Here is a 57262-nt window from a genome sequence, read left to right as displayed (position 1 = left end):
CGTGCGGGGCGCCCTGGGTGGCGACGTCCCAGACGGCGGCCTTCCGGCCGGTCGCGGCGAGCGCCCCGGTGTACGCGGCGACGTGCCGTGCGGCGCTCGTACCGCCCTCCTCGGCGAGGACGAGGACGTCCCCGCGGGCGCGTTCGGCGACCCGGTAGGTGAAGGGGGTGGTGGCGGTGGTCCGGCCGTCGCGGCCGCGGGCGGTGAACCAGACCTCGACGGAGTCGCCGGGCCGGGCGCCGCGCACCTCGCCGCGGTACTGGTCGTAGTACCGGTTGTCCTCGCCGCCGTAGGTCTCGCCGCCCTCCCAGGCCTCGACCCCGGCGCGGTGCGTGCGGCCGCCGTTGATCCGGTAGTGGAGGGTCTTGGCGCGCAGCGACTTCCGGGCGGTGACGGCCACCGGCTGCTCCTCGCCGGTTGCGGCGTAGGAGGTGGTGAAGGCGTCGGGGGTGAGGGCCGGGGCCGGGGCGCCGACCGGGGAGACCGGGTCGTCGGGGCGGGCGGCGGACTCGGCGACGGCGAGCGCGAAGGGGATGTTCTTGGCGAACTCGGCCTGGATCAGCTTCTCGTCGTCGGGGAAGGTGAAGACGGAGGCGCAGTCGGCGGCCTCCCAGGCGTCGTTCGGGTCGACGCGGGAGGCGGTGGCGCAGGTGGACATCTCGGGGGTGAACATCTGCATGCCGTTGACGTTGGCGGCGTGTCCGTCGGCCTCGCCGTTGGTGGTGTACAGCTCGGAGGAGACCTGCGGCCGGTAGCCGGGGACCGCGGAGTTCTGCGGGGTGCCCGCGAGCGCCTTCAGGGCGGTGTCGTCCGGGGTGTCGGTGGCGACCTGCCAGCCGACGCCGTAGAGCAGCAGCTGGGCGGCGGAGTGGTAGTTGACGCCGTACGAGAAGCCGATGCGCTTCTGGAAGGCGTCCAGGGCCCGGGTCTCCGGCTCGGACATGGGGCCCTTGCCGCGGAAGGTCTCGTCGGCCGGGTCGGGGGACGAACCCTCGTCGTCGTAGCCCCACTTGTAGGCGAAGTTCCGGTTGAGGTCGACGCCGTCGCCGGCGCTGATCACGCCGTCGCCGTCGTTGTCGCGGAGGTTCTTGCGCCACTGGCGGTTGGCCGGGTCGGCGTGGGTGAAGTCGTAGCCGTCGGGGTTGGCGGAGAGCACGAACCACAGCTCGGTGGAGTCGACGATCCGGGTGATCCGCTCGTCGGTCCCGTAGTTGTCGAGGTAGTGGTGCAGCAACCGCCTTGTCATCTCCGGGGTGATCCACTCGCGGGCGTGCTGGTTGGAGACGTACAGCGTGGCCGGCCTGGCGCCGTCCTTCGTCTTCCGGGCCCCCTTGCTGACCTTGACGGCGAGGATGTCCTGGCCCTTGAGGGTCTTGCCGATCGAGACGACCTTGGTGAGGCCGGGGTGGTCGGCGGCGGTGGCGAGGATCTCCTCCTTGAGGCCGCCGGGGCCGCCGTAGGGCCGGAAGACGCCGTCGCCGGCGGCGGCCGCGCGCCGGGCGGCGGCCGGGCCGGGGTCGTGCTCGGCGAGCGTGACGCCCCGGCCGCGCAGGGCGCCGGCCTGCGTCTCGGTCAGGTACAGCTCGACGGTGGCGGTGCCGTGCTCGGGCACCCGCTCGGTCAGTTCGTGTGCGTCGGTACCGGCCTCCAGGAGCAGCGGGACCTGCTCCTGGGTGACCGTGGCGCGCCATACGGAGAGGGCGTCGCCGCCCTCCGGGTCCGCCGGGCGCGCTCCGGCGGCGGGTGCCGCCGCGATGCCCGCGACCAGCAGTGAGGCGGCGGCGAGGATCGCCCGCGCTCTTTGTCTCATGAGCCCCCCTTGGTGTGTTCCGTCACGAAGGTGAACGGAGGCCAGGCTCTGGGGCGCTCATGGTCCTGTCAAGGGCGCCTCGCGGCAACGACCGGGAGGCGTACGTACGCTGGTGGAGTCTCAGAAACGTTTCTCCGCAGCGGAGTTCACGCTTCCACGGGGTACGCGGACGGCCCCCCGTCCCGGCAGGGGACGAGGGGCCGTTCAGAGCAGCCGGACTGCCGTCCGGGGGGCCTCCGGGCTCAGCCGACCAGGCTCTCGTCGAGCTCCTCCGTCAGGTTCGACTCGGTGCCGGGGATGCCCAGGTCCTGGGCCCGCTTGTCGGCCATGGCGAGCAGCCGGCGGATCCGGCCGGCCACCGCGTCCTTGGTGAGCGGCGGGTCGGCGAGCGCGCCCAGCTCCTCCAGGGAGGCCTGCTTGTGCTCCATGCGCAGCCGGCCGGCCGCCGCGAGGTGCTCGGGCACCTCGTCCGCGAGGATCTCCAGGGCGCGCTGCACCCGGGCTCCGGCGGCGACGGCGGCCCGGGCCGAGCGGCGCAGGTTGGCGTCGTCGAAGTTGGCGAGGCGGTTGGCGGTGGCGCGGACCTCGCGGCGCATCCGCCGCTCCTCCCAGGCCAGCACCGACTCGTGCGCGCCCAGCCGGGTGAGCAGGGCGCCGATCGCGTCGCCGTCGCGGACCACGACCCGGTCCACGCCGCGGACCTCGCGGGCCTTGGCGGCGATGGAGAGCCGGCGGGCGGCGCCGACGAGGGCGAGCGCGGCCTCCGGACCCGGGCAGGTGACCTCCAGGGAGGAGGAGCGGCCCGGCTCGGTCAGCGAGCCGTGCGCGAGGAAGGCACCCCGCCAGGCCGCCTCGGCGTCACAGGTGGCCCCGGAGACCACCTGCGGCGGCAGGCCCCGGATGGGGCGGCCCCGGCCGTCGACCAGACCCGTCTGGCGGGCCAGCTGGTCACCGCCGGCCACCACGCGCACCACGAAGCGGGAGCCGCGCCGCAGCCCGCCGGGGGCCATCACGATCAGCTCCGAGCTGTGCCCGAAGATCTCCAGGATGTCCCGCTTCAGCCGCCGGGCCGCCATCGCCGTGTCGAGCTCCGCCTCGATCACGATCCGGCCGCTGACCAGGTGCAGACCGCCCGCGAACCGGAGGATCGACGAGACCTCCGACTTCCTGCAGCAGGTCCGGGTGACGGGAAGCCGGGAGATCTCGTCCTTCACCGCTGCCGTCATCGCCATGGGCCGATCCTTCCATGCATCCGAAAAATACGGTCGTACGCGGCGGCCAGGCGCTCCGGGTCGTGCTTCGGAGAGCCGTCGGCGCGGGCCACCGGCGCCAGCTCCAGCGCGGCGCCGAGCCGCTTGGCGGCGTCGACGAGGGGTTCCCTGGCTGACACGTCGGGCACGGCGGCCTCGTCGGCCAGCACCACGTCCAGGGCGAGTTTAGGGGCGTGTCGTCCCAAAACCTCCAAATGACGCTGCGGGGAGAAGCCCTCTGTTTCTCCGGGCTGGGGCGCGAGGTTCAGCGAGAGCACCTTGCGGGCCTTCGTCTCGACCAGCGCGTCGAGCAGTTCGGGCACGAGGAGGTGCGGGATCACCGAGGAGAACCAGGACCCCGGGCCGAGGACGACCCAGTCCGCGTCGAGGACCGCGGCGACGGCCTCCGGCACGGCCGGCGGGTCGTGCGGCACCAGGTGCACGGACTGCACCTCGCCCGGGGTGAGCGCCACGGTGGCCTGCCCGCGCACGGTGTCCACGTCCTCCGGGCGCGCCGGGTCGTGGCCCCTGACCAGGGCCTGGAGCTCCAGCGGCACGGCGGACATGGGCAGCACCCGGCCCTGGGCGCCGAGCAGCCGGCCGACCAGGTCGAGGGCCTGCACCGGGTCGCCGCCCAGCTGCTCCCAGAGGGCGACGATCAGCAGGTTGCCGACGGCGTGGCCGCCCATCTCGCCCTTGGACCGGAAGCGGTGCTGGATGACCCGGGCCCAGGTCTGGCCCCAGTCGTCGTCGCCGCAGAGCGCGGCGAGCGCCTTGCGCAGGTCGCCCGGGGGCAGCACGCCGAGCTCCTCCCGGAGCCGGCCGCTGGAGCCCCCGTCGTCGGCGACGGTGACGACCGCGGTGAGGTCGCCGGTGATCCGCCGCAGCGCGGCGAGGGAGGCGGAGAGGCCCATGCCGCCGCCGAGGGCGACGACCTTCGGCTGGGCACCACGCCTGCGGAGCGCCCGCTTCACCGAGAGGGTGGAGGCGGGGCGCCGGCGGTAAGGCTTCACTCGCGCCCCATGTCGCGGTGGACGACCACCGTCTCCACGCCCTCGGCGGCGATGCGGGCGGCGAGCTTCTCGGCGGTGGCGACCGAGCGGTGCTTGCCGCCGGTGCAGCCGACGGCGATCGTCACGTACCGCTTCCCCTCGCGGCGGTAGCCGGCGGCGATCAGCTGGAGCAGCTCGGTGTAGCGGTCCAGGAACTCCTTGGCGCCGGGCTGGTTGTAGACGTAGTTCGCCACCTCCTCGTTGAGGCCGGTGTACGGGCGCAGCTCGGGGACCCAGTGCGGGTTGGGCAGGAAGCGCATGTCGACGACGAGGTCGGCGTCGACCGGCAGGCCGTACTTGAAGCCGAAGGACATGACGGTGGCCCGCAGCTCGGGCTCCTCCTCGCCGGCGAACTGGGCGTCCATCTTGGCGCGCAGCTCGTGGACGTTGAGGCTGGAGGTGTCGATGACCAGGTCGGCGTCGCCGCGCAGCTCGCGCAGCAGGTCGCGCTCGGCGGCGATGCCGTCGACGATGCGGCCGTCACCCTGGAGCGGGTGGGGGCGGCGGACCGACTCGAAGCGGCGGACCAGTGCCTCGTCGGAGGACTCCAGGAAGACGATCCTGCGGGTGACCTGCTTGGCCTCCAGGTCGGCGAGGGACTCCCGCAGGGCGTCGAAGAACTGCCGGCCGCGGACGTCGACGACGACCGCGATCCGGGCGACGTTGCCCTGGGAGCGGGCGCCGAGCTCCACCATGGTGGGGATCAGCGCGGGCGGCAGGTTGTCGACGACGAACCAGCCGAGGTCCTCCAGACACTTCGCCGCGGTGGACCGGCCGGCTCCGGACATGCCGGAGATGATCACCAGCTCGGGGATGGCCGCCTCGGCGCCGTTGTCGCCCGCGGTCTCCTTCGTGCCCGTACTCACGTGTCCTGCTCCGTCTTCTCGGTGGTGCCCGTCGTGCTCGTGGTGCCCGTCGTGCTCGGTCATGCCGTGGTGCCCCCGTCGTCTTCCATGATCTCTCCTGTGGCCGTGTTCACGGCGGGTGCGGCGGGGGCCGCCCGGGCCAGGGCCACGGCGACCGCCTCCGCGGTCTTCCGGCCGAAGCCGGGAACCTCACAGATCTGCTCGATTGTCGCCTGCTTCAGCCGCTTCACCGAGCCGAAATGCTTGATCAGGGCCTGTTTGCGCGTGTCGCCGAGGCCGGGGACGGCGTCGAGGGGGCTGCTCCGGAGGCGTTTGGTCCGCTTGGAGCGCTGGTAGCGGATGGCGAAATCGTGAGCGGTGTCACGGACCCGCTGGAGGAGGTAGAGGCCCTCGCTGGAGCGGGGCAGCACCACCGGGTCGTCCTCGCCGGGCAGCCAGACCTCCTCCAGGCGCTTGGCGAGCCCGCAGACGGCGACGTCGTCGATGCCCAGCTCGTCGAGGGCCCGGCGGGCGGCGGCGACCTGCGGCTGCCCGCCGTCGACCACGACGAGCTGCGGCGGGTAGGCGAAGCGCTTGGGCCGGCCGTCGTCCCCGGCCTCGTCGACGGCGACCTCGCCCTCCTCGCCCCACTCCCCCGTCCTCTCCTTCTCGGCGAGGTAGCGCCGGAAGCGGCGGCCGATCACCTCGTGCATGGAGCGGACGTCGTCCTGGCCCTCGAAGGACTTGATCTGGAAGCGGCGGTACTCGCTCTTGCGGGGCAGCCCGTCCTCGAAGACGACCATGGAGGCGACGACGTCCTCGCCCTGGAGGTGCGAGATGTCGAAGCACTCGATGCGCAGCGGCGCCGACTCCAGGTCCAGTGCCTCGGCGATCTCCTCCAGGGCCCGGGAACGGGTGGTGAGGTCGCTGGCCCGCTTGGTCTTGTGCAGGACGAGCGCCTGCTGGGCGTTGCGGGCGACGGTCGCCATCAGGTCCTTCTTATCGCCGCGCTGCGGGATCCGCAGGGAGACGTTGGACCCGCGGCGGCCGCTCAGCCACTGGGTGACGGCCTCGGCGTCCTCGGGCAGCGCCGGGACCAGCACCTCCTTGGGCACGGCGTCGCCGCTCTCCTCGCCGTACAGCTGCTGGAGGGCGTGCTCGACGAGCCCGGCGGTGTCGACGGCCTCGACCTTGTCGGTGACCCAGCCGCGCTGGCCGCGGACGCGTCCGCCGCGGACGTGGAAGATCTGGACGGCGGCCTCCAGCTCGTCCTCGGCGAGGGCGACGAGGTCGGCGTCGGTGGCGTCGGCGAGGACGACGGCGCTCTTCTCCATGGCCCGGCGCAGCGCCTCTATGTCGTCGCGGAGCCGGGCGGCCTTCTCGTACTCCATCTCCTCGGCCGCCGCCGTCATCCGCTTCTCCAGGCGGCGGATGTACGTGCCGGTGCGGCCGGCCATGAAGTCGCAGAACTCCTCGGCCAGTTCGCGGTGCTCCTGGGGGCCGACCCGGCCGACGCAGGGCGCCGAGCACTTGTCGATGTAGCCGAGGAGGCAGGGCCGGCCGGCGGAGGCGGCGTTCCGGAACACCCCCGCCGAGCAGGTGCGCACCGGGAAGACCCGCAGCATCAGGTCGACGGTCTCGCGGATCGCCCACGCGTGCGCGTACGGCCCGAAGTAGCGCACGCCCTTCTTCTTCTGTCCGCGCATGACCTGGACGCGCGGGAACTCCTCGTTCAGCGTGACGGCGAGGTAGGGGTAGCTCTTGTCGTCCCGGTACTTCACGTTGAACCGGGGGTCGTACTCCTTGATCCAGGTGTACTCCAGCTGGAGCGCCTCGACCTCGGTGGAGACGACCGTCCACTCCACGGAGGCGGCCGTGGTCACCATGGTCGCGGTCCGCGGGTGCAGGCTCGCGAGCGGCTGGAAGTAGTTGGCCAGCCGCTGCTTCAGCGACTTCGCCTTCCCGACGTAGATCACCCGCCGGTGCTCGTCCCGGAACTTGTAGACACCCGGGACGTCGGGAATCTGCCCCGGCGCGGGTCGATAGCTGGTGGGGTCGGCCATGCGCCCACCCTACTGGCGCACAGTGACAGAACGGGCTCGCGCGCGGGCCCGGGCCGCCTCGTGGGCGGCCCGGGCCGGGCGGTCGGGAGCGGGGGTCAGGACTCCTGGGTGCGGCGGCCCGCCGCTCGGCGGCGGAGCGCGGTGGCGCCGATCAGGGCGAGGGCGGCCACGGCGCCGAAGGCGGCGACCGTGGAGGCGGCGGTGGCCGCGGCGGGCTGGTGGCGGGGGCCGCCCGCCGCCGTGCCCTCGGCGGGCGCGGTGGGCCCTGCGGCCGCGGCCGCGGGGGCGGAGCCGGGGGCCTCGGGTGCGTAGCCGCCGGCCGCGCCCTTGCGGGCGTACGCGGAGCCGGGGAGCTTGTCGGCGTACGCGCGCGTGACGCGGTCGCGGTAGGCGGCGAGGGTGGTGCCGTTCCGGCCGACGGCCCGGACCGCGTCCTCGTCCAGCGGCAGCACCTTCGTCCCCTTCTGGACGTACCAGGCGTCGATCTGCGGCTCGCGGAAGACGAGCCCGCCGGGGAGCCTCCGGGCCCCTTCGCGGGCGTACCGGAGCTCGTCGTCGCCGGTGGCGATGTTCACCACCTGCCAGCCGGCGGGGCTCCGTACCGTCCACAGCGAGGCCTTCTGCCCGTCGGCGGCGACGGCGAGGCTGGCCCGGAACTCCTCCCGGGCCACGGGCGCGCCCGGCTTCCCGGCGACGAAGTCCGCGGAGAGGATCCGCACCGGGACGGACGCCCCGGATATCCGGGGCGCCGCGTCGGTGCGGGCGAGCGCCCCGTCGCGGGCGAAGAAGCGGCCGAGGGTGGCCAGGGTCTCGGGCGCGGCGGCGGCCCGCTCGGCGGTCGGCGCCACCGGCAGCGGCGCGCCGGGGCCCGAGGCGGCGGCCGGGGCGGCGGCGCCGAGGGCGAGGAGCGCGGCGGCGGCTCCGGTGACGAGTGCGGTCGTGGTGGTCATGGTCACGCCCCGATCCGGTAGAGCGAGTGGGTCCAGGAGAAGGACCCGTTGTTGACGTACCACGCGTGGGAGGCCCAGTTGTAGCGATCGCTGGAAGGCCACGGATCGCCCCAGTACACCCAGCTGTTCGCGTCGTCGTAGCCGTACAGCACGTGCATGTGGCCGCCGCCGCCCGCCCACTGGATGCGGGTCTCGACCGGTCGGTTCGCGTTGATCTCGGTCTGGACGGTGGAGTAGCGCAGCCAGCCGTCGACGTACGAGCCGGGGTTGACGCCCGCCCAGGAGAGGCCGGTCTGGACGTTGCCGAGGGTGGCCTGCCAGTTGGGGCAGTCGTAGCCCTGCTGCCGCCGGAAGGCCGCGTTGCAGAACTGGTTCTGGCTGTAGCCGCGGCCGAACCAGGTCGCGATGGTGTTGCCGCCGGCGGCCCAGCACCAGTTGGTCTTCTGCTGGGCCTGCATGGTGATGTTCAGGCGCTTGGCGCCGAGGACGGCGGTGGTGTCGGCGGACACGGGTGCGGGGGCCGGCGCGGCGGACGCCGAGGCCGCGGTGGGGACGAGGAGCAGCGCGGCGGCGGCGAACGCCACGAGGCTCCGCTTCCCGTTCTGGAGTCGCTGGAGTCGTCTGCGCATGGGGTTTCCTCCCAGTGCGGGGGGTGGGGATGGGTGGGGGGTGCGTGGGGGGGTGGGGGTGGCGTCCGGACACCGCTTGGAGCATCGGCCGTTGTCGGGAGCGGGTCAACACGCTTCAATGCGGGGTGACATCGGGCTGTGAACGGTGTGGCGCGCGTGTGAACGCGTGCCCGCCGCCCACCTGCCCGCCCGCCGCCGGGGCCCCGGCGGTCCGTGGCGCGCGCGTGAACGTTCACCGAGACGCCCGTGGAGCCCGGAACGGCCCCGAAAAACCGCGAAGAGCCCCGAAGAACCGCGAAGAGCCCGAAGAAGCCCGAGGAGGCCGGTGTGAGCCACACCGAGGCCGATCTGGTGCAGCTGCTGCACACCGGCCCCTTCCACCTGGCGCTGCGCACCGCGCTTGCCGTGCGCGGCCTGCCGCTCCAGCGGGTCCAGCACCATCTCGCGCACCGGGGCGTCAAGGTCGGCGTGACCTCGCTGAGCTACTGGCAGCAGGGCGCCCGCCGGCCGCAGCGGCCGGAGTCCCTGAAGGCGGTCAGGGCCCTGGAGGAGGTGCTCCAGCTGCCGGGGAACTCGCTGCTGCGGCTGCTGGAGGGCGATGCGGCGGCCCGGGAGGGCGTGGAGCGGCCGGCGGCCCGCTCGTACCGCTCGCTCGTGGAGGCCTCGGGCTCGGTGGAGGAGCTGTTCGCGGAGCTGGAGTCACCTGCGGACGGCGGGCTGCACACGGTCGGCCACCACGAGCGGGTTCGGATCGGTCCCGGCCGGGAGCTGGTGGGCCGCGAGTCGCAGCACGTGGTGCGGGCGCACCGGGACGGCGTCGACCGGTACCTCGCCATCCACCACGGCGACCCGGGCTGCGATCCGGCGCGGGTGCGGGTGCGGTCGGTGGAGAACTGCCGTACGGGGCGGGTGCGGTGGCACGCGGAGACGGGCGTGGTCGTCGCCGAGCTGCTCTTCGACGCGCGGCTGCGGGCCGGCGACACGCACCTGTTCACGTACGGCTTCCAGGACGGGACGGCCGGTCCGAGCGGCGAGTACGTGCGCGGCTTCAGCTTCGCGGGCGGGCAGTACGTGCTCCAGGTCGCCTTCGACGAGGCGGCCCTGCCGGTACGCTGCCGGCGCTTCGCCCAGGCCTCGGCGGGCGCCCCGCGCGGTGGCCGCACGGAGCTGACACTCGGCGGCCGGCACCGCACGGTGCACCTGGTGGAACAGGGCGTACGCCCCGGAATCCTGGGAATCGACTGGGACTGGTCCTGAGCCCTTCGGACCGGCTCAGGCGGAGGGCGCGGCCTTCGGCCCGGCGATGAGCCTGCCGCCCTCGACGCGGACCTCGACGGCGGGCAGCGGGACGGTGGCGGGCCCCTTGAGCGCCTTGCCGGTGGTGACGTCGAAGCGGCTGCCGTGGCAGGGGCAGTTGCCCTCGTTGTCCTCGATCTTGTCGAGGACGCAGCCGGCGTGGGTGCACTGGGCGCTGAAGGCCTTGTACTGGCCCTTGGCGGGGCAGCTCACCAGGACCTTCTGCTCCCGGAAGAGCGTGGCGCCCCCGACCGGGACCTCGTCCGGCGACCCGAGCTCGACCGGCGCGGTCGGCGTCGGCACCCCGGCGTGCCCCAGCTTCGACTCGGTGGAGCAGGCGGCGACACCCAGCCCGGCGGCACCGGCGAGAGCGGCGCCCTTCAAAACGGTACGGCGGCTGGACTGGCCGGACATGATCGCGCTCCACAGGTACGGGGGACGGTGGTCAGCCCCGACGATACCCGCGCCGTTCGCCCCCCTTCCGCCCGGGCCCACACCCCCGAAACCCGAGCCCGCCCCCCACCACCGACGCCCCCAAGACACCGGACCGCCCCGGGCAACCTGCCGAGCCCCACGGGAGACCGGACCAGAGACGGCACCACCCCTGCAGGCCGCCGGAGACCGGAGCGGAGACGGCGCCACCCCTGCGGCCGCTGGAGACCGGACCGGAGACGCCACCACCCCTGCGGGCCACGGGAGGCCGGACCGGAGACGGCGCCACCCCTGCGGGCCACGGGAGGCCGGACCGGAGACCCGGCACCACCCCTGCAGGCCACAGAAGACCGGACCGGAGACGGCACCACCCCTGCAGGCCACGGGAGGCCGGACCGGAGACGGCGCCACCCCTGCAGGCCACAGAAGACCGGGCCGGAGACGGCGCCACCCCTGCGGGCCACAGAAGACCGGGCCGGAGACGGCGCGGGCCTCCCCGGGCCCGGGGGGCCGGGTCGGGCACGCTCCGGGCGCCCTGCTCCGACCCACGGCGGGCCGGAACGCGCGCCCTGCCCTGACCCACGGGCGACCGGACCGAGGACGGTACCGGCCTCATGCCCGATGGCCCGCGGCCCCGCAGTCCCGAGCGGCAGGCGCTCGGCGGCCCAGGGCGGCCTGTCCAGCGGATCAGGGGCGGGCAGGCCGCCGCGTCCCGTGCGGTGGATCGCAAAGCGCCGGAGCGCCTCGATAGCCGAGCTATCAGGGTGTTTCGGCAACGCGGCGAGGTACCGCACCAGACGCCGCGATCCCGCCCCTGATCCGCCGGACAGGCCCTGACAGGCGCGGACGCCTGGCCGCTCAGGGCCCACGGCCCGGACGGCCCGCGCGCCCGGACGGCCGGCGCGCCGGGCCGATAGGCCGCGCCCGACCGTCCCGGGGCTCCCGGGCGGTCCGGGACCCCAGGGCCCCGGACCGCCCGGTGGCGGCGTCACGCCTTGCGGGTGCGGGTTGCCGTCTTCTTGGCGGGCGCGGCCTTCTTCGCCGTGGCCGTCTTCTTCGCGGCCGGGGCCTTCTTCGCCGCCGTCTTCTTCTTCACGGCCGTTCCGCGTGCCGCCGGCACCCCCGCGTCGCTGACGCGGTCCGCGCCGAGGATCTCGCGGAGGAACTTGCCGGTGTGGCTGGCCGGCTCCGAGGCGACCTCCTCGGGGGTGCCCTCGGCGACGACCATGCCGCCGCCGCTGCCGCCCTCGGGGCCCATGTCGATGATCCAGTCGGCGGTCTTGATGACGTCGAGGTTGTGCTCGATGACGATCACCGAGTTCCCCTTGTCGACCAGGCCCGACAGGACCTTGATGAGCTTCGAGATGTCCTCGAAGTGCAGACCGGTGGTCGGCTCGTCCAGGACGTACACCGTCCGTCCCGTCGACCGCTTCTGCAGCTCGGACGCGAGCTTGACGCGCTGCGCCTCACCGCCGGAGAGCGTCGGCGCCGACTGCCCGAGCCGGACGTACCCGAGCCCGACCTCGTTGAGCGTCCGCAGGTGGCGGGCGATCGTGGGGACGGCCTCGAAGAAGTCCAGGGCCTCCTCGATCGGCATGTCGAGGACCTCGGCGATGGACTTGCCCTTGTAGTGGACCTCCAGGGTCTCCCGGTTGTACCGGGCCCCGTGGCAGACCTCGCACGGCACGTACACGTCCGGGAGGAAGTTCATCTCGATCTTGATCGTGCCGTCGCCGGAGCAGTTCTCGCAGCGCCCGCCCTTGACGTTGAAGGAGAAGCGGCCGGGCAGGTAGCCCCGCACCTTCGCCTCCATCGTCTCCGCGAAGAGCCGGCGGACGTGGTCGAAGACGCCGGTGTACGTCGCCGGGTTCGAGCGCGGGGTGCGCCCGATCGGCGACTGGTCGACGTGCACGACCTTGTCGACGAGGTCGTCGCCCTCCACGCGCGTGTGCCGCCCCGGCACCGTCTTCGCGCCGTTCAGCTCGCGCGCCAGGTGGGTGTAGAGGATGTCGTTGACCAGCGTCGACTTGCCGGAGCCGGAGACGCCGGTGACGGCGGTGAGGACGCCCAGCGGGAAGGAGACGTCGATGTCCCGCAGGTTGTTCTCGCGGGCGCCGTGGACGGTGAGCAGCCGTCCGGGGTCGAGGGGGCGGCGGATGTCCGGGGTGGTGATCGCCCGGCGGCCGGAGAGGTACTGCCCGGTCATCGACTCCTCGTTGGCGAGGAGCTCCTTCAAGGTGCCGGAGTGGACGACCTTGCCGCCGTGCTCGCCGGCACCGGGGCCGATGTCGACGACCCAGTCGGCGACCTTGATCGTGTCCTCGTCGTGCTCGACGACGATGAGCGTGTTGCCCATGTCGCGGAGGCGGACCAGGGTCTCGATCAGCCGGTGGTTGTCGCGCTGGTGGAGGCCGATGGACGGCTCGTCGAGCACGTACAGCACGCCGACCAGGCCGGAGCCGATCTGCGTGGCGAGCCGGATGCGCTGCGCCTCGCCGCCGGAGAGCGTGCCGGCCGCGCGGTTGAGCGAGAGGTAGTCGAGGCCGACGTCGACGAGGAAGCGCAGCCGCTCGTTGACCTCCTTGAGGACCCGCTCGGCGATCTTCTTGTCACGGGCGTTGAGCGTGAGGCGGCCCAGGAACTCGGCGCAGTCGCTGATCGACATGGCGGAGACCTCGGCGATGGACTTCTCCATCACGGTGACCGCGAGCACGATCGGCTTGAGCCGGGTGCCGTGGCAGGTGGGGCAGGGCACCTCGCGCATGTACCCCTCGAAGCGCTCCCGGCTGGAGTCGCTCTCGGCCTCGCCGTGCCGCCGCTTCACGAAGGAGACGGCGCCTTCGAAGGCGGGGCTGGTCCAGGCGCGCTCGCGCCCGTACCTGTTCCGGTAGCGCACCTCGATCTGGGTCTTGTGGCCGTGCATGAGGGCCTTCTTGGCCCGCTGCGGGAGGCCCGCGTACGGGATGTCGGTGCGGAAGCCGAGGGCCTGGGAGAGCCCGTCGATCATCCGGCCGAAGTACTCCTTGGTGTGGCCGTGGGACCACGGGTGGATGGCGCCCTCGTCGAGGGACTTCTCCTCGTCGGGGACGACCAGCTCGGGGTCGACCTCCATGCGGGTGCCGATGCCGGTGCAGTCGGGGCAGGCGCCGAAGGGCGAGTTGAAGGAGAAGGAGCGGGGCTCCAGCTCCTCGAAGGAGAGGTCGTCGTACGGGCAGTAGAGGTGCTCCGAGTACATCTTCTCGCGCTCGGGGTCGTCCTCGGCGAGGTCGACGAAGTCGAGCACGACCATGCCGCCGGAGAGCCCGAGGGCGGTCTCGACGGAGTCGGTGAGCCGGCGCTTGGCGGAGTCCTTCACGGTGAGGCGGTCGACGACCACCTCGATGGTGTGCTTCTCCTGCTTCTTCAGCGTCGGCGGCTCGCTGAGCTGGATCGTCTGCCCGTCGACCCGGGCGCGGCTGTAGCCCTTGGTCTGGAGGTCGGCGAAGAGGTCGACGAACTCGCCCTTGCGCTCGCGCACCAGCGGGGAGAGCACCTGGAAGCGGCTGCCCTCGGGCAGCTCCAGGACCTTGTCGACGATCGCCTGCGGCGACTGGCGGGAGATCGGCCGACGGCACTCGGGACAGTGCGGCTTGCCGATGCGGGCGAAGAGCAGGCGGAGGTAGTCGTAGACCTCGGTGATGGTGCCGACCGTCGAGCGCGGGTTGCGCGAGGTCGACTTCTGGTCGATGGAGACGGCGGGCGAGAGACCCTCGATGAAGTCCACGTCCGGCTTGTCCATCTGGCCGAGGAACTGCCGTGCGTACGAGGAGAGCGACTCGACGTACCGGCGCTGCCCCTCGGCGAAGATCGTGTCGAACGCGAGGGAGGACTTGCCCGACCCCGAGAGCCCGGTGAAGACGATGAGGGAGTCACGGGGGAGGTCGAGCGAGACGTTCTTGAGGTTGTGCTCGCGCGCGCCACGGACGATGAGACGGTCGGCCACGCCGGTCCGCACCTTTCTTGAGAGAGCGGATTGACAGAACACCCAACAACCAAGGATGCCGGATGCTTCCGTGGTCGGCGGCTGCCACCACCGAGCCTATAGCACGTACATTCGATTTCCGGCGATCCCTCGTCTGCTTCACCCGAACGAGTGGTCGGCGCTAGGGTCGGCGCCATGATCGATCACGAGCGCGACCTCGCCTCCCTGTACGAAGCGACCGAGCGGCTGCTGACCGACGCCGCCTCCTGGGACAACGCCGCCGTCGCCCTGCCGTCACGGCTTCCCGGCTGGACGCGCGGCCACGTCCTCGCCCACCTGGCACGCAACGCCGAAGCTCTGGTGAACGTCCTCGAAGGCCGCCCCATGTACGCGAGCGCCGAGGCGCGCGACGCGGACATCGAGCGCGACGCCGCCCGCCCCCTCGACGCCCAGCTCGCCGACGTCCGCGCGACGGCCGAGCGCCTCCGGGCCGTGGCCTCCGCCCCGGCCGACTGGAGCCGTGTCGTCGAGCTGCGCAACGGCATCACCGACAGCGCCTCCCGGCTCCCCTTCCGCCGCTGGGTCGAGGTGGACCTGCACCACGTGGACCTCGACTGCGGCTACGAGCTGGAGGACCTTCCCGAGGAGTTCGTCGGGCGGGAGATCGAGTTCCTCGCCGAGCGGTTCGCCACGATGGGGAACGTGCCGCCGACCGTCCTGCGGGCGGACGACGGCCGCGCCTGGACGACCGGCGCGGCCTCCGGCGAGGGCGGCGTCACCGTCACCGGCCCCGCGCCCGACCTGCTCGGCTGGCTGGCCGGCCGCCGCGACGGCTCGGCCCTGAAGACCGAGGGCGGCCCGCTCCCCACGCTCCCGCCGCTGTAGCCGCGGGCTCACCGGGACCGCTGTCGGTGGCCGGGGCTAGGCTGAGGCCATGACGTACAGCGGAGCGGTGAGGGTGGGCGGTCCTGCCGACGTCCACGAGCTGAAGGACCTGATGATCTCCAAGGTCGCGGTCGGCCCGATGGACAACAACGCGTATCTGCTGCGCTGTCGGGCCACCGGCGCCCAGCTGCTCGTCGACGCGGCCAACGACGCGGAGACCCTGCTCACGCTGATCGGTGACGACGGCATCACCGCCGTCGTCACCACCCACCGGCACGGCGACCACTGGCAGGCCCTGGCCGAGGTCGTCGCCGCCACCGGCGCGACCACCTACGCGGGCGCGTACGACGTGGAGGGCATCCCGGTCGCCACCGACGTCCCGGTGGAGGACGGCGACACGATCCGCGTGGGCGAGGTCGAGCTCACCGCCCGCCGGCTCGTCGGCCACACCCCGGGCTCGATCGCGCTCGTCTACGACGACCCGCACGGCCACCCGCACCTCTTCACCGGCGACTGCCTCTTCCCGGGCGGCGTCGGCAACACCTGGAAGGACCCGGAGGCCTTCGCGAGCCTCCTGCACGACGTGGAGACCAAGCTCTTCGCCGCCCTGCCGGACGAGACCTGGGTCTACCCCGGCCACGGCAAGGACACCACGCTCGGTGACGAGCGCCCCCATCTCCCGGAGTGGCGCGAGCGCGGCTGGTGAGCCGGCCGGTGCCGAAGCGCCCCCGGTGACGCCGGGGCCGCTCCCGTGCGCCCCCGTAACCCGGACGGCGGCCGGGTAGTTGGCGGCACATGCACGCCAGTCACCCTCCGTCGCCACCGGCGGCCGCCGGCCCGCCCTCGATGGCCCGGCTCGCCGCCGCCTCGCTCGTCGGCACCGCCATCGAGTTCTTCGACTTCTTCGTCTACGGGACGGCCGCCGCCCTCGTCCTCGGACCGCTCTTCTTCCCGACGTTCTCCCCGCTCGCCGGGACGCTCGCCGCCTTCGGCACCTTCGCCATCGGCTTCCTCTCCCGCCCCATGGGCTCGGTCCTCTTCGGGCACATCGGGGACCGGCACGGACGCCGCCCGGTGCTCTTCGCCTCGCTGCTGCTCACCGGCTGCGCCACCGTCGCCGTCGGCTGTGTCCCCACGTACGACGCGATCGGCGTCGCCGCTCCCCTGCTGCTGCTCCTGCTCCGCTTCCTCCAGGGGCTCGGCCTCGGCGGCGAGTGGGGCGGCGCCGTCCTGCTGACCGCCGAGCACGCCCCGCCGCACCGCCGCGCGCTGTGGGCGAGCTTCCCGCAGATCGGCCCGGCGGTCGGCTTCCTCCTGGCGAACGGGGTGATGCTGGCGCTCACCGCGGGCCTGAGCGACGCCGATTTCCGCTCCTGGGGGTGGCGGGTGCCGTTCTGGGCGGCGGGCCTGCTCGCCGCCGTCGGCCTGCTGCTGCGCTCCTCCCTCGCGGAGACCCCGCAGTTCGAGGAGCTGTCCGCGTCCGGGCGGCGGGCGAGCGCGCCGCTCGCCGAGGTCGCCCGCGACCACTGGCGGCTGGTGCTGCTGACCGCCGGCGCCCTCGCCGTCGGGTACGCGATCTTCTACACGGTCTCCACCTGGGCCCTGGCCTACGGCACCGAACGGCTCGGGGTGAGCAGCACCGTGATGCTGGTCTGCGTGATGGCCGCGGTGGCGTTGAAGGGCGCCGCGACGCCCTTCCTGGCCCTGCTCGGCGACCGCTGGGGGCGCAGGCCGCTCTGCCTGGCGGGGTGCGCGGCGGCGGCCGTGTGGATGTTCCCGATGGTGGCGCTGCTGCACACCGCGCAGCCGCTGCTGATGTTCCTGGGGTTCCTGGGGGCGCTGCTGGCCTTCATCACCATGTTCGCGGTGGTCGCCGCGTACCTCCCGGAGCTGTACGAGCCCCGGGTCCGGTGCACCGGCGCGGCCGTGGGCTACAACCTGGCGGGGGTGCTCGGCGGCGCGCTGACGCCGATCGTGGCCACGACCCTGTCGGAGGGCGGCTCGGGCCCGCCGTGGGGGGTGGCCGCCTATCTGACGGTGGTGGCGCTGGTGAGTCTCGGCTGCTTCGCGCTGCTCCCGGAGACGCTGCCGGAGCGGCGGCCCGAGCAGGCCGTGGAGGGCGCGACCGTCTGACGGGAGCGTACGGAGAACGGCGACGGCCGGCCCGGGGCGCGATGCCCGGGCCGGCCGTCGCCGTGTCGTGGGGAGGGGTCAGGCCTCGACGCTGTCCTTGCCGGACTTCTCCGCGGCCTCGGCGGCGGCCTTCTCGGACTGCTTCTTCGAGGCGATCAGGCTGGTGATCGTGGTGACGACCAGGACGCCGCCGATGACCGCGAGGGAGACCGGGATGGAGATCTCGGGGACGTGGACGCCGGACTCGTGCAGGGCATGCAGGACCAGCTTGACGCCGATGAAGCCGAGGATCACCGACAGGCCGTAGCTGAGGTGGACCAGCTTCTTCAGCAGGCCGCCGATCAGGAAGTACAGCTGACGCAGACCCATGAGGGCGAAGGCGTTGGCGGTGAAGACGATGTACGGGTCCTGGGTGAGGCCGAAGATCGCGGGGATCGAGTCCATCGCGAAGAGCACGTCGGTCATGCCGATGGCGAGCATGACGACCAGGAGCGGCGTCATGACCTTCTTGCCGGCCTGCACGACGAAGAGCTTGGTGTCGTGGTAGCGGTCCGCGACGCCGAACTTCTTCTCGATGGACTTCAGGAGGCGGTTCTCGTCCCAGTCGTCCTCGTCCTCGTCCGCCATGGCCTCCTTGACGAGCTTCCAGGCGGTGTAGATGAGGAAGGCGCCGAAGAGGTAGAAGACCCACGAGAAGCTGGCGATGATCGCGGCGCCCGCCGCGATGAAGATCGCCCGCAGGACGAGGGCGATGAGCACGCCGACGAGCAGCACCCGCTGCTGGAGGTGGCTCGGCACGGAGAACTTCGCCATGATCAGGATGAAGACGAAGAGGTTGTCGACGCTGAGCGACTTCTCCGTGATGAAGCCGGCGAAGAACTCTCCGCCCGCCTGGCCGCCGCCCCAGATCGAGACGCCGATGCCGAAGAGCACGGCGAGCGCGATCCAGACGACGGTCCAGATTCCGGCTTCCTTGATCGACACGTCGTGGGGCTTGCGCCCGATGAAGAAGTCGACCGCGATCAGGGCGCCCAGACCGAGAATGGTCAGCACCCAGATGGTCATCGATACGTCCACTGCGCCTCCGGCGTCGTACGGCTGATCAGCGTCGTCGCTGCCGGAGGTCTCTTCCACCCGGGGCCGTGACACACGGCCGCCGGGCCGACGCCCCGGGACCGGATGTCCTTGATCCGTCCGTATTGACGGGTGCGCCGCGCATGGGGAGTACTCCCCTCCGCTGGGAAAAAGAGTACTCGAAGAACCAAGAGAAGGTAAAGGAAAGGGTAAAGGTGGCCCAAAAGTGCAGGTCAGAGGCCTTTGCCTGGAGGCGGGCCCGGATCAGCCGGAGTTGCGCCGACGCGCCTCCCCCACTTGCCCGAGGACCTGCCAGAGCACCGCGCTGCCCGGCGGGACCGTCGGCGGCTCATAGGTCCAGGCGTGGCCGACCCACGGGTCGGCGAGGTGGTCGTCGGGCACCGGCGTGAGCCGGAGCAGCGAGCGCCACAGCGGGTCGAGCACCGGCCCGTACGCGGCGGCGTCCGCCCGGTCCGCGACCATCAGCAGGTGGACGCCGACCGAGGGGCCCTCGTCCGCGAGGTAGCGGAGCCGCGTGACGGCCCGGTCGTCGAAGCCGTGCGGGAAGTCGTGGACGACGAGCAGCTGGCGGGCCGGGTCGAAGCCGGGCGGCAGATCCTCGGAGGCGTCGCCGCGCACCGCCATCTGCAACAGGTCCACCCGCTCGGTGAGCTGGGCGAGGACGTCGGTGACCCCGGCCGCGCCCCGGGCCGGCGGGGCGGTGAGGACCCCGGTCTCGACGAGCGGCGCGAAGGCGGCGGCCCCGCCGCCGGCCGGGTCGAGGACGTGGACGGTGAGGGCGCCCGCGGGGTGGGCGGCGAGCAGCCGGGCGGTGTGTGCGACGGCGCTGTCCAGGGCGAGTCGGCGCAGCTCCGCCTCGTCGAGGAGTCCGGCGGCCGAGGTGCGGCCGGGCCCCGAGTCCACCCAGAGGCCGCGCTCCAGCGGGAGCCGGACCAGGAAGGGGATCCTGAGGGCACTCTGCTCGGGGACGTGGAGGTCGCCGAGGCGGACCGCCATCGGGGGCTCCTCCGGGGTCCGGTAGGCGTGCCAGACGGGGTTGTCCCAGCGGGCGTAGGCGACGGGCAGGGCGGGTTCGACGACCTCGGACTCGGCGGTGAGCTGCGCGAGGTCCCGGTCGAGGACCTCCTGGGCCCTGCCCATCAGCTCCTCGTGGGTGGCCCGGGCGGCCGCCCGCGCGGCGTCGCCGGCCCCGCCGACCCGGGCGCTCGGATCCGCGAGGACCTGGTCGACGGCCCGGTCGAGGCGGTGGTCGGCGAAGTCGCGGGCGCTGCGGTAGGCGGCGACGCTCCTGGCCAGGTCCTCGAACATGCCCCACACCTGGTTGTAGAGCCGCTCGTCCATGGACCACCCGCTGGCGTCCCCGGCCACGGGCACCGGCCGGGACTCCCCCGGGGACGCGGACGGCGACGCGGCCGACGACGCGGACGGCGAGACGGCCGGCGGCTCGGACGGCGGCGGTACGGCTCCGGGGCCGGCGGCCGGGGCGGCCGGGCGGCGCCCCGGGTGGGCGTAGCTGATCGTGGTGGTGGAGGAGGAGGGATCGGCCGGGGCGGTCTCGGGGACCAGCGGCGGCGGCACCGGGGCGGCGGGGGCGGCCGCGTGCAGGACGGCGGCGGCGAGGTCGGCGGCGGCCGGTGCGCCCTGGTCGGCGAGGAGGTCGGCGAGCCCGCCCTCGTACCCCTGCCCGACGGCGCGGACCTTCCAGGCGCCCTGGCGGCGGTAGAGCTCCAGGGCGACGACGGCGGACTCCCGGTCGAGGCCGGTGATGGTGTACGTGGCGACGGCGGCGCCCGCCGGGTCGGCGACGGTCACGAAGGGGGCGGCGGCGGTGCCGAAGCGCGCCGGGCCGTCCCCGCCCTGCGGGAGCGCGAGGAGCAGGGAGAGCCGGTGCACGGCGTCCGGGAGGGCGGCGAGGTCCACGGCGATGCGGTGCTCGGCCGCGGCCTCTCCGGGCACCTCGACCCCGGGGCGCACGGGGGCGCCGGGGTGGGCGATCCACTCGGCGCCGGCGACGCGGCCCCCCTCGTCCGCGAGGGTGGCCCCGGCGACGACCGGGTGTCCGGCGGAGACCCGGAGTTCGAGTCGGGTGTCGGGCAGGGGGTGGTTCTGCCCCCGGACCAGCTCGGCCGTCATCTGGACTCTGTTTCCCCTCGGCGCTTCGGGTCGGTCATGCGGTCGTGGACTGCTGCCACGACGTCACCATGCGGTCGCACGGTCATGTGGTCATGCGGGACAGCTCCCGGCGGGCCGGTGCCCGTCGGGAGCTGCGGTACGGCGGCGGGGCGGCGGAGTCCGCCCCGCGGGTCCGCCTACAGGTGCGGCAGGATCGCCGGCATCAGGTCCTGGAAGGTGCGGCCGTTGGCCGGGTTCCCCAGGGCGGTCATCTGCCAGCCGGCGCCGACCCGGTGCACCTTCGCCATGATCTGCGCGGTGTACTGGCCGCCGCCGTCCAGGGTGTAGCGCGCCAGCTCCTGGCCGTTCGTCTCGTCGACGATCCGGCAGAAGGCGTTCTGCACCTCCTGGAAGGTCTGTCCGGTGAAGGAGTTCACCGTGAAGACGATCTGGTCGATGTGGACGGGCACCCGCTGGAGGTCGACGAGGATGGCCTCGTCGTCGCCGCCCTGGCCCACGCCGCCCACGAGGTTGTCACCGGTGTGGCGGACGGAGCCGTCGTCGCTGACCAGGTGGCGGAAGAAGACCACGTCCACGGGCTGCTTCTCGGCGAAGAGCACCGCGGAGGCGTCCAGGTCGATCTCGCGGGTGCGCGAGCCGAAGAGCCCCCGGCGCGGCGCGGCCTGCCAGCCGAGCCCCATACGCACCTGGGTGAGGCTGCCCCCGCCCTGCTTCTCCAGGCTGATGGCCTGCCCCTTGGTCATGTTGACCGTCACGCGCTGCCCCTCTCGTCGTTGTGGCAGCACCCTACGCAGGCCCACTGACAACGTGGCGGGCGCGGCCCGGTTTTGTGTCGGTCTTGCAACACACCGGGCCGCCACGGGTCACGCCAGTCCCGCCTCCTTCATCTGCCGCAGTTCCTTCTTGAGCTCGGCGACCTCGTCCCGGAGCCTGGCGGCCACCTCGAACTGCAGCTCCGCGGCGGCGGCGCGCATCCGCTCGGTCATCTCCTCGATGACTCCGGCCAGTTCGGCGGCGGGGCGGTCGCCGAGCTCCAGCGTCGAGCCGGCCTTGGCGCCCGCCCTGCCGGCCTTGCCCGCCTTCGGGGCGTGCGCGGCGAGCGAGGGCACCGGGGACTTGGCGCCCTTGCCGTCCTTGCCCTGGCGGTAGCCGGTGCCGAGCAGCTGCTCGGTGTCGACCTCCTCGCGGGCGATGGTGGCGACGATGTCGTTGATCTTCTTGCGGAGCGGCTGGGGGTCGATCCCGTGCTCCTTGTTGTAGGCGACCTGCTTCTCTCGGCGCCGGTTGGTCTCGTCGATGGCCTGGGCCATGGCGGGGGTGATGGTGTCGGCGTACATGTGGACCTGGCCGGAGACGTTGCGTGCGGCGCGGCCGATGGTCTGGATGAGGGAGGTCCCGGAGCGCAGGAAGCCCTGCTTGTCGGCGTCGAGGATGGCGACGAGGGAGACCTCGGGGAGGTCGAGGCCCTCGCGGAGCAGGTTGATGCCGACGAGGACGTCGTACTCGCCGGAGCGCAGTTCGCGCAGCAGCTCGATGCGGCGCAGGGTGTCGACGTCGCTGTGGAGGTAGCGGACCTGGATACCGAGCTCCAGGAAGTAGTCGGTGAGGTCCTCGGCCATCTTCTTGGTGAGGGTGGTGACGAGGACGCGCTCGTCCCGCTCGGTGCGCAGCCGGATCTCGTGGACCAGGTCGTCGATCTGGCCCTCGGTGGGCTTGACGACGACCTCGGGGTCGACGAGGCCGGTGGGGCGGATGATCTGCTCGACGAAGCCGTCGGAGCGGGACAGCTCGTAGGTGCCGGGGGTGGCGGAGAGGTAGACGGTCTGGCCGATCCGCTCCTGGAACTCCTCCCACTTCAGCGGGCGGTTGTCGAGGGCGGAGGGGAGCCGGAAGCCGTGGTCGACGAGGGTCCGCTTGCGGGAGGCGTCGCCCTCGTACATGGCGCCGATCTGCGGCACGGTGACGTGCGACTCGTCGATGACGAGGAGGAAGTCCTCGGGGAAGTAGTCGAGGAGGGTGTTGGGCGGGGAGCCGGGCTCGCGGCCGTCGAAGTGCATCGAGTAGTTCTCGATGCCGGAGCAGGAGCCGATCTGGCGCATCATCTCGATGTCGTAGGTGGTGCGCATGCGGAGGCGCTGGGCCTCCAGCATCTTGCCCTGCTTCTCCAGCTCCTTGAGGCGGCCGTCGAGCTCGCCCTCGATGTCGTTGACGGCCCGCTCCATGCGCTCGGGGCCGGCGACGTAGTGGCTGGCGGGGAAGACGTACAGCTGCTGGTCGTCGCTGATGATCTCGCCGGTCAGCGGGTGGAGGGTGGAGAGCGCCTCGATCTCGTCGCCGAACATCTCGATGCGGACGGCGAGCTCCTCGTACACGGGGAAGATCTCGATGGTGTCGCCGCGGACCCGGAAGGTACCGCGGGTGAAGGCGAGGTCGTTGCGCGTGTACTGGATGTCGACGAAGCGGCGGAGGAGCTGGTCGCGGTCGATCTCGTCGCCGACCTTGAGGGGGACCATGCGGTCCACGTACTCCTGCGGGGTGCCGAGGCCGTAGATGCAGGAGACGGAGGCGACCACGACGACGTCCCGGCGGGTGAGCAGGGAGTTGGTGGCGGAGTGGCGCAGCCGCTCGACCTCCTCGTTGATCGAGGAGTCCTTCTCGATGTAGGTGTCCGACTGGGGGACGTACGCCTCGGGCTGGTAGTAGTCGTAGTACGAGACGAAGTACTCGACCGCGTTGTTGGGCAGGAGCTCGCGGAACTCGTTCGCCAGCTGGGCGGCCAGGGTCTTGTTCGGCGCCATCACCAGGGTGGGGCGCTGGAGCTTCTCGATCATCCAGGCCGTGGTGGCCGACTTGCCGGTGCCGGTGGCGCCGAGGAGGACGACGTCCTTCTCGCCGGCGCGGATGCGCTTGTCCAGCTCGGCGATGGCCGCCGGCTGGTCACCGCTCGGCTGGTAGGGGGAGACGACCTCGAAGGGCGCCACCGAACGTTCGATCTTGGAAACGGGCCGCATGCCACCACCGTACGACCCGCCACCGACAGTCGGGCGACGATCGGCGCCTCACCAGTCCTGGGAGCGGTGGCCGCCGCGCGGGACGGACCGCCGGAAGCCGCGTCCGCCGGGACGGGCGGTCCAGTTCGCGGGCTCGCCGTAGCCGGGCACGTGCCGGGGGGCGGGGACGCCGGGGCGGTACGGGGCGCGGGCCGGGGACCGCTGCCAGTCGGGGTCGCCCATGACGAGCAGCGGGTCGAACATGACGACGACGGCGGCGAGGATGAGGAAGACCGCCGGGCCGATCAGCATGGGCAGCAGCATCGACCCCGTGGTGGGGCCGGTGGCCGCGGCGGACGGGGTGTGCAGGTGGACGCTGACCGCCGCCATGGCGGTGTAGTGCATGCCGCTGACGGCGACGCCCATGACGAGGCTGGCCCCGAGGCTGGCGAGGAAGCCGTGGACGGAGACCGCCGCCCAGAGGGCGGTGGTGGCGGCGACGACGGCGATGACGACGGAGAGGGCGACGGTCAGGGTGTCGTACTCGATCCGGCCGGGCAGCCGCATCCCGGCCATGCCGAGGTAGTGCATGGTGGCGACGCCGAGGCCGGTGATGGTGCCGCCGGTGACGAGGGTGAGGGCGGTGGCGCCCCGGTAGCCGACGATGAAGATGCCGATGCCGACCATGACGATGGCGACGGCGAGGCTGGCGAAGGTGATCGGCCGGTCGTAGTCGATCGGCGCCTGCTCGACCGTGAAGCCCATCATGGCGATGAAGTGCATCGTCCAGATGCCGGTGCCGATGGAGGTGGAGCCGAGGGCCAGCCAGCCGGCCTTGAAGGAGTCCCGGTGACGCAGCGAGCGGGTCGTGCATCTCAGCCCCAGGGCGCCGCCGAGGCAGGCCATGAGGAAGGCCGCCAGCGGCGTGACGATCCCGTAGCTGAATCCGTCGACCGTGCCCTGCATGAGCGTGTGCCCCTCCCACCCCTGGCGCATGGACGTCCGAAAACAGTCGGTACCGCTGGGTAGTACTACCGGGGCGAGACTATGGCCCGCCGGGGGTTCCGCGGGCACGTGACCGGCGATTTTCTGGTCGTGAGACCGGAGCGAGACCGGTCCGTGACCTCGGGAGGGGATCCCGCCGCCGGATCGCCGCCGAACGGCCGTTCTGGCCGACAGGCGTCGGCGGGGCGTGGCCGGAAAGGGACGCAGGGACGGAACTGTCGGTGCCGGGTCGTACGGTGAGGGCATGGACATCGAGGACGGACCGCGCGGCCCGCGCGCCGAGTGGGCGGTGGTGGAGAGCGGCATCGGCCCGCTCTTCCTGGCGGCCACCGGGCGGGGGCTCGTGCGGGTCGAGTTCCACGCGGGCGGGGACCGCGGCGCGCGGATGCCGGAGCGGCTGGCCGAGCAGCTGGGCGGCCCGGCCGTCGAGTGCGCCACGGGGCTGCTCGGGGAGCCGGCGCGGCAGCTGGAGCGGTACTTCGCGGGGGCGCTGCGCGCGTTCGACCTGCCGCTGGACTGGTCGCTGACGACCGGTTTCAACCGTCAGGTGCTGCGCGAGCTGGCCACCGGCGTCCCGTACGGGACGGTGGTCGGGTACGGCGAGCTGGCGCGGCGCGTCGGCCAGCCGGCGGCGGCGCAGGCGGTGGGCGCGGCGATGGGCGCCAATCCGCTGCCGGTGGTGGTGCCGTGCCACCGCGTGGTGGAGAGCGACGGCGGACTCGGCGGCTTCGGCGGCGGCCTGGAGACGAAGCGAAGACTGCTCGCCCTGGAGGGCGTGCTGCCGGAACCGCTGTTCTGAGCGGCTCCGGGCCCCGGCCCGCGCCCGCCGCCGGGGGCGCGCGGCCCCTCCGGGGGTTCCGTTCCCCGCCGTTCCCCTCGGGTGCGGGGGCTGACACACTCCGGTCGTGACCGAAACGCCCGACGCCCCTGACATCCTCGTGCCCGGAGAGACCGCCGCGCCGCTCTCCCCCGTCGCTCTGCCGGCGCTGCGCCGGCGGGTCCAGGCCGTACTCGTCGCCACCCAGATCCTCGGCGGCCTCGGGATCGCCACCGGAGTCGCGCTCGCCGCCGTCCTCGCCACCGAGGTGAGCGGTACGGACGCGCTGGCCGGGCTCGCCTCGACGGCGACGGTCGCCGGGCCCGCGCTGCTCGCGATGCCGCTGGCGGCGCTGATGGCGCGGCGGGGCCGGCGGGCCGGTCTGGTGCTCGCCTATCTGCTGGGGGCGCTCGGCGCCGGTGTCGCGGTGCTCGGCGCGGTCCTCGGCAGCTTCCCGCTGCTCCTCGTGGGTCTGGTGGGCTTCGGCGCGGGCTCCTCGGCCAATCTGACGGCCCGGTTCGCGGCCGCCGACCTGGCGGCGCCGGACCGGCGGGCGCGGGCCATCTCGACGGTGGTCTGGGCGACGACGATCGGTGCCGTCCTCGGCCCGAACATCGCGGCGCCGGCCGGGCGGAGCGTCGCGGGCCTCGGCATACCCGTGGCCGCGGGCCCGTTCCTGTGGGCCGCGGTGGTCTTCGTGGTCTCGGCGCTGGTGGTGGCAGTGCTGCTGCGGCCCGATCCGCTGCTGACGGCGCGGGCGCTGGCCGCCTCGGACGGCGGCGGTGCGGAGGACCGGCCCGAGGCCCGGTCCCTGCGGGCCGGGCTGCGGGCGGTCCGCGAGTCGCCGCAGGCCCGGATCGCCCTGGTCACGGTGGTCGCCTCGCAGACGGTGATGGTGTCGATCATGTCGATGACGCCGGTGGCGCTCACCCACCACGGGGCCGGCATCGAGCTGATCGGGCTCGTCATCAGCGTGCACATCGCGGGCATGTACGCGTTCTCGCCCGTCATGGGCTGGCTGTCGGACCGGCTCGGCCGGCTCGCGGTGATCGGTCTCGCGGTCGGGCTGCTGGGGGTCGCCGCGCTGCTCGCCGGCACCGCGGGAGCGAGCCACACCCGGGTCGCGGCGGGTCTGTTCGTGCTGGGGCTCGGCTGGTCGGCCGGTCTGGTGTCGGGCTCGGCGCTGCTGACGGACTCGGTGCCGCAGGCGGCACGGGCGGCCGTCCAGGGCCTGTCGGACACGGCGATGAACACGGCGGCGGGCGTCGGCGGCCTGCTGGCCGGGGTGATCGTCTCCGAGGCGGGCTACGGCCCGCTGAACGCGATCGCCGCCTGCCTGCTGCTGCCGATGGCGGCCCTGGCCCTGCGGGGCGTGCTCCGCAGGGCGTGACCGGCGCCCGGGTCAGGGCAGGGTGATGTGGTACGCCTTGCGCAGCGTCTCGTGGACGGTCCAGGTGGTCCGGTCGCCCTCGCGGAGCACGCAGGCGTCGCCGGGCCCGATCTCCATCGTGGCGCCGCCCTCGACGGCGACGGTGGCCCGGCCGCTGACGACGACGAAGAGCTCGTTCGCCTCGGTGTCGGTGACGACGCCGGGGGTGATCTGCCAGATGCCGCGCAGCTGCTTGCCGTCGGCGGACTCCCACAGCACCTTGCCGGACACCTCGGGGGTGCCGGACACGATCTGGGCGGGGTCGAGCGGGTCGGCTTCCAGCTCGGCGTCGGGGATGTGGACGGCGAAGGAGGGGAGGTCGTGAGTCGTCATGGCCGGTGACTGTAGCCGGATCCCGCGGTGGCGGGTGCGACCGGGAGGGCGGAAGGAATCCCTCCGTCCACCGCTCTGACCAGGCACGTTACCGATCCGGCCCGAGGGCGACGGATTCCGCACCGGGGCCTTGCCCGCCGCCCGCGCGGGTCGCGCCCCGCCCGCGTGCCCCGGGCCGGACGCCCGGAAACCGAATCCGTACCCCACTCGCACCCTCGTACGAAAGGGGGGTGGCGGGAGATCGCCAGAGGTGTTTGGGGGGCGGGCGAGCGCGCCAGAAATGGACCATGACCACGACCACACTGGTGTCCGAAGAGGTCCGGGACGCGCTCCGCGAGGGCCGGCCCGTCGTCGCCCTGGAATCGACGATCATCGCCCACGGCCTGCCGCGCCCGCGGAATCTGGCCGTGGCCGTGGAGCTGGAGGAGTCGGTACGGGCCGAGGGCGCCGTGCCGGCCACCATCGCCGTGCTCGACGGCGTGGCGCGGATCGGCCTCGACCGGGCCGGGCTGACCCGGATCGCGGAGGACCCGTCGGTCCGCAAGCTCGGCCACCGGGACCTGGCCCCGGCACTCGCCACCGGCGCCACCGGCGCGACCACGGTCTCCGCGACGGCCCGGCTCGCCGACGCGGCGGGCATACGGGTCTTCGCCACCGGCGGCCTCGGCGGGGTGCATCGCGAGTGGCACGAGACCCAGGACGAGTCCGCCGACCTGCGGCTGCTCGCCGAGGTGGGCCTCACGGTGGTGTGCGCGGGCGTGAAGTCGATCCTCGACGTCCCGGCCACGCTCCAGCGCCTGGAGACGCTGGGCGTCACGGTCGCCGGGTACGGCACCGAGACCTTCCCGGGCTTCTACCTCTCCTCCTCCGGGGAGCCGGTCGACTGGACGCTGCGCACCCCGGAGGAGGTCGCCGCGGTCATACGGGCCCGGGAGGCGCTCGGCCGGCCCTGGTCCGCGCTGGTCGTCGCCCATCCGGTGCCCGAGGCGGAGCAGCTGGACCCGGCACTGCACGACCGGGTGCTGGCGCGGGGCCTCTCCGAGCTGAAGGAGAAGGGCATCACCGGGCAGGCCGTCACCCCCTTCCTCCTGGAGTACCTGACCACGCACACGGACGGCGCGTCCCTGGAGGCCAACCTGGCGGCGGTGCGGGGCAACGTCCGGCTCGCGGCCCGGATCGCGGGGGCGTACGCCGCGGGCGAGCGGTGACAGCGGCCGACGGGGCGGCTCCGGGCGGGGCGCTGCTGGTCGTCGGGGACGTCGTCACGGACGTGGTGGCCCGGCACCGGGGACCGCTCGCTCCCGCGACGGACACGGCGGCCTCGATCCGCACCCTGCCGGGCGGCGCGGGGGCCAACGCAGCCTGCTGGGCGGCCCGTTCGGGACAGCAGGACGTGCGGCTGCTCGCCCGGGTCGGCGCGGAGTCGGCCGCCTGGCACGGGCGCGAGCTGGCCGGGGCGGGCGTCCGCCCGCTCCTCGTGCCGGATCCGGAGGTGCCGACGGCCACCGTGATCGCCCTGGTGGACCCGGCGGCCGAGCGGACCTTCCTGACGGACAGCGGCGCCGTGCTCCGCCTCTGCCCCGGCGACTGGTCCGCCGGGCTCCTCGACGGCGTGGCCGCCCTGCACCTCTCCGGCTATCTGTTCTTCGCCCCGTCGAGCCGGGCGGCGGCCATGCTCGCCCTGCGGGACGCCCGGGCGGCCGGGATACCGGTGAGCGTGGACCCGGCGTCGGCCGGCTTCCTGGCGGAGCTGGGCCCGGAGCGGTTCCTCGCGGCCGTGGAGGGCGCCGCCGCGCTGCTGCCCAACGCCGACGAGGCCCGGCTGCTCACCGGAGCCCCGGACGCGGAGGCGGCGGCCCGGGACCTGAGCCGGCGCGTCCCGCTGGCGGTCGTGACCCTGGGCGCGGGCGGCGCGCTGATCGCCGAGGGCGGCGCGGTCACCGCCCGGGTCACGGCCCCGGTCGTGCCGCCGGAGCTGCGGCTGGACTCGACGGGCGCGGGCGACGCGTTCACGGGCGCGTTCCTCGCGGCGCGGCTCGCGGGCGCGGACCCGGCGGAGGCGGCGCGGGCGGGGTGCGCGGCGGGCGCCGAGGCGGTGACCGTGGTGGGCGGCAGACCCCCGTCGGGCGGCCCGTCGTCAGTCTGAGCCGAGGTCCCCGAGCCCGGTCCAGGCCGGGTGCCGCGGATCGTCGGCGCGGACGACGACGTCGGCGGTCCCGGCCGGGTCGACCTCCGTCTCGTACCGGGCGAAGGCGGGCAGCGCCCAGGGCTCCCCGGTACGCCGCGCGAGGGCGCCGGGCGTCAGCCGCAGATGGACGGTCAGATCGAAGGGGAACCAGTGCCCGAGGAGGAACGGCCCGTGCAGCAGCAGGACACCGCCGGGCGGCAGCGTCACATACGGGCTCCGGGTCGCCCGGTCCTTCACCGGATCCCACAGATCGGGCAGCACCCGCCCGTCGCCGCCCGGCTCCAGCGGCGTGAACACCTCGCGCCACAGGGCCCCGGTGTCGGTCCAGCCGTCGTAGTACGCGTCGGGGTCCTGCCGGCCGTGCTCGAACCGCAGCGACGCGGGCCGCAGAAAGCCCTGGGTGCCGACGACGTGCACGGGGCGTCCGCGATCCCGCAGCTGCTCCGCGAGCAGCCCGGCCAGCTCCTCGCCCCCGGCGGCCGGGGCCCCGTCGACGGCGACCTTCAGCCGGTCGCCGTCGTCACCGGGCGCGAGCCGGTCCACGTGCCGCGCCAGCCGCCCGGCCATCCGGCCCCAGGTGATCGCCTCGTATCGCATCCCACCCATTCTGCCCCGCACGCTCCCCGGACTTGACCTTGCCACTGGCGTCACGGTTCCACCATCGACCGCGTGAACACCACAGACACCACAGACACCACCGTCTCCCCCGTCTCCCCCGTCTCCCCCAGGGTCGTCCTCGTCACCGGCGCGGGCACCGGCATCGGCCGGGCCACCGCCCGCGCCTTCGCCCGGCAGGGCGCCACCGTCGTCGCCGTGGGCCGCAGGCCCGAGCCCCTGCGGGAGACCGCTGCCGGAGCCCCCGACGCGATCCACCCGCTCCCCGCCGACATCACGGCCGAGGGCGCGCCCGTGGGACTCGTCCGCCGCGTGCTCGCCGACCACGGCCGCCTCGACGTCCTGGTCAACAACGCGGGCATCGCCGCCGGCGGCCCCCTGGGCACCCTCGACCGGGCCGTGATCGCCCCTCTCCTGGAAACGAATCTGCTCGCACCCGTCCTGCTCACCCAGGCCGCCGTCCCCGCGCTGCGCTCCTCCGGCGGCGTGGTCGTGAACGTGACGACGACGATCGGCCAGCGCGGCTGGCCGGACAACTCGGTCTACCCGGCGACCAAGAGCGCCCTGGAGACCCTCACCCGCTGCTGGGCCGTCGAACTCGCGCCCGCCGGCGTCCGGGTGGTGGCGGTCGCCCCCGGCGCGATCGAGACCCCGATCGCCGACCACATGGGCCTCACCCCGGAACAGCGCGAGGCCGTCCGGGCCTGGCAGCTCGCCCACACCCCGCTCGGGCGGATCGGCCGACCCGAGGAGGTCGCCTGGGCGATCACCGCCCTCGCCGACCCCGGGGCCGCCTTCCTCACCGGCACCGTGCTCCCGGTCGACGGGGGCGCGCTGGTCGCGTGATACGACTGGGCGGGTGCGCATCGGTGAACTGGCCCGGAGGACAGGCGTGTCGGCGCGTTCCCTGCGCCACTACGAACAGGCGGGCCTGATCGCCTCGGACCGCGCGGCCAACGGCTACCGCGTGTACGAGGAGGGCGCGGTGGTCCGCGTCGCCAACATCCGGTACCTCCTCGACGCCGGGCTCACCCTCGACGACGTGGCGGCCTTCCGCTCCTGCCTCGACGGGGACCTGCCGTCGGTGCGCCCCTCCGCCCGCGGCCTGGAGATCGCCCGCGAGCGGCTCGCCGTGCTCGACGCCCGCATCGCCGCGCAGACGGCCGCCAGGGACCGGCTGGCCACCGCCCTCGCCGCCCGCCACGACGGTGACGCGCCCCCTCCCGGAATGCCATGATCTGACGGTCCGAAGGATCTTGGGGCCGTCGGGAGCGGCGACACGGGGGAGGACCACGGCATGGATGTGGCGCTGATAGCGGTGGCGGGCACGCTTCTCGGCGTGATCGCCACCCACTGGTTCCAGGGGCGGACGACCCTGCGCACGGCCGCCCTCGCCCGGAACGAACAGCTCCGCCAGGAGCGGATCGCCACCTACAGCGCCTTCGCGGGCGCCGTCGTCGAGTACCGGCACAGCCAGAACGACCGCTGGTTCCGGGCCGCCGAGGAGCCCGGCTCGGAGGAGGCCGAGGAGTCACGGCACGCCTCCTACCGGCAGCGCACCGCCGCCCGGCAGGCCCTCTTCCGCGTCCAGCTGGTCTGCGACGACGCGGAGCTGCGGCGGCTCGCCGAGGCCGCCTTCGACGAGACCCACTGCATGCACGAGGCGGTCGGCACGGCCGATCGGGCCCACCGCTCCGACCAGGCCAAGGACGCCCTCGCCCGGTTCGTCGCCGCCGCCGCGCCCGGACTCCGCTGAGGACGGCGGCCATGGACCTCGTCGCCCCCGTCGTCGTCGAGCCGCTGCGCCGCCGCCGCTGCTCGGAGTGCCGGCAGGGTCCGCTGGAGCGGATGATCGTCGAGTACAACCGTCCGGTCTGCCTGGACTGCGCCGACCTCGGCCACCTCGTCTTCCTGCGCCGGGGCGACACCGCGCTCACCCGGCGCGCCCGCGAACAGAGCGCCCTGTGGGCGGTGGTGGTACGTCACAACCGGCGCCGCACCCGCTACGAGCGCCAGGGGCTGCTCGTCGAGGAGGCGGCCCTGGCCCGGGCGGAGGCGGCCTGCCTGGCCGACGCCGAGGCCCGGGCGCGGCGCCGGGCCCGGGACGCGGAGCGGCGCGCCGTGCGGGACGCCGGGGTCACCGAGGCGCTGCGGGTGGAGATCCTGCGGCTCTTCCCCGCGATGCCGCCGGAGCGGGCGGCCGAGATCGCCGTCCACGCCTCCGCGAAGGGCAGCGGCCGGGTGGGCAGGACGGCCGCGGGGCGGGCCCTCGACCGGGGCGCCGTGACGGCCGCGGTCCGCGCCTCGGTGCGGCACGTGGACACGCCGTACGACGCGCTGCTGATGTCCGGTGTCCCCCGCCGGCAGGCCCGTGCCCGGGTCTCCTCCGCCATCGAGGCGGTGCTCCGCTCCTGGCGGGCGCCGGGTCCGGACACACGGACGCGCCCGGCGTGACGGGCACGACGGGCGCGGAGGGCGCGCCGGGCCGGGCCGACCGCCGACGGCTCGGGCGTCAGCGGGGCCGGCCCCGGCGTGGCAGGTCCGGGTCAGACCTGGTCGCCCGCGCGGCGGGCGCGGCGGTACATCAGCGCGCCGCCGAGGAGGAGCGCGGCGCTGCCCGCGGCGGCGTAGCCGACGGAGTCGCTGCCGGTGGCGGCGAGCACGACCCGCTCGGTCCCGCCCTGCGGGGCCGGGGCGGGCGCCGGGACGGCGGGCTTCTCCTGCTCGGCGACCGGCTTCGGCGGCAGGGTGCGCACCGGGGTCTGCGGGCGCGGGGTCGGGATCTCGACCTGCGGCTCCTCGGGGGTGCTCGGGGCGTTGACCCCGGTGTTGCCGACGGCCGGGTTGCCGACGCCGACGACGTTGACCGAGTTGCCGACGACGTTGACCGGCAGGTCGATCGGGAGCTGGAGGCCGTTCCCGGACAGCACGCCCGGGGAGCCCTCGGTGTGGCTCTCGGCGGTGGCTCCGCCGCCGTTGACGGCCCCGCCGTCGGAGGAACCGCCGCCGCCGTCGGTCTGCTCGCCGCCGCGCGGGGTCACGGCCTCGTCCTTGTGGGTGTGGCCGGGGCCGTCGTCCCGCTGCTCCCCGGCCGGGGCCGAGGTGTTGGCGCAGGCGTTCCCCATGGCCGGGTTGAGCAGCCCGACGACGTTGACCGTGTTCCCGCAGAGGTTGACCGGTACGTGGACCGGCAGCTGGATCGTGTTGCCGGAGCCGACTCCCGGGGAGCCGACCGCGGTGCCCTCGGCACCTGAGTCCGCGTGGGCGGCGCCCGCCGACAGCGCGAGCGCACCACCTGTGACCAACAGTGTGGCCAGACCACTTCGGCGCATCTGCCTCATGGCTTCCTGCCTTCCGGAGTTGCACGGGCGAGTGCCCGTACCGGAATAAACGCGACGAACGCGTCTGCCGGATCCGGCCGTCGGCGGGATTCACTCCTTCGAGGGAGGCTCCGTTCGAGTGGTGACGCCCCGGACGGGCCCACGGTCCGCTAGCGGCCGAGGAGTTCGGTGAGGGCTCCGACCGGGTCGGCGTCGGGCGTGCCGCGCGGCCACCAGTCCTCCCGGCCGTGGTCCGATTCGTACGGGTACCACAGGCCGTCCTTGCCCAGCCGGAGTTGGAGCGAGGCGGTGGAGAGGTGGTTGCGCCAGGGGCGGAAGGACGGGAAGTCGGCGGCGAGGAGGGCGGGTCTGGCGCGGTCGAAGGGACCGGCCGGCGGGTCCCAGGGCTCTTCCAGCGCCGCGAGGCCCGCCGCGCCGCCCTGCCGCCAGGCGGCGACGGCGCGGGCGAGGTCGGTGGGGGTGCGGTCGAGCGCGTCGGCCAGGTCGCGGTAGAGCGCCCGGGTCGAGGCGGTGAGTCCGGAGCCGGGGTGGGCGGCGGCGAGCCGGACGGCGTCCTGCCAGGGGGTGAGGTCGGCGACCGGGTCGTGGCCGGTGACGAGGAAGGTGTGGGCGCGGACGGCGGCCTCGCCCGCGAGCAGGTCGAGCGCGAGGGGGTCCGGGGCGTGCGGGTCCGGCGGGAAGACGGCGGGCCGTCCGGGCCGGTCGGGGAGCGGCAGCGGCGGGGGCAGCGGCAGCACGGGCGCGGCGGCGAGCACCTCGCGGGCGGGCACGGCGGGGAGGACGGGCGCGGCGGTGGTGGTCTCGGCGGCGGAGCGGGCGTTGCGCCGCGAGAGTTCGGCGAGGAGTTCGCCTTCGCCCCGGCCGCGCATCAGGAAGAGGACGAAGGGGTCCTCGTCGAGGAGGCGGGCGGCCTGGTAGCAGAGGGCGGCGGCGTGCTTGCAGGGGAAGCCGTCGTCGGGGCAGGAGCAGTCGGGCAGCAGGTCGCCGGGGGCGGGCAGCAGCCCTTCGACGGCCTCCAGGGCGTGCGGGACCTCCTTGTCGAGGAGGGCGGCCATGTGCTCCGGGCGGGCGGCGGCCTGGTCGAGGAACAGCTCCCAGCCGTCGTCGCCGAGCGTCCGCATCCGGATCTCGGTGCGGTAGGGGCGGATCCGGCTGCCGTGCACATAGGCGACGACCCGGCCGGGGGTGACGGTGATGGCGTCGACGTGGCCGCGCTCCGCGTAGGCCCTGCCCCGGCCGAGGCGGGCCTGGTCGAGGGCGGTGCGCTCCAGGGCGGCCACCCAGGCGTTGCCCCACCAGGTGGCGGCGAAGCGCCCGTCGGCGGTCTCGCGGGGCGGGACGGCCGGGAAGGTCCGGCGGCGGTCGTCGTGGCGGGGGCCGGCTCCGCGCGGCGCGGGGCGGGCGGCCCGGGCTCCGGGGCGGTTCACGCGGACCTCCTCAGGGAGACCAGGTCGGCCAGTTCGCGGTCGGTGAGTTCGGTGAAGGCGGCCTCGCCGGAGCCCAGGACGGCCTCGGCCAGGGCCTTCTTGGCGCGGAGCAGTTCGGCGATGCGGTCCTCGACGGTGCCTTCGGTGACGAGCCGGTGGACCTGCACGGGCTGGGTCTGGCCGATGCGGTAGGCGCGGTCGGTGGCCTGGTCCTCGACCGCCGGGTTCCACCAGCGGTCGTAGTGGACGACGTGGCCGGCGCGGGTGAGGTTGAGGCCGGTGCCGGCGGCCTTGAGGGAGAGCAGGAAGACGGGGACCTCGCCGGCCTGGAAGCGGTCGACCATCCGCTCCCGCTCCGCCACCGGCGTGCCCCCGTGCAGGAGTTGGCTGCCGATCCCGCGCGCGGTGAGGTGGTCGGCGAGGAGCCGGGCCATCGTCACGTACTGGGTGAAGACGAGCACGGAGCCGTCCTCGGCGAGGATGGTGTCGAGGAGTTCGTCGAGGAGGGCGAGCTTGCCGGAGCGGCCGGCGAGGCGGGCGGTGCCGCCGCCGCGCGGGGCGTCCTCCTTGAGGTACTGGGCGGGGTGGTTGCAGATCTGCTTGAGCGAGGTCAGCAGTTTCATCACCAGTCCGCGCCGGGCCATCCCCTCGGCGGCCTCGATCAGGCCCAGGGTCTCGCGGACCACCGCCTCGTACAGCGAGGCCTGTTCGCGGGTGAGCGGCACCGGGTGGTCGGACTCGGTCTTGGGCGGCAGTTCGGGGACGATGCCGGGGTCGGACTTGCGGCGGCGCAGCAGGAAGGGGCGGACGAGCCGGGCGAGCCGCTCCACCGCCTCCTCGTTCTCCAGCTCCTCGTGGTTCTCGGCGGCGCGGGCGTGCCGGGAGCGGAAGGCCTTGAGCGGGCCGAGGAGTCCGGGGGTGGTCCAGTCGAGGAGGGCCCACAGTTCGGAGAGGTTGTTCTCCACGGGGGTGCCGGTGAGGGCGACCCGGGCGGGGGCGGGGATCGTGCGCAGCGCCTTGGCGGTCGCGGAGAACGGGTTCTTCACGTGCTGGGCCTCGTCGGCGACGACCATCCCCCAGGATTGCTCGGCGAGCCGGGCGGCGCGGGTGCGCAGGGTGCCGTAGGTGGTGAGGACGATCCCGCCGTCGAGGTCGCCGAGCTCGCGCGCGGTGCCGTGGAAGCGGCGGACGGGCACGCCGGGGGCGAACTTGGCGGCTTCCCGCTGCCAGTTGCCGAGGAGGGAGGCGGGGCAGACGACGAGGGTGGGTTCGCGGCGGGCCCGGCGCAGGTGGAGGGCGAGGACGGTGACGGTCTTGCCGAGGCCCATGTCGTCGGCGAGGCAGCCGCCGAGGCCGAGCGAGGTCATGAGGTCGAGCCAGGCGAGGCCGCGGAGCTGGTAGTCCCGCAGGGTGGCGGTGAGTCCGGGCGGTGGCGCGGCCGGCTCGGGGCCGGCGAGGAGCCGGTCGCGGAGGACGGCGAGCGCGCCGACGGGCACGGCGGGGACGGTCTCGCCGTCGACCTCGGCGCTGCCGGTGAGGGCGGCGGCGAGGGCGTCGACCGGTTCGAGCAGGCCCAGTTCGCGCTTGCGGGCCTTGCGGACGAGGTCGGGGTCGACGACGACCCAGCGGTCGCGGAGCCGGACGACGGGGCGGTGGGCCTCGGCGAGGACGTCCATCTCGCCCTGGGTCAGCGGGTCGCCGTCGAGGGCGAGCTGCCAGTCGAAGCGGAGCAGTTCGGTGGAGTCGAAGAAGCTGGTGCCGTCGGTGGCGGAGCCGGGCGCGGAGCGGGCGGGGCGGACGACGGCGGAGGCGCTGAGGGAGCGGGCCAGGTCGCGCGGCCAGTGCAGGGCGACCCCGGCGTCGGCGAGCCGGGCCGCGGCCGGGCCGAGCAGCTCGTACAGCTCGGCCTCGCCGATGGCGAGGACGTCGGGCGCGTCCCGCTCCAGGAGTCGGCCGAGCGGGGTCCAGATCCGGGCGGCGCGGCGCAGCGCGAGGAGGGCGTCGATCCGGGCGCGGGGGCCGAAGTGCTCGCCCTCCCCCGCCCAGAGGGCGGCGGCGTCGATGACGAGGGTCGGGTCGGCGAGGCTGTGCACCTGGAGGATGGCGGCGGCGGCCTGCCGCTCGGGGCCGCCCTCGGCCTCGTCGGCGCTGTCGAACAGCTCGGCGGCGGAGAGGTCGAGCCGGAGCGAGATCCGCACCCCGGCGTCCATGCCGGCGGCGGCCTCGGCGGCCCAGGCGCGGGCCCCGGGCAGGTGCTGCGGCGCGGCGGCGGCGAAGGGCGCGCCGACCGCGTGCACGGCGGCGGGGGTACGGGGCAGGGTGTCGGCGACCGCGTCGAGGAAGGCCCGCACCAGGGCCTCCGGATCGGGCAGGGCGAGCGGGCCGGAGCCCGCGACGGGCACCGCGTGCGCCTCGTACGGCATGGCGGCGGCGACGGCCCGCAGATGGGCGATGTCCTCGGCGTCGAGCGGACCGGCCCGCCAGGCGTCCAGGTCGTCGGCGGTGAGGCCGGGCAGCAGTCGGCCGCGGCCGACGAGGTGCAGGGCGTGCAGGGCGGCCGCGCCCCAGCAGGCGGTGGCGGGGTGCGCGGCGGGGCGGTGCCGGGCGGCGACGAGCAGGGGCAGGGCGGTGGCCACCGGCAGGGTGACGGCGGGGACCTCGCGGCGGCGGATGCCGGTGCCGTGCCGGCGGGCCACGGTGATCCGGGTGGACTCCGCGCCGGCGAGGCCGTCGGGCGCGGGCAGGGGCGCCCCGTCGGGCGCCCAGAGGGCGATCCGGCCCTGGCGGGGCAGCGCCGCGGGCAGGAAGACGGCGGCACGGGTGGTCCAGCGCTCGGTCAATGTGCCGCCCTCCTTCCCCCGGGGTCCACCGGCCGGCGCGGAGTTTCCGCGCCGGTACCCCCGACCTTACGGGCGGGGTCCGACAACGGGCGCCGGCGTGTGTCCCCCGACCGGCCCAACCCCGGATGACAGCCGCCTCCGACGGCGGGAGGGTGGCCTCGACCAGGGCTTTTCGCCTCCGGGGCTGCCGCCCACCGCCTCGCTCGCCCGATCGAAGGGGATCCGCCATGTCCGTTCGCCGGCGTCTCACGACCGCCACCGGGGCCGTGCTGCTCACGCTCACGGTCGCGGGCTGCTCGGGCCTCGGCCGCACCGCCGTCGGCCCCGTCACGTACGAGACGCGCGGGGAGAAGGTGGTGCGGGTGATGAGCCCGCCGGTGCAGGGCTGCCACCGGCTGCCGCTCGGGGCGACCCGGGTCGAGAACGGCACCCTGGTGGACCTGATCCTCTACCGGACCCCGCACTGCCGGGGCGAGGAGCCGATCTACCTGCCGACCAACAGCGCCGACTCCATCGTGCCGGGCACCCTGCCCTGGCGCAGCTACTCGATCGTGCACTGAGCCCGGCCCCTGACGCCGTTCCGTTCGCCCCTGGGCGGGTAGATGCTGGAAGTGCCCACAGGGATCCGACGGAAGAGGGCGCCGTCATGCGTACCGGTAGCGAGCCGGTCACCGCGCGCAGCGCGCTGCGGCTGCGGTTCTGGCTGAGTGCCTGGGGAATGGTGTGGGCGGTCTTCGGCACGGTCGTCTTCGTGCTGGTGGGCCGCCCCGGCTGGGCGGTGGCCTGCGGGGTGCTGCTCCTGGTGGTCGCGGCCGACATGACGATGGTCCTGCGCCACCTGCGGCAGGGCCCGCACTGGCAGCCGGGCCGTGACATCCCGCCGTACGAACCGGACCACGGCGACGGCCGGCCCCGCGCCCCGGCCGACGACCGGGCCCCCGACAAGGGGTGGTGGCCCCGGAGCCCGGGCGGTGGCGACCCGGACGGAGGCGGCCGCTGAGGCCCCGGTCGGTCCTCGGTGCCGGGTCAGTCCTCGGTGCCGAAGCCCGCGGCCTGTACGTACTCGGGCCGGGGGTCGAGCGCGGCGGCCAGCCGGAAGTGCCGGGTGGCCCGGGCCTCCTGTCCGGAGCGCTGGAGGGTGCGGGCGAGCGCGAAGTGGGCGAAGGCGTTGTCCGGCTCGCGCTCCAGGACCAGCTCGAACTCCAGCTGCGCGGGCCGCAGCTGGGCGGCGGCGAAGAAGGCCCGCGCCCGCAGCAGCCGGGCCGCCGTGTTCTCCGGGTGCTCGGCGATGACCGAGTCCAGCAGCTTCACGGCACCACGCGGGTCCCGTGCGGCCAGCAACTGCTCGGCGGCACGGAAGTCGATGACGTGCGTCTCCGGATTTCTCTCGGCCATGAACTGCATCCTTCCCACGATCCGGGTCCTGGACACCGGACGGGCGTCCGGCGTCTAGACGGTCTCGGCCGCCCGGCGCTCCAGTTCCTCCCACACCTTCCGCACCTGCGGCTCCAGCGCGTCGAGCGGGCCGTCGTTGTCGATCACGAGGTCCGCGATCTCCAGCCGGGCCGCCCGGGTCGCCTGCGCCGCCATCCGGGCCTTCGCCTCCTCCTCGGCCATGCCCCGGAGCCGTACCAGCCGGTCGAGCTGGGTCTCGGGCGAGGCGTCGACGACGACCACGAGGTCGTAGAGGGGCGCGAGGCCGTTCTCGGTGAGCAGGGGTACGTCGTGGATCACCACGTCCCCGGGGCCCGCGGCGCTCTCCAGCTCGGCCGACCGGGCGCCGACCAGCGGGTGCACGATGGCGTTGAGCGTGGCCAGCCGCTCCGGGTCGGTGAAGACGATGGAGCCGAGTTTCGGCCGGTCGAGGGTGCCGTCCTCGGTGAGGACGGACTCCCCGAAGGCGGCCACGACCGCCGCGAGCCCCTCGGTGCCCGGTTCGACCACCTCGCGGGCGATCCGGTCCGCGTCGATCAGCACGGCCCCGTACGAGACGAACAGCCGCGACACCTCACTCTTGCCGGCGCCGATGCCGCCGGTCAGGCCAATCTTCAGCATGAGCGGCAGCTTAGGCCCCCGGCTCCGCGCCCCTGGGAGGCGCCCTCCCTAGGAGTCGCCCTCCCGCTCGGCGAGGAAGCGCTCGAACTCGCGGCCCAGCTCGTCGGCCGAGGGCAGGTCGACGGGCTCGGCGACCAGGCTGCCGCGGGTCTCCGCGCCGGCCACCGCGTCGTACTGGTGTTCAAGGCCCTGGACCAGGGCGACCAGCTCCTCGTCCCCGGCGCCGATCTGGCGGTCGATCTCCGTCTGGGTGCGGCGGGCCTCGGTGCGCAGCGCGTGGGCGACGCCCGGGAGGACGAGTCCGGTGGCGGCTGTGACGGCCTCCAGGACGGTGAGCGCCGCGTCCGGGTACGGGGAGCGGGCCACGTAGTGCGGCACGTGGGCGGCGACCCCGAGGGTGTCGAAGCCGGCCTCGGAGAGCCGGAACTCGATGAGGGACTGGGCGCTGCCGGGCACCTGGGCCTCGTCGAAGGGGCTGCGGTGGCCGGGCATGAGGTCGGTGCGGTTGCCGTGCGGGGTGAGGCCGACGGGCCGGGTGTGCGGCACGCCCATGGGGATGCCGTGGAAGTTGACGGCGAGCCGTACGCCGAGTCGTTCGACGATCTGGGCGACGGCGGCGGCGAAGCGCTCCCACTCGACGTCCGGCTCGGGGCCGGAGAGGAAGAGGAAGGGGGCGCCGGTGGCGTCCTGGACGAGGCGGACCTCGATGGCCGGGGTGTCGTACCCGGCCCAGCGGTCGCGCTTGAAGGTCAGCAGCGGGCGGCGGGCCCGGTAGTCCACCAGCCGGTCGTGGTCGAAGCGGGCGACGACCTGGTGGGGCAGGGTGTCGAGCACGCGCTCGACGATCTGCTCGCCGGCCTCTCCCGCGTCGATGTAGCCGTCGAAGTGGTACAGCATGACCAGCCCGGTCGACTCCTGTGCCAGGGCCAGGTCGACCACGGCCAGGCCCTTGGCGTCCCATTCGTACAAATCCTGGGGATCAAGCACGGTTACCGCTCCTCCTCGCGTCTCCCGGAAGAACGCCCCGGAGCGCAAGGTCATTCCCGCCAGGGCTCGTTCGGGCCGATGTGGCGGAAAAACGACCGGGGCCCGCTCCCCCGGGAGGGAGCGGGCCCCGGTGCGGTGCTAGCGACTAGCGCCGCTCAGCGGTGAGCCTGTTCAGCTCTGGCCGCCGGCGAGCTTCTCGCGGAGGGCGGCGAGGGCCTCGTCCGACGCCAGGGCGCCGGCCGAGTCGTCCGACTCCGAGGAGTAGGAGCCACCCGAGATGCCCGCACCGGCGTTGCCGGCGGCCGGGGCGGCAGCGCCCTCGGCAGCGGCGGCCTCGTCGGCCTCGCGGGACTTGATGACCTGGGCCTGGTGCTGCTCGAAGCGCGCCTGCGCCTCGGCGTACTGGGCCTCCCAGGCCTCGCGCTGGGTCTCGTAGCCCTCGAGCCAGTCGTTGGTCTCGGGGTCGAAGCCCTCGGGGTAGATGTAGTTGCCCTGGTCGTCGTAGGACGCGGCCATGCCGTACAGGGTCGGGTCGAACTCGACCGACGCCGGGTCGGCACCGAAGGACTCGTTGGCCTGCTTCAGGGACAGCGAGATCCGGCGACGCTCGAGGTCGATGTCGATGACCTTGACGAAGATCTCGTCGTTGACCTGGACGACCTGCTCCGGGATCTCCACGTGGCGCTCGGCCAGCTCGGAGATGTGGACCAGACCCTCGATGCCCTCGTCGACGCGGACGAACGCACCGAACGGAACCAGCTTGGTGACCTTGCCGGGGACGACCTGGCCGATCTGGTGCGTGCGGGCGAACTGCTGCCACGGGTCCTCCTGCGTCGCCTTCAGCGACAGGGAGACACGCTCGCGGTCCATGTCCACGTCGAGAACCTCGACGGTGACCTCCTGGCCGACCTCGACGACCTCGGACGGGTGGTCGATGTGCTTCCAGGACAGCTCGGAGACGTGGACGAGACCGTCGACGCCACCCAGGTCCACGAAGGCACCGAAGTTGACGATCGAGGAGACGACGCCGGAGCGGACCTGACCCTTCTGGAGGGTCGTGAGGAAGGTCTGGCGGACCTCGGACTGGGTCTGCTCCAGCCAGGCACGGCGGGACAGGACCACGTTGTTGCGGTTCTTGTCCAGCTCGATGATCTTCGCCTCGAGCTCCTTGCCCACGTAGGGCTGGAGGTCGCGGACACGACGCATCTCGACCAGGGAGGCCGGGAGGAAGCCGCGGAGGCCGATGTCGAGGATGAGACCACCCTTGACGACCTCGATGACGGTACCGGTGACGATGCCGTCCTCTTCCTTGATCTTCTCGATGGTGCCCCAGGCACGCTCGTACTGGGCGCGCTTCTTCGAGAGGATCAGGCGGCCTTCCTTGTCCTCCTTCTGGAGAACAAGGGCCTCGATCTCGTCGCCGACCTTGACGACCTCGTTCGGGTCGACGTCGTGCTTGATCGAGAGCTCGCGGCTCGGGATGACACCTTCGGTCTTGTAACCGATGTCGAGCAGGACCTCGTCCCGGTCGACCTTCACGATGACGCCGTCGACGATGTCGCCGTCGTTGAAGTACTTGATCGTCTCGTCGATCGCGGCGAGGAAGGCTTCCTCGTTACCGATGTCGTTGACCGCAACCTGCGGGGTGGTGGCGGTGGTCTCGGTGCTGCTCGTCATGTGGGAAAGGGCTCCGGTTACGGACAGAAAGTCGTAGGTACTGCTACGCCGAGAGCCCGTATCGCACTGAAGAAGCCGGACAGCTGATGAAGCACCTTCCGGAGACCGGGGGCGCCTCGAAAACCGAGGGGACTGCAACAGGTGCGAGCGCGGCCTGCTCCGTCTGAGGCGCGCAGGCCCGCAGCGCAACCTTTAGCATACGGGGGCGGCCGGACAGGGTCAATGCGCGAAGCGCGCAGCCGGGACGGAAGTGCGCGAACCCGGCACAACTCGTGTCCGTCCGCGGGCCATCGGCGGGCCTCCGCCGTTCCGCGGCACTGAGCGCAAACTACATCGACGGGCGAGATGAACCAAGAGTACGAACAGGACGACCGCTTCGAGACGGACGACGACGAGGCGGTGGCGACCCGGCGTGACGCCGGCGACGCGGAGAGCAGCCGGGCGAGCCGGGGCTGGTGGGACCGGAACGCCGACGAGTACCAGACCGACCACGGCGCCTTCCTCGGCGACGACCGGTTCGTGTGGGGTCCGGAGGGGCTCGACGAGGCGGAGGCCGGACTGCTCGGGCCGGCGGAGGGGCTGAAGGGGCTCGACGTCCTGGAGATCGGCGCCGGCGCCGCGCAGTGCTCCCGATGGCTGGCGGCCCGGGGGGCCAGGCCGGTGGCGCTCGACCTCTCGCACCGGCAGCTCCAGCACGCCCTGCGGATCGGCGGGGAGGTGCCGCTGGTCGAGGCGGACGCGGGGGCGCTGCCCTTCCGCGACGGCTCCTTCGACCTCGCGTGCTCGGCGTACGGGGCGGTGCCGTTCGTCGCCGATCCGGTGCGGGTCTTCCGGGAGGTGCGCCGGGTACTGCGGCCGGGCGGGCGCTGGGTGTTCTCGGTGACCCACCCGATCCGCTGGGCGTTCCCGGACGAGCCGGGGCCGGAGGGCCTGTCGGTCGCCGCGTCCTACTTCGACCGCACGCCCTACGTCGAGCAGGACGAGCGGGGCCGGGCGGTGTACGTGGAGCACCACCGGACGCTCGGCGACCGGGTGCGGGACGTGGTGGCGGGCGGCTTCCGGCTGGTGGACCTGGTCGAGCCGGAGTGGCCGGAGTGGAACAGTCAGGAGTGGGGCGGCTGGTCCCCGCTGCGGGGGAACCTGATCCCGGGCACGGCGATCTTCGTGTGCGAGCGCGACGACTGACCGGGCGAGGACCACCCCGAAACGGATAGTCGTACTTATGGGCGGGCCTGTGGACAACCGGGCCCGCCTTTTTTCTTTCGCGTACGAGACTGAGTGCGTGATCCGAAACGACGTACTCGATCTGCTTCCCGTCCGCCATGCCGTTCCCGAGCTGCTGGCCGCGCTCGAAGGGCGCGGCACGGCGGTGCTGCACGCGCCGCCCGGGACCGGCAAGACCACGCTGGTGCCGCTGGCGCTCGCGGGGCTGATAGGGGACGGGCCGGGGCGGCGGGTGCTGGTGGCCGAGCCGCGCCGGATGGCGGTGCGGGCGGCGGCCGGGCGGATGGCCTGGCTGCTGGGCGAGGACGTCGGCGGCACGGTCGGCTTCGCGGTGCGCGGGGAGCGGCGGGCGGGGCCTTCGACGCGGATCGAGGTGGTGACGACCGGTCTGCTGCTCCAGCGGCTCCAGCGGGATCCGGAGCTCGCGGGGGTGGACGCGGTGCTGCTCGACGAGTGCCACGAGCGGCATCTGGACGCCGACACGGCCCTCGCGTTCCTGGTGGACGTGCGGGCCGCGCTGCGGCCCGAGCTGGGGGTCGTCGCGGCCTCGGCGACCAGTGACGCGGAGGCCTGGGCCCGGCTGCTGACCTCCCAGGAGGGCGGCGGGCCCGCGCCGGTGGTGCGCAGCGAGGGTGAGGGGCACGGGTTCACGGTGGTCCACGCGCCGCCGCCGGCGGGGATCCGGCCGGCGCACGGCACCTGGGTGGATCCGGCGCTGCTGCGGCACGTGGCGGCGACGGTGCGGGAGGCGCTGGCGCGGCACGAGGGCGACGTCCTCTGTTTCCTGCCGGGCACCGGGGAGATCGCGCGCACGGCGGGGCTGCTCGGCGGGGTGGACGCCGAGGTGCTCCAGTTGCACGGGCGGGCGTCGGCGTCGGTGCAGGACGCGGTGCTGCGGGGTGCGGGGCCCGGTGGGCGGCGGCGGGTGGTGCTGTCGACGTCGGTGGCGGAGTCGAGCCTCACGGTGCCGGGGGTGCGGGTCGTGGTGGACGCGGGGCTCGCCCGGGAGCCGCGGATGGACCATGCGCGGGGCCTGGGGTCCCTGGCGACGGTGCCGGTGTCGGCCGCGGCGGCGACGCAGCGGGCGGGGCGCTCGGGGCGTGAGGCGCCGGGGACGGTGTACCGGTGCTGGTCGGAGGCGGAGGAGAGCGGACGGGCGCGGTTCCCGGCGCCGGAGATCCGGATCGCCGACCTGGCGGGCTTCGCGCTGCGGGCCGCCTGCTGGGGCGATCCGACGGCGGAGGGCCTGGCGCTGCTCGACGCGCCGCCGGCCGGGGCGCTGGCGGCGGCGCGTTCGGTGCTCGGGGCGATCGGGGCGGTGGACGGGGCGGGGAAGGCGACCGGGCGCGGGGTGCGGATGGCGCGGCTCGGGGTGCATCCGCGGCTCGGGCGGGCGCTGCTCGACGGGTCGGCCGAGGTGGGCGCTCGGCGGGCGGCCGAGGTGGTGGCGCTGCTGAGCGAGGAGCCGCCTCGTGAGTACGGGGACGATCTGGCGGCGGCCTGGCGGGAGGCCCGTCGGGGCGGGGACGCGTACGGGGCGCGGTGGCGGGCGGAGGTGCGGCGGCTTGAGCGGGCGGCGGCCTCGGAGGGGGAGGGCGGTGCCGGGAAGGGGGGTGTGGCCGGGGAGGACGCGGTGGCGGGGGTGGTGACGGCGCTGGCGTTCCCGGAGCGGGTGGCGCGGGCGCGGGAGAGCGGCGGGCATCTGATGGTGTCCGGGAGCGGGGCGCGGCTCGCGGAGGGGTCGGGGCTGCGGTCGGCGCCGTGGCTGGCGGTGGCGGTGGCGGACCGGACGGCCCGGGACGCGACGGCGCGGGTGCGGCTCGCGGCGGTGGTGGACGAGGCCGTGGCGCGGCGGGCGGCGGGCCATCTGCTCCGGTCGGGCGAGGAGGTGCGCTGGGAGGACGGCGACGTGGTGGCGCGGTCGGTGGAGCGGCTCGGGGCGGTGGAGCTGACGGTACGGCCGCTGGGGGCGGGGGCGGATCCGGCGCTGGTGCGGGAGGCGCTCCTCGACGGCCTGCGGCGGGAGGGGACGGGGTTGCTGCGGTGGGGGCGGGAGGCGGTGGAGCTGCGGGAGCGGCTGGCGTTCCTGCACGGGGCGGTCGGCGGCGGGTGGCCGGACGTGGCGGAGGAGGCGCTGGTGGAGCGGGCCGAGGAGTGGCTGGAGCCGGAGCTGTCGCGGGCGGCGCGGCGGGCGGATCTGGGGCGGATCGACGCCGGGGAGGCGCTGCGGCGGCTGCTGCCGTGGGCCTCGGGTGAGGCGGGGCGCCTTGACGAGCTGGCGCCGGAGCGGATCGAGGTGCCGAGCGGTTCGCGGATCCGGGTGGCGTACGGGGAGGGGCGGCCGGTGCTCGCGGTGAAGCTCCAGGAGATGTTCGGGCTCGCCGAGACCCCTCGGGTGGCGGGGGTGCCGGTCCTCGTCCATCTGCTCTCCCCCGCCGGGCGGCCGGCGGCCGTGACCGCCGATCTGGCCTCGTTCTGGCGGGACGGCTACCGGGAGGTGCGGGCGGAGCTGCGGGGGCGGTACCCCAGGCATCCGTGGCCGGAGGACCCTTCGGCGGCGGTGGCGACCCGGCACACGAGCGCGCGGCTCAGACGGGAGGGGTGACCGGCGCGGGGGCGGTCCTCGGGTCCGGCTTCCGGGCCGGCTTCCGGGCCGGCTTCCGGGCGGCGCCGCAGGCGGGGCGGCGGGAGCGGTGCTCCAGCCAGAGCGCGAGGGCGAACAGGAGGAGGGCGAGGAGGGTGAAGGTCCAGGGGAGCCGGGAGACGAGGAGGAGGACGGTGGTGCGGTTGGCGGAGACCAGCTCGACGGTGTCGGCGATGTAGTCCTCGCGCATCTTCACGTGGCCGTCGAAGACGGTGAGGGTGTCGGTGCCCATGAGGGCCTTGGCGCCGCGGAGCTCCTCCTTGTGGATCTCCTCGCCGTTGACGGGGGCGCCGGTGACGGGCTCGACCCAGAACATGCGCTTCGTGGTGTACCAGCGGGTGAGGCCGGTGGAGGCGATGAGCTCGGGGGTGATGCCGTCGACGGGCATGGTCTTGGGCATCGGGACCTGGGTCCAGGGGATGGTCTGCTCGTAGTAGTAGACCTCCAGGCCGCGGAAGGTGCGGGTGCCCGCGTAGTGGATGGGGGCGGCGGTGCGGGTCTGGGCGTCGAAGTAGAGGTAGTCGCGCTTCTCCGTGAGGAAGGGCCATTTGAACTCGATGCCCTCGCGTTTGACCGGGTCGCCGTCGACCGACTCGCCGGGGGCGTTCACCGGGTCCTGGGTGTGGGCGTCAAAGATGTACCGCTCGGGGATCTTGGACACCATCTCGCCGTCGGGTCCCATGAAGTAGGAGAGGGAGTCCCAGACCACGACGTCGCGGTCGGTGCCGGCCTCGATCCGCTTCGACTCCTCGACGTTGCCCTTGAGGGTCTGGACGATCGTGATCTTCTCGACCTCGCGGGACTTCAGGGTGCCGTAGTCGAGGAGGGTGGCGGGGCGGGCCTCCAGGACCACCTCCTGGTACTGGTTCGGCGGGACCTTGGCCAGCCGGGGGAAGGCGTACCAGCGCAGGGTGGGGGCCATGGCGGCGAAGAGGACGGCGAAGGAGAGGAGGACGAGGCTGGCTCGGCGGCGCACGGGGGCTCCCTACTTCTTGGGGCCGGGGTCGGCGGTGAGCAGGGGTCTGGGCGAGGTGGGGCCGTCGGGCGGCAGATCGACGAGGGAGACGAGCAGGACGAAGAGCAGTACGGGCACGAGTCCGATCGCCGCGGCGACGAGGGCGCGCATGTCGGCCTCCCGGCAAGTGATCTGATGGGTCGTCAGGGCGTGGGCACCGTAGCAACGCGGCCGTGAGATGAGAACAGCTCGCGGCGGGGCGAACCGAAACGCGCGCCGCCCCCGGCGTCCCGGGAGGGGACGGCGGGGGCGGCGCGGAGGAAGGAGTGCGGGTCAGGCGGAGGGCGAGGCGCTCGCGGAGGGCGAGGTGGTGGAGGACGGGGACGTCGACGGGGAGGTCGACGGAGACGTCGACGGGGACGTGGAGGTGGTCGGCTCCGGGTCCTCGGTCGGCTCCTCGGTCGGGTCCGGGGACGACGGCGGCGTGGTGGGCGTGGGGGCCGGGGCGGTGACGGTGAGCGTCAGCTTCGCGGTGCCGCCGCCGGGGGCGGTGAGCAGCAGGATGTAGCTGCCGGCCTTCTCGCCCGCCACGAGGCCCTTGACGACCAGGCGGCCCTGGGCGTCGGTCTTCAGGACCTGGGTGCGGATCGGGTTGCCCGCGGCGTCCTCGCCGAAGGACGGGCCGTCGGCGCTCTGCTCGGCGGAGTCGGCCGCGTCGGTGACGACGGCGGTGACGGTCACCCCCGGGGCGAGGGCGTCGGCGAGACGGGACTCGACGGTGACGTCGGCGTAGCCGGCGCCGGTCTCGGCCGTCAGGGCGGTGTCGCCGATCCGGGTGAGGGCGTCGGCCTTGCGGACCTCGACGGTCGCCTTCAGCTCGGCGGCCGGCAGGGAGGGGCGTCCGGGGACGGTGGCGCGGACCGTGAAGGACGCGGCCTTCTCGCCGGCGCGCAGGGCGGGCGCCGTGGCGACGCCCCGCGCGTCCGAGGTGACGGTGACCGTGGTGGCGCCGGCGGGGAAGCGGGCGTCGGTGGTGGCGGGGAGCACGAAGCGGACGCTGACGCCGGCGACCGGGCGGCCGGAGGCGTCCACGGCGGTGACGGACGCGGCCTGGGCGAAGGGCCCTTCGGTGACCGCGGTGAGGGTCGCCGTGCCGGCCTTGAGGCGGGAGACCCTGAGGGTCGGCGGGACCTCGACGGGCGTGCCGACGTCCGGCCGGCTCGGGTCCGCGGTCGGCGGCTTGGTCTGCTCCGCGGGCTTCGACGGCGGGGTCGTGGCCGGGTCGGTGGGCTTCGGCGACGGCCTGTCCTGCGACGGGCGCGGCGACGGCGAGACCGGCGAGCTCGGCGAGACGGGGAAGGGGGAGCGGCCGGAGTCCGGGCGGTCGCTGCGGTCGACCGGGAGCCGGCCCGTGCCGTCCGGGACGGTGTGGGCGCCGCGCCCGTAGTACTCGAACCAGTGGAGGACGGTGGTCAGGTACTCCCTGGAGCGGTTGTAGCTGAGGATCGCCCGGTCGAGGTCGGCCTTGATCGCCAGGTTCCGGCCGCCGGCACACAGGTACATGCCCGCGGCCTGGGCGGCGTCGTAGACGTTCTGGGGGTCCTTCTTCCCGTCGCCGTTGGCGTCCTGGCCCCAGACGGCCCAGGTGGACGGGATGAACTGCATGGGGCCGACGGCCCGGTCGTGGGTGGAGTCGCCGTCGAAGGCGCCGTGGTCGGTGTCCTTGATGAGGGCGAAGCCGTTGCCGTCGAGGGCCGGGCCGAGGATCGGGGTGAGGGTGGTGCCGTTGCCGTCGACACGGCCGCCGCTCGCCTGGCCGGACTCGACCTTGCCTATGCCGGCGAGGAGCTGCCAGGGCAGGTTGCAGGAGGGGTCGGAGGCGCGGATCGAGGCCTCGGCGCGCCGGTAGGCGGCGAGGACGGTCGCGGGTATGCCGGCCTCGGCGGGGCCGGTGACGATCGGCACCTGGGGTCCGGTGGGCGCCACTCCGGGCACCTTCGGGGGGTTCAGCGGCGGCAGGTCGGTGAAGTAGGGCGAGTCGCCGGTCGCCGAGCCGCCGGCGTCCCCGCCGCCGGGCGGGGTCGTGGCGTCGCCTGCGCCGATGGCGGTGTCGCCGCTGAGGTTGTCGGTCGGCGGCGGGATCGCCCCCGGGCCCTGCGAGGCGGCCAGCGCCGCGACCGCGGCGGCGACGATCGCGCCGCTCGTGGCTCCCCTGCGCAGGCGGCGGCCGAATTGCGCTGCCATTCCGGAACTCCCTCCCCATTCGACTGCGGCCGCACGCTCCCCGCGCGCGGCCTCAGGCGACCCTATGCGATGTCCCTAGCACACAACACCTCGGCCTGACCGTGTTTCACGCTTTCGTCACCCCTTGGCCTCCCGGCGGCCGGACACGGAGGTCCGCACTCCGGAGAACGGAACGCGTGAGGCGGGTGAGGCCCGTGGGGCGTGCGGGAACCGGCCGGGCCGTCCGGTACCTCTTGCACTCGGGCCGATCATCCGTACGACCGGGAGGTGCTCCGTGCCCTTCACCCTGAGCCACGCCGCCGCCGTCCTGCCGGGGCTGCGGTGGGACGGGACCGCGCGGGGTCCGCTCGTCGCCTCCGCCCTCGTCGCCGGCAGCTTCTCCCCCGACCTCACCTACTTCGCGGCGACGGTGGTGCCCGGGGCGATGGCCTTCGGGGACGTGACCCACTCCCCCGTCGGGGTCCTCACCGTCGACGTGCTGATCACCGCCGCCCTGGTGGGGCTGTGGCTGACGGTCCGTGAGCCGCTGGTGGGGCTGCTGCCGGGGCGGTGGCGCGGCCCGGTGTACGGGGTGGTGCGCGGCCGGCCGTGGCGGGAGCGGAGGCCGGCCGGGCTCGTCGCCTGGTTCGTCGTCTCGGCGGTGCTCGGCGCGGTCACGCACGTGGTGTGGGACGCCTTCACCCACCTCGACCGGTGGGGGACGCGGGCGGTCCCCGTCCTGGCGGAGGTGGTGGCCGGCTTCCCGGTCTACCTGTACGCGCAGTACGGCGGTTCGGCGCTGGCGCTCGCCCTCCTCGTCCGGTTCACGGCCCGGGCGCTGCGGTCGGTGCCGGCCGGAGCGGAGGCGCCCGTGCCGGTGCCGGGGCGGCGGGAGCGGCGGGCGGCGCTGCTGCTGATGGGGGCGTGTGTGCTCGCCGGGGTCGCGCACCGGGTGCTGCGCTGGGCGGCGTACTGGGGCTGGGGCCGGATCGAGACCCCGCTCGACATCATCCCGACCGCCTGTTTCGGGGCGGGCGCGGGGCTCGTCGCGGGGCTGCTGCTGTACGGGACGGCGGCCCGGCTGCGGGGAGCGAGCCCGGCCCCGGCCCCGGGCGGCCCTGTCCCGACCCCTGTCCCGACCCCGGCCCCGGGCCCTGTCCCGGCTCCTGCCCCCGGTCCGGGCGCGGGAACGGAGGGAGAGCCGGCGGGCCGTACGGCGCGCTCCCGTCCGGGCGTTCGCTGATCCCGGAGGCAGGGGTGCGGCGGCGGTGCCGGAGAGGTGGCGGTGGCGCACACGCCGGTGGCCGCACCCCTCGGGGAGGCGCGGCCACCGATGGAGCGGTACGGGATCAGTGCGCGGCGGAGTCCCAGTCCGGGCCGACGCCGACGGAGACGTCGAGCGGGGCGCGGAGGTCGGCGGCGGCCGACATCTGCTCGCGGACCAGGGCCTCGACGCGCTCGCGCTCGCCGGGGGCGATCTCCAGGACGATTTCGTCGTGGACCTGGAGGAGCATCCGGGAGGCGAGGCCGGCCTCGGTGAGGGCCTGGTCGACCTTGAGCATGGCGACCTTGACGATGTCGGCGGCGGTGCCCTGGATGGGGGCGTTGAGCGCCATCCGCTCGGCGGCCTCGCGGCGCTGGCGGTTGTCGCTGTTGAGGTCCGGGAGGTAGCGGCGGCGGCCGAGCATGGTCTCGGTGTAGCCGGTGGCGCGGGCCTCGTCGACGACCCGGCGCAGATAGTCCCGCACCCCGCCGAAGCGCTCGAAGTAGGTGTCCATCAGGCCGCGGGCCTCGCCCGGGTCGATGTTCAGCTGCTGGGAGAGGCCGAAGGCGGAGAGGCCGTAGGCGAGGCCGTACGACATGGCCTTGATCTTGCGGCGCATCTCGGCGTCGACCTCGGACCGCTCGACGCCGAAGACCTGGGAGGCGACGGTGGTGTGGAGGTCCTCGCCGGAGGTGAAGGCGTCGATGAGGCCCTCGTCCTCGGAGAGGTGGGCCATGACGCGCAGTTCGATCTGGCTGTAGTCGGCGGTCATGAGGGACTCGAAGCCCTCGCCGACGACGAAGCCGTGCCGGATGGCGCGGCCCTCGTCCGTCCGCACCGGCACGTTCTGCAGGTTGGGGTCGGTGGAGGAGAGGCGGCCGGTGGCGGCGACGGTCTGGCTGAACGTGGTGTGGATCCGGCCGTCGGCGGCGACGGTCTTGATCAGGCCCTCGACGGTGGAGCGGAGCCGGGCCTGCTCGCGGTGGCGGAGCATGATCACCGGCAGTTCGTGCTCGGTCTGGCCGGCCAGCCAGGCGAGCGCGTCGGCGTCCGTCGTGTACCCGGTCTTGGTCTTCTTGGTCTTCGGGAGGTTGAGCTCGCCGAAGAAGACCTCCTGGAGCTGCTTGGGCGAGCCGAGGTTGAACTCGTGGCCGACGGAGGCATGGGCCTCCTTGACGGCCTGCTGCACGGCCCCGGCGAACTGCTGCTCCATGGCCTCCAGGTGGTCGCGGTCGGCGGCGATGCCGTGCCGCTCCAGGCGGGCGAGGAGGACGGAGGTGGGCAGCTCGACGTCGTACAGCAGCGCGCGGGCGCCGACCTCGTCGAGCTTGGACTCGAAGGCGGCCCCGAGGTCGAGGACGGCGCGGGCCTGGGTCATCAGGGCCTCGGCCTCGGCGTGGTCCTCGGCGCCGAAGGCGAGCTGGCCCTCGGTGGCGGCGGCCGGGGCGAGCTCGCGGCCGAGGTACTCCAGGGAGAGGGCGTCCAGGGCGAAGGAGCGGCGACCGGGCTTGACCAGGTAGGCGGCGAGCGCGGTGTCCATGGTGACGCCGGCGACGCTCCAGCCGTGCTCGGGGAAGACCCGCATCGCGCCCTTGGCGTTGTGCAGGACCTTGGGGCGCTCCGGGTCGGCGATCCAGGCGGCCCAGGCCCGCTCGTCGGCCTCGTCGAGCTCGCTGGGGTCGAACCAGGCGGCCTCGCCGCCGGCGCCGGCCAGGGCGATCTCGGCGACGGAGCCGGTTCCGAGGGCCCAGCTGTCGACGGTGGCGACGCCGAGGGGCTGCTCGCCGTGGGCGGCCAGCCAGGGGGCGAGCTCGCCGGAGCCCAGGACGGTGAAGTCGAGTTCGACACCGGGGGCGGGGGCCGGCTCGGCCTCCTCGGCGGAGCCGGGGTCGACGGCGAGGAGCCGCTCGCGCAGCGAGGGGTTGCGGATCTCCAGGGTGTCGAGGACCAGGGCGACGGCCTTGCGGTCGTACGGCTCGCGGGCGAGGTCGGCGACGGTCTTCGGCAGCTCGACGTCCCGGACCATCTCGGTGAGGACGCGGTTGAGCTTGACGGACTCCAGGTGGTCCCGGAAGTTCTGCCCGGCCTTGCCCTTGACCTCCTCGGCGCGCTCGACCAGCTCGGCGAAGGAGCCGAACTGATTGATCCACTTGGCGGCGGTCTTCTCGCCGACGCCGGGGATGCCGGGGAGGTTGTCGGACGGGTCGCCGCGCAGGGCGGCGAAGTCCGGGTACTGGGAGGGGGTGAGGCCGTACTTCTCCTGGACCTTCTCCGGGGTGAAGCGGGTCAGCTCGGAGACGCCCTTGGTGGGGTAGAGCACGGTGGTGTGGTCGGTGACGAGCTGGAAGGAGTCCCGGTCGCCGGTGACAATGAGGACCTCGAAGCCCGCGGCCTCCGCCTGGGTGGCGAGGGTGGCGATGATGTCGTCGGCCTCGAAGCCGTCGACGGCGAACCGGGGAGCGTTCATGGCGTCGAGGAGCTCGCCGATCAGCTCGACCTGGCCCTTGAACTCGTCGGGGGTCTTGGAGCGGTTCGCCTTGTACTCGGGGAACTCCTCGGACCGCCAGGTCTTGCGGGACACGTCGAAGGCGACGGCGAAGTGCGTGGGCGCCTCGTCGCGCAGGGTGTTCGCCAGCATCGACGCGAAGCCGTAGATCGCGTTCGTCGGCTGCCCGGTCACGGTGGTGAAGTTCTCCGCGGGCAGCGCGAAGAACGCCCGGTACGCGAGCGAGTGCCCGTCCATGAGGAGCAGGCGGGGGCGGGTGTCTGCGGGGTTCTTCGATGCTGTCTCGGCCACACGACGATCCTGCCACGGACCACCGACAATCCCGTCCACACCGGCGGGGGTGCCGGGCTGTCGGTGCCGCGTGACAGGATCGGAGACGTACGCCGCAGCTTTGATCGCTCAAGGGAGAGCGCGATGGTCAGCAAGCCGCCGGCCGGTGACCCGGTCCAGGACGCACCGCAGGTCACGCCGCCGCAGCACGCCGCCGCCGGTCTGCCCGCGATCGGGCACACCCTGCGGATCGCCCAGGAGCAGATGGGTGCCGTGCGCACCGCGCGCACCCTCCTCAAGGTCAACCAGAAGGACGGTTTCGACTGTCCGGGCTGCGCCTGGCCCGAGGGCGACAAGCGGCACCTCGCGGAGTTCTGCGAGAACGGCGCGAAGGCGGTCGCCGAGGAGGCGACGCTGCGGCGGGTGACGCCGGAGTTCTTCGCCGCGCACCCGGTGGCGGAGCTGGCGGAGAAGAGCGGCTACTGGCTGGGGCAGCAGGGCCGGATCACCCAGCCCATGTACCTGCCGGAGGGCGCCGACCGCTACGAGCCGGTGACCTGGGAGCGGGCCTTCGCGATCCTCGCGGAGGAGCTGACCGCGCTCTCCTCCCCCGACGAGGCGCTCTTCTACACCTCGGGCCGGACCAGCAACGAGGCCGCGTTCCTGCTGCAGCTGTTCGCCCGCGAGTTCGGCACCAACAACCTCCCGGACTGCTCGAACATGTGCCACGAGTCCTCGGGCTCGGCGCTGACCGAGACGATCGGCATCGGCAAGGGCAGCGTCTCCCTGGAGGACCTGCACCGGGCGGACCTGATCGTCGTGGCGGGGCAGAACCCGGGCACGAACCATCCGCGGATGCTGTCGGCCCTGGAGAAGGCGAAGGCGGCCGGGGCGCGGATCATCTCGGTGAACCCGCTGCCGGAGGCCGGCCTGGAGCGGTTCAAGAACCCGCAGACCCCGCAGGGCATGCTCCGGGGCGCGGCGCTCACCGACCTCTTCCTCCAGATCCGGATCGGCGGCGACCAGGCCCTCTTCCGGCTCCTCAACAAGCTGGTCCTGGAGACCCCCGGGGCGGTCGACGAGGAGTTCGTACGGGAGCACACCCACGGCTTCGAGGAGTTCGCGGCGGCGGCCGGGGAGGCCGACTGGGAGGAGACCCTGGCGGCGACCGGGCTGTCCCGCGCGGAGATCGAGCGGGCCCTGGAGATGGTGCTGGCCTCGGAGCGGACGATCGTCTGCTGGGCGATGGGCCTGACCCAGCACAAGCACTCGGTGCCGACCATCCGCGAGGTGGTCAATCTGCTGCTGCTCCGGGGGAACATCGGGCGGCCCGGCGCGGGCGTGTGTCCGGTGCGCGGGCATTCGAACGTGCAGGGCGACCGGACGATGGGCATCTTCGAGCGCCCGGCGCCGGCCTTCCTGGACGCGCTGGACAAGGAGTTCGGGATCGTCTCGCCGCGCCACCACGGCTTCGACGTGGTGCGCTCCATCCAGGCGCTGCGGGACGGCGAGGCGAAGGTCTTCTTCGCGATGGGCGGGAACTTCGTCGGCGCGACCCCGGACACCGAGGTCACCGAGGCGGCGATGCGCAGGGCCCGGCTGACCGTGCACGTGTCGACGAAGCTGAACCGTTCGCACGCGGTGACGGGCCGGCGGGCGCTGATCCTGCCGACACTGGGCCGCACGGACAGGGACGTGCAGAGGAGCGGGCGCCAGTTCGTGACGGTCGAGGACTCGATGGGGCTGGTGCACGCCTCGCGCGGCAACCTGCCGCCGGCGAGCCCGCACCTCCTCTCCGAGCCGGCGATCGTGGCCCGGATGGCGCGGGCGGTGCTCGGCGAGGCGTCGCGGACGCCGTGGGAGGAGTTCGAGGCGGACTACGCGGCGGTACGGGACCGGATCGCGCGCGTGGTGCCCGGCTTCGAGGGCTTCAACGCGCGGCTCGCGGCGAATCCCGGCGGTTTCGCGCTGCCGCACGCGCCCCGGGACGAGCGGCGCTTCCCGACGAAGACCGGCAGGGCGAACTTCACGGCGGCACCGGTGGAGTACCCGAGGGTGCCGGAGGGCCGGCTGCTGCTGCAGACGCTCCGCTCGCACGACCAGTACAACACCACGATCTACGGCCTGGACGACCGCTACCGGGGCATCCGGGGCGGCCGCCGGGTGGTCCTCGTGCACCCCGAGGACGCGGCGGCGCTCGGCCTCGCCGACGGGGCGTACGCGGACCTGGTGAGCGAGTGGACGGACGGCAGCGAGCGGCGGGCGCCCGGTTTCCGGGTGGTGCACTACCCGACGGCCCGGGGCTGCGCGGCGGCCTACTACCCGGAGACGAACGTGCTGGTGCCGCTGGAGTCGACGGCCGACATCAGCAACACCCCCGCGAGCAAGTCCGTGATCGTGCGTCTGGAAGAATCGCCGCAGCCGCCCGCCTAAGCGCTTGCTCAGCGAGCCGGGCGGCGGGACGATCAGCCGTACGAAGACGAACGGAGCCGGGCCATGGGTGAGCAGCAGCACGTGAAGTTCCCGCAGGAGGTCATCGACGAGTACGCCGCGCTCGGCGTGGATCTGCCGGCGCTGTTCTCGGCGGGGCACCTGGGGAACCGGATGGGCGTCCAGATCCTGGAGGCCTCGGCGGAGAAGGTCGTCGGCACGATGCCGGTGGAGGGCAACACCCAGCCGTACGGGCTGCTGCACGGCGGCGCCTCGGCGGTGCTCGCGGAGACCCTCGGCTCGGTCGGCTCGATGCTGCACGGCGGCTCGTCGAAGATCGCGGTGGGCGTGGACCTGAACTGCACGCACCACCGGGGCGCGCGCAGCGGTCTGGTGACCGGCGTGGCGACCCCGGTGCACCGCGGGCGGTCGACGGCGACGTACGAGATCGTCATCAGCGACGAGGAGGGGCGCCGGGTCTGCTCGGCCCGCCTCACCTGCATGCTCCGGGAGATCGGTCCGCTGGACGCGGGCAACCTTCCGCAGGAGGGGAAGCTCGCCGGCGCCTGAGCCCGGGCCGGCCGGGTGGCCGGTCGTCGGCCGGTCGTCGGCCGGTTTCGTCGAAGGGGGCGGTACGCGGAGCGCGTACCGCCCCCTTCGGCATGTCCGTGACGGATCCGGGCACTTCACGGGAGACCGCGGACCCATGGCCCACCCGCGCCGACTCCCGCCCATGGTCACCCTCCGCGCCCCAACTCCTTTGCGCGAGTGCATCTTTCACGCCAGCCACTCCCAACCCCCCTTCCTCGTAGATACGTTCGAGAGGGGCGGGTTCCAGCCGCCGGGAGAGTAACCGACCGACCTTTCGGGAGGCCGCTTTCGTCACTCTGAGTGAGAGTCGACGGGAGATGCCGAAGGGGGGCCGAGGCTTGACATCCGTCCGCTCAGTTCGGGCACCGTGTCCGATATCCGGAGAGCCACCAAACCTCCACGTCAGCACCAAGATTCCCTCAAGCCCCTTAGCGGAACTGCACGTTCTCACGATGTGAACACCGCGCTACGGATCGCAATGCCCGGATTTGGCCTGACCTCTCAGCCTCACTCCACCCGTCGGCATAACAAGACAGTCACATCCTTCCCTCGCCGCTCCCCGACCCTCCCCACCTGCGCTTAGAGTCACCGCCAGTCACCGCGCCACTGGAGCGTGACCTCTTGCACGGCCACGTACCACCACGCAGTACGGCCCGGCATTCACCTCCGGCACCTCTTGCTCCGCAGCTCCACGGCACCGCCTCAGCAGAGGGGGCCGCGCCTGGGAAAGGACCCTTCGTGCGAAACCGTTCGTTGCTCATACTCACCACCGCGGTCACCGCGGGAGCGCTCACCCTCACCGCCTGCGGTTCCCGTGACGACAAGGGCGGCGACAGCTCGGGCGAGGGCGGCGGCGTCACCGTCACCATCGGTCTGGACTCTCCGCTCACCGGCGAACTCTCGGCCCTCGGCCTCGG

At 73.8% G+C, this 57262-nt stretch carries 47 protein-coding genes (2 of these 47 running past the window's edge); 20 read left to right on the top strand and 27 right to left on the bottom strand.

Annotated elements, in window-relative coordinates; translation table 11 throughout:
• From HHL19_RS05245 to HHL19_RS05215, 7 genes are all read right to left on the bottom strand, one after another.
• Positions 1–1810, bottom strand: partial view of a M14 family metallopeptidase gene (locus tag HHL19_RS05245; RefSeq protein ID WP_169085907.1) — the 5' portion only. 1145 nt of this gene lie to the left of the window's left edge; 1810 of the gene's 2955 nt are visible here — the first part of the coding sequence; its start codon is at positions 1808–1810; the stop codon falls past the left edge of the window.
• Positions 1811–2052: 242 nt separating this feature from the next.
• Positions 2053–3042 (bottom strand): DNA-binding protein WhiA, encoded by a 990-nt coding sequence (gene whiA / locus HHL19_RS05240; RefSeq protein ID WP_031002759.1) that lies wholly within the window; start codon positions 3040–3042, stop codon positions 2053–2055.
• Positions 3033–4073, bottom strand: a complete 1041-nt coding sequence (gene yvcK, locus HHL19_RS05235) for a uridine diphosphate-N-acetylglucosamine-binding protein YvcK (RefSeq protein ID WP_169085905.1) — start codon at positions 4071–4073, stop codon at positions 3033–3035. Before yvcK ends, whiA begins: the two co-directional genes overlap by 10 nt.
• Positions 4070–5041, bottom strand: a complete 972-nt coding sequence (rapZ, locus tag HHL19_RS05230) for an RNase adapter RapZ (RefSeq protein ID WP_169085903.1) — start codon at positions 5039–5041, stop codon at positions 4070–4072. The genes yvcK and rapZ overlap by 4 nt, the downstream gene beginning before the upstream one ends.
• Complete coding sequence (uvrC, locus tag HHL19_RS05225; protein ID WP_169085901.1) at positions 5038–7020, bottom strand: excinuclease ABC subunit UvrC; 1983 nt, start codon at positions 7018–7020, stop codon at positions 5038–5040. Before uvrC ends, rapZ begins: the two co-directional genes overlap by 4 nt.
• 95 nt (positions 7021–7115) lie before the next feature.
• The gene (locus tag HHL19_RS05220) at positions 7116–7970 is read right to left on the bottom strand and encodes a hypothetical protein (RefSeq protein WP_169085899.1); all 855 of its coding nucleotides are present in this window, start codon (positions 7968–7970) and stop codon (positions 7116–7118) included.
• A 2-nt stretch (positions 7971–7972) separates the two neighbouring features.
• Positions 7973–8599, bottom strand: a complete 627-nt coding sequence (locus HHL19_RS05215) for a papain-like cysteine protease family protein (RefSeq protein WP_169085897.1) — start codon at positions 8597–8599, stop codon at positions 7973–7975.
• 327 nt (positions 8600–8926) lie between these two features.
• Here HHL19_RS05215 and HHL19_RS05210 point away from each other — a divergent pair, with 327 nt between their 5' ends.
• On the top strand, positions 8927–9856 hold the full coding sequence (locus HHL19_RS05210) for a hypothetical protein (RefSeq protein ID WP_169085895.1): 930 nt from the start codon (positions 8927–8929) through the stop codon (positions 9854–9856).
• A gap of 15 nt (positions 9857–9871) precedes the next feature.
• Here HHL19_RS05210 and HHL19_RS05205 read toward each other — a convergent pair whose 3' ends face one another.
• Together HHL19_RS05205 and uvrA are read right to left on the bottom strand one after the other, a co-directional pair.
• A complete protein-coding gene (locus HHL19_RS05205; RefSeq protein WP_169085893.1) occupies positions 9872–10309 on the bottom strand; it encodes a Rieske (2Fe-2S) protein in 438 nt (145 codons plus the stop codon).
• 1006 nt (positions 10310–11315) lie between these two features.
• Complete coding sequence (gene uvrA / locus HHL19_RS05200) at positions 11316–14309, bottom strand: excinuclease ABC subunit UvrA (RefSeq protein ID WP_169085891.1); 2994 nt, start codon at positions 14307–14309, stop codon at positions 11316–11318.
• 174 nt (positions 14310–14483) lie between these two features.
• Between uvrA and HHL19_RS05195 the strand changes: the two genes are divergently transcribed.
• From HHL19_RS05195 to HHL19_RS05185, 3 genes are all read left to right on the top strand, one after another.
• Positions 14484–15173, top strand: coding sequence for a maleylpyruvate isomerase family mycothiol-dependent enzyme (locus HHL19_RS05195; RefSeq protein WP_169085889.1), 690 nt, complete (start codon positions 14484–14486; stop codon positions 15171–15173).
• 49 nt (positions 15174–15222) lie between these two features.
• On the top strand, positions 15223–15879 hold the full coding sequence (locus HHL19_RS05190; protein WP_169085888.1) for an MBL fold metallo-hydrolase: 657 nt from the start codon (positions 15223–15225) through the stop codon (positions 15877–15879).
• 140 nt (positions 15880–16019) lie between these two features.
• Positions 16020–17306 carry an MFS transporter gene (locus HHL19_RS05185; RefSeq protein ID WP_169086335.1) on the top strand — a complete coding sequence of 429 codons (1287 nt, stop codon included), beginning with the start codon at positions 16020–16022 and terminating at the stop codon, positions 17304–17306.
• 78 nt (positions 17307–17384) lie between these two features.
• Here the strand turns inward: HHL19_RS05185 and HHL19_RS05180 are convergent, their stop codons facing one another.
• The 5 genes from HHL19_RS05180 to HHL19_RS05160 form a co-directional block, all read right to left on the bottom strand.
• The gene (locus HHL19_RS05180) at positions 17385–18371 is read right to left on the bottom strand and encodes a TerC/Alx family metal homeostasis membrane protein (RefSeq protein WP_169085887.1); all 987 of its coding nucleotides are present in this window, start codon (positions 18369–18371) and stop codon (positions 17385–17387) included.
• A gap of 273 nt (positions 18372–18644) precedes the next feature.
• A complete protein-coding gene (locus tag HHL19_RS05175; protein ID WP_169085886.1) occupies positions 18645–20534 on the bottom strand; it encodes a TerD family protein in 1890 nt (629 codons plus the stop codon).
• A 176-nt stretch (positions 20535–20710) separates the two neighbouring features.
• Positions 20711–21289 (bottom strand): TerD family protein, encoded by a 579-nt coding sequence (locus HHL19_RS05170; RefSeq protein ID WP_169085885.1) that lies wholly within the window; start codon positions 21287–21289, stop codon positions 20711–20713.
• Positions 21290–21397: 108 nt separating this feature from the next.
• The gene (gene uvrB / locus HHL19_RS05165) at positions 21398–23545 is read right to left on the bottom strand and encodes an excinuclease ABC subunit UvrB (RefSeq protein ID WP_169085884.1); all 2148 of its coding nucleotides are present in this window, start codon (positions 23543–23545) and stop codon (positions 21398–21400) included.
• A gap of 48 nt (positions 23546–23593) precedes the next feature.
• On the bottom strand, positions 23594–24490 hold the full coding sequence (locus tag HHL19_RS05160) for an MHYT domain-containing protein (protein ID WP_169085883.1): 897 nt from the start codon (positions 24488–24490) through the stop codon (positions 23594–23596).
• Between the two features lie 283 nt (positions 24491–24773).
• Between HHL19_RS05160 and HHL19_RS05155 the strand changes: the two genes are divergently transcribed.
• Complete coding sequence (locus HHL19_RS05155) at positions 24774–25328, top strand: methylated-DNA--[protein]-cysteine S-methyltransferase (protein ID WP_169085882.1); 555 nt, start codon at positions 24774–24776, stop codon at positions 25326–25328.
• Between the two features lie 133 nt (positions 25329–25461).
• The gene (locus HHL19_RS05150) at positions 25462–26736 is read left to right on the top strand and encodes an MFS transporter (protein ID WP_169086333.1); all 1275 of its coding nucleotides are present in this window, start codon (positions 25462–25464) and stop codon (positions 26734–26736) included.
• 12 nt (positions 26737–26748) lie between these two features.
• On the opposite strand, the gene HHL19_RS05145 is transcribed toward HHL19_RS05150, so the two are convergent.
• A complete protein-coding gene (locus tag HHL19_RS05145) occupies positions 26749–27108 on the bottom strand; it encodes a cupin domain-containing protein (protein WP_169085881.1) in 360 nt (119 codons plus the stop codon).
• Between the two features lie 287 nt (positions 27109–27395).
• Here HHL19_RS05145 and HHL19_RS05140 point away from each other — a divergent pair, with 287 nt between their 5' ends.
• Positions 27396–28316, top strand: coding sequence for a pseudouridine-5'-phosphate glycosidase (locus tag HHL19_RS05140; RefSeq protein WP_169085880.1), 921 nt, complete (start codon positions 27396–27398; stop codon positions 28314–28316).
• Complete coding sequence (locus tag HHL19_RS05135) at positions 28313–29254, top strand: PfkB family carbohydrate kinase (RefSeq protein ID WP_169085879.1); 942 nt, start codon at positions 28313–28315, stop codon at positions 29252–29254. Before HHL19_RS05140 ends, HHL19_RS05135 begins: the two co-directional genes overlap by 4 nt.
• On the opposite strand, the gene HHL19_RS05130 is transcribed toward HHL19_RS05135, so the two are convergent.
• The gene (locus HHL19_RS05130; protein ID WP_169085878.1) at positions 29246–29893 is read right to left on the bottom strand and encodes a uridine kinase; all 648 of its coding nucleotides are present in this window, start codon (positions 29891–29893) and stop codon (positions 29246–29248) included. The genes HHL19_RS05135 and HHL19_RS05130 overlap by 9 nt on opposite strands.
• 72 nt (positions 29894–29965) lie before the next feature.
• Between HHL19_RS05130 and HHL19_RS05125 the strand changes: the two genes are divergently transcribed.
• From HHL19_RS05125 to HHL19_RS05110, 4 genes are read left to right on the top strand one after another with little or no spacing between them, the layout of a single operon-like run.
• On the top strand, positions 29966–30757 hold the full coding sequence (locus HHL19_RS05125) for an SDR family oxidoreductase (protein WP_169085877.1): 792 nt from the start codon (positions 29966–29968) through the stop codon (positions 30755–30757).
• Between the two features lie 13 nt (positions 30758–30770).
• Positions 30771–31148 (top strand): MerR family transcriptional regulator, encoded by a 378-nt coding sequence (locus HHL19_RS05120; RefSeq protein WP_169085875.1) that lies wholly within the window; start codon positions 30771–30773, stop codon positions 31146–31148.
• A gap of 60 nt (positions 31149–31208) precedes the next feature.
• Entirely contained in the window at positions 31209–31667 is a 459-nt protein-coding gene (locus HHL19_RS05115; RefSeq protein WP_169085874.1) for a hypothetical protein, read from the top strand.
• Between the two features lie 11 nt (positions 31668–31678).
• Positions 31679–32365: a DUF2293 domain-containing protein gene (locus HHL19_RS05110; RefSeq protein WP_169085873.1), complete on the top strand. Its 687-nt coding sequence runs from the start codon at positions 31679–31681 to the stop codon at positions 32363–32365.
• Between the two features lie 92 nt (positions 32366–32457).
• Here the strand turns inward: HHL19_RS05110 and HHL19_RS05105 are convergent, their stop codons facing one another.
• The 3 genes from HHL19_RS05105 to HHL19_RS05095 all read right to left on the bottom strand — a co-directional run bounded on the left by HHL19_RS05105 (position 32458) and on the right by HHL19_RS05095 (position 37519).
• Positions 32458–33252: a chaplin gene (locus HHL19_RS05105; protein WP_206324514.1), complete on the bottom strand. Its 795-nt coding sequence runs from the start codon at positions 33250–33252 to the stop codon at positions 32458–32460.
• Between the two features lie 149 nt (positions 33253–33401).
• Positions 33402–34679, bottom strand: a complete 1278-nt coding sequence (locus tag HHL19_RS38030) for an SWIM zinc finger family protein (RefSeq protein WP_169085872.1) — start codon at positions 34677–34679, stop codon at positions 33402–33404.
• A complete protein-coding gene (locus HHL19_RS05095; protein ID WP_169085871.1) occupies positions 34676–37519 on the bottom strand; it encodes a DEAD/DEAH box helicase in 2844 nt (947 codons plus the stop codon). Before HHL19_RS05095 ends, HHL19_RS38030 begins: the two co-directional genes overlap by 4 nt.
• Before the next feature lie 227 nt (positions 37520–37746).
• Between HHL19_RS05095 and HHL19_RS05090 the strand changes: the two genes are divergently transcribed.
• Together HHL19_RS05090 and HHL19_RS05085 are read left to right on the top strand one after the other, a co-directional pair.
• The gene (locus tag HHL19_RS05090) at positions 37747–38079 is read left to right on the top strand and encodes a hypothetical protein (RefSeq protein WP_169085870.1); all 333 of its coding nucleotides are present in this window, start codon (positions 37747–37749) and stop codon (positions 38077–38079) included.
• Between the two features lie 86 nt (positions 38080–38165).
• Positions 38166–38519 (top strand): DUF6343 family protein, encoded by a 354-nt coding sequence (locus HHL19_RS05085; RefSeq protein WP_240981392.1) that lies wholly within the window; start codon positions 38166–38168, stop codon positions 38517–38519.
• Between the two features lie 26 nt (positions 38520–38545).
• Here HHL19_RS05085 and HHL19_RS05080 read toward each other — a convergent pair whose 3' ends face one another.
• From HHL19_RS05080 to rpsA, 4 genes are all read right to left on the bottom strand, one after another.
• Positions 38546–38914, bottom strand: coding sequence for a tetratricopeptide repeat protein (locus HHL19_RS05080; protein WP_169085869.1), 369 nt, complete (start codon positions 38912–38914; stop codon positions 38546–38548).
• Between the two features lie 54 nt (positions 38915–38968).
• Positions 38969–39574: a dephospho-CoA kinase gene (gene coaE / locus HHL19_RS05075; protein WP_169085868.1), complete on the bottom strand. Its 606-nt coding sequence runs from the start codon at positions 39572–39574 to the stop codon at positions 38969–38971.
• Between the two features lie 48 nt (positions 39575–39622).
• A complete protein-coding gene (locus HHL19_RS05070; protein ID WP_169085867.1) occupies positions 39623–40561 on the bottom strand; it encodes a PAC2 family protein in 939 nt (312 codons plus the stop codon).
• A gap of 171 nt (positions 40562–40732) precedes the next feature.
• Positions 40733–42238, bottom strand: a complete 1506-nt coding sequence (gene rpsA, locus HHL19_RS05065) for a 30S ribosomal protein S1 (protein WP_031002689.1) — start codon at positions 42236–42238, stop codon at positions 40733–40735.
• Between the two features lie 345 nt (positions 42239–42583).
• Here rpsA and HHL19_RS05060 point away from each other — a divergent pair, with 345 nt between their 5' ends.
• Positions 42584–43423 (top strand): class I SAM-dependent methyltransferase, encoded by an 840-nt coding sequence (locus HHL19_RS05060; protein ID WP_169085866.1) that lies wholly within the window; start codon positions 42584–42586, stop codon positions 43421–43423.
• A 97-nt stretch (positions 43424–43520) separates the two neighbouring features.
• A complete protein-coding gene (gene hrpB / locus HHL19_RS05055) occupies positions 43521–46067 on the top strand; it encodes an ATP-dependent helicase HrpB (RefSeq protein WP_169085865.1) in 2547 nt (848 codons plus the stop codon).
• Here hrpB and HHL19_RS05050 read toward each other — a convergent pair.
• From HHL19_RS05050 to HHL19_RS05040, 3 genes are all read right to left on the bottom strand, one after another.
• A complete protein-coding gene (locus HHL19_RS05050) occupies positions 46051–47082 on the bottom strand; it encodes a DUF3068 domain-containing protein (protein ID WP_169085864.1) in 1032 nt (343 codons plus the stop codon). The two genes, hrpB and HHL19_RS05050, sit on opposite strands and share 17 nt — an antisense overlap.
• A 9-nt stretch (positions 47083–47091) precedes the next feature.
• Positions 47092–47232: an SPW_0924 family protein gene (locus tag HHL19_RS05045; protein WP_107063131.1), complete on the bottom strand. Its 141-nt coding sequence runs from the start codon at positions 47230–47232 to the stop codon at positions 47092–47094.
• 162 nt (positions 47233–47394) lie between these two features.
• Complete coding sequence (locus HHL19_RS05040; protein ID WP_169085861.1) at positions 47395–49305, bottom strand: lytic murein transglycosylase; 1911 nt, start codon at positions 49303–49305, stop codon at positions 47395–47397.
• A gap of 274 nt (positions 49306–49579) precedes the next feature.
• On the opposite strand from HHL19_RS05040, the gene HHL19_RS05035 reads away from it, so the two are divergent.
• On the top strand, positions 49580–50527 hold the full coding sequence (locus HHL19_RS05035) for a DUF4184 family protein (RefSeq protein ID WP_169085859.1): 948 nt from the start codon (positions 49580–49582) through the stop codon (positions 50525–50527).
• A gap of 106 nt (positions 50528–50633) precedes the next feature.
• Here HHL19_RS05035 and polA read toward each other — a convergent pair whose 3' ends face one another.
• Positions 50634–53345: a DNA polymerase I gene (gene polA / locus HHL19_RS05030; protein ID WP_169085857.1), complete on the bottom strand. Its 2712-nt coding sequence runs from the start codon at positions 53343–53345 to the stop codon at positions 50634–50636.
• A gap of 123 nt (positions 53346–53468) precedes the next feature.
• Between polA and HHL19_RS05025 the strand changes: the two genes are divergently transcribed.
• From HHL19_RS05025 to HHL19_RS05015, 3 genes are all read left to right on the top strand, one after another.
• Positions 53469–55757 carry an FdhF/YdeP family oxidoreductase gene (locus HHL19_RS05025; protein ID WP_169085855.1) on the top strand — a complete coding sequence of 763 codons (2289 nt, stop codon included), beginning with the start codon at positions 53469–53471 and terminating at the stop codon, positions 55755–55757.
• A 63-nt stretch (positions 55758–55820) separates the two neighbouring features.
• Positions 55821–56324, top strand: a complete 504-nt coding sequence (locus HHL19_RS05020; RefSeq protein ID WP_169085853.1) for a hotdog fold thioesterase — start codon at positions 55821–55823, stop codon at positions 56322–56324.
• A 759-nt stretch (positions 56325–57083) separates the two neighbouring features.
• A protein-coding gene (locus HHL19_RS05015) for a branched-chain amino acid ABC transporter substrate-binding protein (protein ID WP_169085851.1) crosses the window boundary here: on the top strand, positions 57084–57262 show its 5' portion. The gene runs 1060 nt beyond the window's last position; the window shows 179 of its 1239 coding nt (coding positions 1–179); it begins with the start codon at positions 57084–57086; the stop codon falls past the right edge of the window.

The organism is Streptomyces sp. R302 (genome assembly GCF_012927245.1).
GTDB lineage: Bacteria > Actinomycetota > Actinomycetes > Streptomycetales > Streptomycetaceae > Streptomyces.
Note: the sequence above shows the minus strand (reverse complement) of the source record. Positions and strands in the feature narration are given on the sequence as shown.

Bases quoted from the DNA above. Each gene is read 5' to 3' on its own strand.
- whiA (WP_031002759.1), bottom strand. From the start codon at position 3,042: ATGGCGATGACGGCAGCGGTGAAGGACGAGATCTCCCGGCTTCCCGTC.
- rapZ (WP_169085903.1), bottom strand. From the start codon at position 5,041: ATGACCGAGCACGACGGGCACCACGAGCACGACGGGCACCACCGAGAA.
- uvrC (WP_169085901.1), bottom strand. From the start codon at position 7,020: ATGGCCGACCCCACCAGCTATCGACCCGCGCCGGGGCAGATTCCCGAC.
- HHL19_RS05220 (WP_169085899.1), bottom strand. From the start codon at position 7,970: ATGACCACCACGACCGCACTCGTCACCGGAGCCGCCGCCGCGCTCCTC.
- HHL19_RS05215 (WP_169085897.1), bottom strand. From the start codon at position 8,599: ATGCGCAGACGACTCCAGCGACTCCAGAACGGGAAGCGGAGCCTCGTG.
- HHL19_RS05205 (WP_169085893.1), bottom strand. From the start codon at position 10,309: ATGTCCGGCCAGTCCAGCCGCCGTACCGTTTTGAAGGGCGCCGCTCTC.
- HHL19_RS05195 (WP_169085889.1), top strand. From the start codon at position 14,484: ATGATCGATCACGAGCGCGACCTCGCCTCCCTGTACGAAGCGACCGAG.
- HHL19_RS05190 (WP_169085888.1), top strand. From the start codon at position 15,223: ATGACGTACAGCGGAGCGGTGAGGGTGGGCGGTCCTGCCGACGTCCAC.
- HHL19_RS05185 (WP_169086335.1), top strand. From the start codon at position 16,020: ATGGCCCGGCTCGCCGCCGCCTCGCTCGTCGGCACCGCCATCGAGTTC.
- HHL19_RS05180 (WP_169085887.1), bottom strand. From the start codon at position 18,371: ATGACCATCTGGGTGCTGACCATTCTCGGTCTGGGCGCCCTGATCGCG.
- HHL19_RS05175 (WP_169085886.1), bottom strand. From the start codon at position 20,534: ATGACGGCCGAGCTGGTCCGGGGGCAGAACCACCCCCTGCCCGACACC.
- uvrB (WP_169085884.1), bottom strand. From the start codon at position 23,545: ATGCGGCCCGTTTCCAAGATCGAACGTTCGGTGGCGCCCTTCGAGGTC.
- HHL19_RS05160 (WP_169085883.1), bottom strand. From the start codon at position 24,490: ATGCAGGGCACGGTCGACGGATTCAGCTACGGGATCGTCACGCCGCTG.
- HHL19_RS05155 (WP_169085882.1), top strand. From the start codon at position 24,774: ATGGACATCGAGGACGGACCGCGCGGCCCGCGCGCCGAGTGGGCGGTG.
- HHL19_RS05145 (WP_169085881.1), bottom strand. From the start codon at position 27,108: ATGACGACTCACGACCTCCCCTCCTTCGCCGTCCACATCCCCGACGCC.
- HHL19_RS05140 (WP_169085880.1), top strand. From the start codon at position 27,396: ATGACCACGACCACACTGGTGTCCGAAGAGGTCCGGGACGCGCTCCGC.
- HHL19_RS05130 (WP_169085878.1), bottom strand. From the start codon at position 29,893: ATGCGATACGAGGCGATCACCTGGGGCCGGATGGCCGGGCGGCTGGCG.
- HHL19_RS05115 (WP_169085874.1), top strand. From the start codon at position 31,209: ATGGATGTGGCGCTGATAGCGGTGGCGGGCACGCTTCTCGGCGTGATC.
- HHL19_RS05110 (WP_169085873.1), top strand. From the start codon at position 31,679: ATGGACCTCGTCGCCCCCGTCGTCGTCGAGCCGCTGCGCCGCCGCCGC.
- HHL19_RS05105 (WP_206324514.1), bottom strand. From the start codon at position 33,252: ATGAGGCAGATGCGCCGAAGTGGTCTGGCCACACTGTTGGTCACAGGT.
- HHL19_RS05090 (WP_169085870.1), top strand. From the start codon at position 37,747: ATGTCCGTTCGCCGGCGTCTCACGACCGCCACCGGGGCCGTGCTGCTC.
- HHL19_RS05085 (WP_240981392.1), top strand. From the start codon at position 38,166: ATGCGTACCGGTAGCGAGCCGGTCACCGCGCGCAGCGCGCTGCGGCTG.
- HHL19_RS05080 (WP_169085869.1), bottom strand. From the start codon at position 38,914: ATGGCCGAGAGAAATCCGGAGACGCACGTCATCGACTTCCGTGCCGCC.
- coaE (WP_169085868.1), bottom strand. From the start codon at position 39,574: ATGCTGAAGATTGGCCTGACCGGCGGCATCGGCGCCGGCAAGAGTGAG.
- rpsA (WP_031002689.1), bottom strand. From the start codon at position 42,238: ATGACGAGCAGCACCGAGACCACCGCCACCACCCCGCAGGTTGCGGTC.
- HHL19_RS05060 (WP_169085866.1), top strand. From the start codon at position 42,584: ATGAACCAAGAGTACGAACAGGACGACCGCTTCGAGACGGACGACGAC.
- HHL19_RS05045 (WP_107063131.1), bottom strand. From the start codon at position 47,232: ATGCGCGCCCTCGTCGCCGCGGCGATCGGACTCGTGCCCGTACTGCTC.
- HHL19_RS05040 (WP_169085861.1), bottom strand. From the start codon at position 49,305: ATGGCAGCGCAATTCGGCCGCCGCCTGCGCAGGGGAGCCACGAGCGGC.
- HHL19_RS05025 (WP_169085855.1), top strand. From the start codon at position 53,469: ATGGTCAGCAAGCCGCCGGCCGGTGACCCGGTCCAGGACGCACCGCAG.
- HHL19_RS05020 (WP_169085853.1), top strand. From the start codon at position 55,821: ATGGGTGAGCAGCAGCACGTGAAGTTCCCGCAGGAGGTCATCGACGAG.